Here is a 57,671-nt window from a genome sequence, read left to right as displayed (position 1 = left end):
AAACCTAACGATTTTGCAGCTTTAGATTTGTTTCCAGCAGCATAATCCATCGCAGACTCAATTGCACTTTTCTTTATATTATCAATATGTTGCTGAAGGTCACCAGGAACCCTAAACTCACCATTGTTCGCCGAATTTAGGTCACGACTTATTATCGCAACGTCCAAATCTTGTTTAGTGATCTCTTTACCTTCCGACCATAATACGGCTCGGTTTAATGTGTTCCATAGCTCACGAATATTACCCGGCCAGCTGTATGCTTCTGCAAATTCTATTGCAGACTTGGAAATATTCTTACTCTCAAATAAGGGATGAGTCTTCATCTGCTGGTTTATCTCGATCATCAACTCTTCGATCAGGAAAGGGATCTCTTCTGAACGCGCCCTTAACGAAGGCAACTCAATTACTCCAACGGCTAGCCGATAGAAAAGATCTTCACGAAAAGACTCGTCAGAAACCATTTTAAAAAGGTCACGGTGTGTCGCAGCGATAATCCTCACATCAACACTTTTCGTGGCAACGTCTCCCACCTTTGTAATTTCCTGCTGCTGCAATGCCCTAAGTAATTTAACTTGAACGGCTAAAGGGAGTTCACCAACTTCATCAAGAAATAATGTTCCACCATTTGCTTGCTCAAATAACCCTGCATGATCTTGGTGTGCCCCTGTAAACGCACCTTTTACATGACCAAACAAAATGGAATCAACCAAATTTTCAGGTAAAGCACCACAGTTAACAGCTTTAAATGGCTTATCAGCACGAGGGCTGGCTTTATGAATACCTTTTGCCATCACTTCTTTACCGGTACCACTTTCTCCGAGTAGCAAAGCCGGTAGATCAGCATAAGCCAATCGTTGCGCTTTCTTGATGACGTTCTGCATGACAGTAGATTTGGCCGTAATCGAATCAAAAGCACTATTGAGAGACGGTGTTTTTGAAGCAAGTTGAGCAATAGCTGTTGACGAAGATTTTTGATACTCAGCAGAAAAGTCTACTGGTACATCAACTTCGATTAACTGACCTTGAGGGGTAGTTTGAACTAACTGACATTTCGCAATACTCTTTCCAAGTAGAACAGAAACGACTGTCATTGCAGGCGTACCAGAGGTTAAATTTAGATAAATACCATCAGCCTGATCAGAGACATGAGCCAGTTGCTTGTGCATGACTCTGGTAATTGCAGTGTAATCAATTGGAGATGACAACCTGATACGTTGAATCTTTACTGAAGTATTGGAACGCCCGGCACAAGCCAGTTTTTTTTCAAGCCACTCTTTGTAATCATGCCATTCATCTTCCCATGTACTAGCCAGAATCACGACATCATCAAATGCTGGCGCTTTTAACGCAATAGTCGCAATTGAAGCTGTTTTATCTAGCTTCATCTGATCAAGGTCTGTTCTTCCAAGCCAACTAAGCAAGGTTGCCATTCTATCTTCCGTAATTATCTTTACTTATTGATAAATACTTTACAGCAATAGTCTCTTAGTTGATATTCAACTGCTCTAGTTTCTGCGTATAACCACAATTTTTATCTGCACTTTTTCTATATGTCGAACAACTCCAGAACTGACCGTACTTGCCATTTCTTAGCTTCATCTCACTGCCACAACGCTTACAGAGCGGTCGAATGTCGCCACACTCTTCGTTAATGCATTCCTGAAAGCCGGGCTTAATTGTACTGCTCATCGGGCTGCCACAGTGGCTACAAGGGGTTTCTTTGTGTTTACAACGAGGATAGAACGAACAAGATAAGAACTTACCGTAGCGACTAACGCGCTCTTTCAATATTCCTGTTTTACAGCTGCTACAAGAAATCTGTTCAAACAGTTTCTGTACAAACGATGCATCAAATTCATCGGTATCTACGAAGTATTTGTTCTTTATGAGTTCGATAACAAAATCACTGACATCAGTCATATCCGCTAATAGGTACGCTCTATGTTTTGCTCTGGTTAAAGCGACATAAAAAAGACGTCTCTCTTCAGCAAACTCGTAATCATCACCTTTAGGCAATAGCGCGTCCACCAGTGGAGGAGTTACTTTTTGAGACGGGAAGCCGTGCTTACCCGTTGTTAATCCCATAATGATGACATAGTCGGATTCTTTGCCCTTAGAGGCATGGAATGACTGACAAGTAATTTGTAATGATGGGTACTGTCTATTAATTTCTTGAAGCTGCTGGTAAGCAGGCATTTGATGCCAAAACCTGGCTAGGAGATACACCTTATTCTGCGCTGGTTTACCTGAGGTATGAACGCAAGCCAAAACAGCATTTAGCGCTTTTTCTAGGGGAGATACACCTTGTTCATTTCTGCCTTGTCTGAGTATCGATACAGCAGGCTTATTAACCTTAATCAAGGACTGAATGTCTTTTTTGATTTGTACTGGGTTTCTGGTGACAAATTGCGTTGCTACATCTCCAATCGCACTGTTAAAACGAAACGTTAAATCCAATTTTGTTTCCGAAGTCGCACCGAAATACTCAATAAAATTAGTAGTAAGCTTAACGTCCGCGCCACTAAAGCGATAAATAGCCTGCCAATCATCCCCAACGCAAAACAGTGACGTACCAGGCAGTGAATCACGCAACTCTTTGACAAGCCTAGCTCTGGGCTCTGAGATGTCTTGAAACTCATCTACTAATATGAATTTCCAGGATGAAATAAACTGTCCGGTTTGGACGTACATCAATGCTTTACTGATCATGTCATTGAAATCTATCCACTGCTTTTCACGAAGAAACAGCTCATACCGATTGTATAGTGGATACAACAGCTCTAATGCTTTCTCTGTTTGCTTAGGATCGATTGAATTTCTAATGACATTATCTATCGCAACATCATCAAGACAAGCTGCTTTGTACATATCCACCAAAGCACTAAACAATTTAGCCAATTCTGTTACTTGACCTAACTGGCGCAGGTTATTAAGTAAGTCCTGTGGCGGGATGGGGTTAAATTCGACTTCACGCTCCAACAATTTATTTTCAAGCACCTGAAGAAGCTTTCCAACTTTATGCTGGTGGTAGAACACCTCAACATAGCCTGTCTGGTATTGCTTGTGCGTTTGGCGTTTCCATTCAATCGACTCTTGATAGCGATCTTTATCAATCCACGGGGCTGTATTACCGCGCTCATCAGTACCGTAGTATTCAATGTAAATGTCATGGTCTGGTAAATAAAAGTCTGGGTGATACTGACGATATTGCTCTGTACTTACGTCAAATCGATAGCTCGCCTCATACTCATAATTAATTCCCTTTCTAAATAACCAGTTGGCAATGACAACCTCACCGTAACTCTTTACCTGGTCCCCTTTCAACGAACGGATGTCATTGTCAGTTAAGTACTGTAGATACTCACCTTCACTTTGAAACTCAAAAGGATTCTTATCAACAAAATAATACGAGCTGAAGTACTCAAGTAAAGACTCACGGTATCCATCATCAAGCATGAGTTGCTCTAGGTTATCGTTCATCCATTTTGATTTAGCTTTAATGTCGTCTTCAAATGGGGATAGGTTTGGTTTTGAACCTTCAACTTCAGCGATTATTTTCATACCCAAGCTATGGAAGGTGCTGGCTCTCACGTCATCAAAACCCAGTTTATCTTTGATGCGCTCGTCCATTTCCTTAGCTGCAATACGGCCGTAAGCCAGTAACAAGATATCATTTGCAGTCGCTTGTTCACTATTAATCAGATACCCAGTTCTACCAACCATAACACTCGTTTTACCGGTACCCGCTCCGGCTAAAAGTAGATTGTTGTCGTTATCCGTAATACAAGCGATTCGCTGCTTCTCTGTTAACGGGTTAGATTCAACGTTGTCGAAAAACACTCCGTACTCTGTTAGCTGATTTTGGACGTAGGCATTGCGCATATTCTCAATATCTGACGCCTTCCAGGCACAAATCACATCAAGTGTCTGAGCGACCTTTTGGGCTAGTTCGCTTAACCCTAAAGCTGAGCGCCACCCCTTCCACCTTTTCGCTTCTTTATTTGCGATTGTTTGAAAGCTTTGAGTTTCAGACGTTCTAATAAAACTTGCGACAGAGGTATTCTCCACTTGGTCCAAAAATGGAATCAGTTTCTGAGCGTTACTGTTGGCCCAAAAAGGAAAGAAGGTGTGTTTGTGTCGATGTGCAAATAGGTAGCTCAACATCGGAACGGACAAACCGGCGTCATTTGTTTCAAACGACAAAACGCCACCTGAAAAGCCTAATTTGGCTACTGGAGGAGCAACTATCGTATCCCACTTGTACAACGTTTTTATATTGTCTTTGAAGATGGTAATACCGTCTTCGTTAACGTTTACCTGTTGTCGCTTGCCAAGAAGGTGTGCCAAAAAGTTGGTTTTGAGGAGAAGTTTCGTCATTAAAAATACAATCGCAAAGTTGAGATGATAACGTTATATGCAACTGTAGTTTACATGACAAAGTATGAACTATAGTGATCTACATCGGTATTGGCGGGAATAGAGCTCTGACTTTTACCCAGAGCCCTCTGAAGGGATTGAGCAAGAATTCAATTAGCGTCCTTTAAATAACTCACCTCGATGATAACGAACGTATGGTCTGTGACCCGGCATGATGCTAAATGCCATATGTTCCTTTAAACCGATCATATCCGGAGACTCCAAGTAGCTTGGAATGAGTACCTTTCCGCGATCATCAAAGGAGATAAAACCAAGATCAAACGCTTTATCTACAACAGCGTTTTCGTTGTAATAGGAGGTATTTTCAGACGTAAACTGACCCATATATCAATCTCATTCGTTGATACACTAGTCGGTTTTAAGTCTTAATAATTGTGACTTGGGTTGCTGTGCGTCACTACGGTAGCAAACCAGGGGGCTGCCTTTGAGCGTAACACCGCATTAATCTAATCAAACCTATGGGCCAAGCAAACGCCAAATGAGACAGTATCTAGTTCCTGACCTCAATTCGCCTTTGAACCCTATCAGATATGTCAGAGCTTAACCATCCAACACTTATCTGTCTTAACGAAACACTTTCAGGGAAATGTCCGTCTCGTTTACTCATCGTTATTAATATCCAACTTTTTATCACACCAAGCCATGATTTTCTCTGCATAGATAGTAACAACACCAACACCTAGCATAAGAAAAATATAGAGCCATCCAAGCCAGTAAAAAGGCTTTGGCACATTCGGAGCTATAATTGCAGCTATGCTACCGAACGACATTAGCGAAAAAACAACTTTCCAGAATAATTCCTGCATAGTGAACCTTTAACTCAGTTAATAGAACACCCAAACTAGCATGTCTTATTTATTTCCAAAATCAGCATGTAGCACCACTCAAACGATCAAAGTAGTTGCATACGAAGGTATGCGTAAAGGAGAAATGGCTTTCCATAACTGTAAATGTTATCTGCTCTAGAACTAGCTTCTTCGCACGTCGGTCACAAGTGCGAAGAAGCTCTCCATTTTACTTGTTACAACCAACACGATGCTGAATCCACTCAGATATATCAGAGCTTAACCACCCTACACTTCTTGGCCCTAGTGAAACACTTTCAGGGAAATGCCCGTCTTTCATCCAACTGTAAATTGTACTTCTGCTAACTCCGACAATTTGCTTAACTTCTTCTAAGCGCAATACTCTTAAATCTTCCATATCAATCACCTGTACACCGTAGTGCTTTCCAATAATTAAGTACTGTTTACAGTATTTAACTGCCGGTATTCTTCGCACAACTGACTTAAGGAAAAAACTAACTGGCGTTTAATCTGTACATTTAGCATCGTGATGGTTTCCTTTTAACTTCCAAATAAAACCAGCATAAAACTATGTGCAAAATTTCCTAAATGCGTGATACACATATCAGGAATACTAAAATCACGATATAACCAATTGTTTTAAAAGAAATTTAAAAATGATTACGGAAAAATGAGATAGAGTTACGGCATTTACCAATGCAATAATTAGTCATAGATGAGACGTACATCACAAAATAAATCTAAATTTAAACCGAGGAGAACGTTATTAAATGAAGCGTAGGTTCGACGAACCACGAACCGAAGTGTTAAATGAAATTTTATGTTTGCTTGTTCAAAGCCCTAATTAAACATTATATTTCCCAATAAATAAACGAACAAAGTATTTTACTAAGCAACGAAATTAATTGTTGCTAGTAAGTCGACCTAGAATTATTTCTGGTAAAAAAAATCACCAATAAAACCAACACAAGTACTTATAATCAATCAGTTGAAAATACAGAATTGACTTCAACTATTTCATTACATGTTCAATTAAAACATTGTCGGCATATAGAACTAAACACAGATCGTATATCAAAGAGATAAATATATCGCTCTCGAATGATTTAAATAATAATTTTGGCGATTACCTTGTTGCGGTATCGCGCTGAAGGAAAACAATACATTACTTGAGTAACTATCCAATTGAATGTCGTCAACTCAACCACCTCAGTATAGGTGACTTACTTTCTCACTTAAATGCAGTCAGAAATTTGGGCAACATCACTCACATCATAGGTGGCACCTTTGTGCTGTGCTACCTAAAGCCGTTAGAAAAGCATTGTCATTTTTGCCTACAAAAAAGCAGTAAAGTTAATTTCATTAAATCTACTACTTAACGAATGTAGTAACAAAAAGACATGTCTTTTTGTACTATATAGATACTAGTACTAAATCGCATGACTTTTTGTACTACGTGATTGTTGCTCCATCTTGATCGGTTTAGAAACTGACTAAAGGGTCAAATAACTGAACGTGGCACATTCTACTGGTTCCCAGCATTCGTTAGAACGAAAGGTATTCCTCCACTAAATTTAAAGCGTTTCCATCCTGCTACAATGTTTAAAAAAAGGTCGAAACCACCATTTAGAGCACGGTTTTGTATCGTTCCGTGTTTGTTTTATCCGTTTTTCAGAGGTTTTTAATATATCTAAAAACTAAGCGTGGATTTTGGAACTACAGTTTTAATGTTATTGTAATTATATTGCTAGGTTAATTAAGGAAAGGGTATGAAGGACATATTTGACGGTTTGAAAGAACTTATTTCATTCACATTAGCTATCGTGCTTTTGTTCCTAGGATGGGCTTTTTCTGGTGGTTTTACACCACTTGACATATTAGTACCATTGGCCATTATGATTCATTACATCTGGGCTTTTAAATTTAAAAATAACAATCAGTGATACTTAACGAACTAATTAAGGGTATGCCATGTGGTTTTCAGTAATTATAATTTACTCTGTATTCCTCTATTCTAAATATAGGAAAGGCTATTTCTACCTATCAAAAACTAAAAGGAATTTACCCAATGGCGACTCCATATACGAAAAGGATCATAGACATTCACTCAATCATACATTATCACTAAGTAATATTTACCACAAACATGACTAATGGTTGTACTGTTCTCTGGGAGAAATTTTTTGGAAATAAAGTATAAGTATAGTTGTGATAGAAAGAAACTAACTATTGGGGTGTTTCTATGTTAAAAAAATCGTTAGGACCTATATTTCGTTATTTATTGTGACCGTTTAAATATGCGAACATTAAACGGGTCAAAAATCATTTATATCGGACACAAATTCATCTACTGCTTGTCGGATATTTAAAGCAAAGACCTCAGCAAGCTTTGACATTGGTTTGTGAGCAGGTGTCAGTATTGCGTGATCATAAGCTATAGCTGGAGCAAAGGGGCGAAATACAACGTTCCCTTGATTTCCTTTATATAGTTTATAACTAGCGGCACTGATAGGGTCACAGATACAAACACATAGCTGTTGTTCGACAAACTCAAAACCAGAGATGTAGTTCTGTAGCTCAAATCTAGGTCGATAAGTGACGTTATGTTCTTCAAATAACAGTCTTGTGTGTTCACTTGCTGAATGACGGGTAAACAGCGCTGCTAGGGGGACATTATCTAAGTCTTTTGGAGTAATGAGCGGTTTACTCGCTAAAGGGTGGTCCTTGTGTAATGCACACACTCCCTCAAGCTGTATAGGTTCTACATGAAATGAATCTCTGTCCTTGGGCAGCTCTGAATAACCTATATCGTACTGCTGAGATGCAATCCAGTCTTGAACAATAGTAGAACTTCGCATCATCATGGATACTTCAACTTCAGGTCTGTCCTTTACATATTCAGCTATAACATGCGGCATAAAGAATAATGCGGCAGCGGGCATACAAGCAATACGTAACTTCCCTCTAGTGAGGTTTTTCACTTCTGCCATTAACTGAGTTGAACGAGTTAAACGTTCTAAAATCGCCTCAGTTTCTTCCAACAAAAAATATGCTTCAGGGTTGGGGATTAAACGCCCCTTTTGTCGTTCAAAAAGTGTCAACCCTAGTTCCTTCTCAAGACCTACGATCATAGAGCTCACTGCAGGTTGAGTGCGGCATAAAGTTTTTGCAGCCACAGTCACCGATCCCGAACGCATTACAGCACGGAACGTTTCTAATTGTTTTATCGAAAGATTGCTCATAACACCCTATAAGTAAAATTTATGACTTTAGAGTAATTTTAAATTTGTTTTTATTGATTGTCACCAATAAAATAACCAAATAATTACAAATACAACAATAAGGAAACATACAGTGGAGCAAAAATTTCGATACTTGCTCACGGCCTTAATTGCATCAGTAGCTCTAATGCAATTTGTTCAGGTCGTGACACGATATATTTTTGAGGTCCCAATTATGGGACTCGAAGAATCAATGGTCATTCCTACAATCTGGCTATATATGCTTGGGGCAGTTAATGCTTCAAGAGAAGACTCTCAGATACGAGCAAATGTCTTAGAAATTTTCATCAAAAGTGAACGCGGGTACACAATTTTGGCACTAGTAGGCGAAATTATAAGTTTTATTATTTCGAGCTGGCTTACTTACTGGGCATGGGATTATGTCAAGTACGCTTGGCGCGTATGGAAAGAAAGCCCCACTCTCTATATCCCTACTTTTTATCATGAATGTTCCGTATTCATCGGACTTCTTCTGATCACACTTTTTATTGCCATACATATCGTAAAGCTGGTTAACCAACTTAGAACTCCATCGTCTTTCGTAAATAAGGTGAAACAATGATTGAAGTCGCTCTATTAGCCGTCTCAGTTTTAGTCATACTACTGACTCTCGGCGTTCCCCTTCCATTTTGTTTCGGCGGTGCACTGATGGTCATGAGTTTTGCCGGTGACATGTCGATGAAAGGCAACATGATGTGGGGCGCTGGGCAATTAATGAACCCCGTTTTGTTGGCTATTCCCCTGTTTGTATTGGCAGGAACCATAATGAGTAGAAGTGGAATCGCTGCTAGTCTATTAGGTTTTGTGAATGTATTTGTCGGTCATATACGCGGTGGTCTAGGTATCGTAGCTTCTGTTAGTTGCGCGATTATCGGGGCCATTTCTGGAAGCGGATTAACTGGTATTGCGGCTATCGGGCCACTACTTATCCCCGAGATGGAAAAACGAGGCTACCCGCGAGCTTATGCGACAGCACTCATTGCTAACTCGTCAATATTAGGTCTACTCATTCCGCCAAGCGTGACAATGATTGTTTATGGTTGGGTTACTGACACATCAATTCTGGCTTGTTTCCTCGCGACACTTGGTCCTGGATTGTTGGTTACGTTCAACTTTGCCGCAATCAATATGTTTATGGCTCGTAAGTTCCCACTTGTTTTAGATGACAAGCTCAGCTTACCAGAGATGTTTAAGAAAGCTTCTAGCCAAACATTTAACGCGGTGCCTGCTTTATTGATGCCAGTAATTATCCTTGGTGGTATTTATGGCGGCATTATGACTCCAACAGAAGCTGCGGCAGTTGCTGTTATCTATGCTGTTCCAGTCGGCTTTATGATCTATAAAGGATTGAGTTGGAAGACATTATTAGAATCCGGTAAAGAGTCTGCAACAGCGGTTGGATCTATCATGTTTATGATTTTATTCAGTCTAATTCTCAGCCAAATGTTTGTTGTAGAAGGAATCCCCCAACAATTAGTTGAAGCTATCTTCAATATTACTGATGACAAATTTTTATTACTAATTTTTATTAACCTGTTGTTGTTTGTCGTTGGTATGGTCGTGAACGATTTGACTGCAATCATTCTTATAGCGCCTTTGCTTTTGCCACTAATGACGGCAATTGGCATCAGCCCAATTCAATTTGCTGCAATCATGGGAGTCAATACCGCGATGGGCGGAGTGACCCCACCATATGCGTCAATCCTATACCTTGGTGCTCGCATTGGTAACGTAAAATTCTCTGAAGTTGTTGGGCCGGCAATGCTACTCATTTTATTTGGGTATCTACCTGTCGTAATTCTTACGTCTTTTTGGTCAGAATTATCTCTGTACCTCCCTACTATGTTTGGTTATTAAAAGGAAATTAACAATGTTAAAAACAAGTAAGTTAAAACCATTAAAAACAATAAAAAATGTCACTATGTTGGCATCACTTATGGCCGCCGCCCTAAGTACTTTCCCTGCACATGCTACAACGCTAAAAATCAGTCATGTACGCCCACAAGGTACCGTAGTTGATAATGACATCAAGCAGTTAAGCAACGATCTAAAAGCCTCGACAGATGGCGACCTTAAACTAAGAGTCTATGCTGCTAACGCTTTAGGTGATTACACGTTAGTACAGGAACGAATTTCAATTGGTGCAATTGATATGGCATTGCAACCAGCCTCCACATCTACCGACCGTAGAATGCAAATTGGTTTATTACCTTTCTTAGCAAACGATTGGCAAGAAGCTCAAAACATCTACGGTTCCAATGCGCCAGTACGTGAAGCAATGGAAGAGCTATTTGCTAAACAAGATATAACATTGCTCGCAGCCTACCCTGTTTACTTTGGAGGAATTTCGTTAAACCGTAATGCAGTTGGTGCTGGTGATCCCGATATAACCAAAGGTATTAAGCTTCGTGTACCACCGATCAAGAGTTTCCAGTTATTAGCAGATAACGTCGGCTATATTGGTTCACCCCTACCTTTTTCAGAAGCTTTTACGGCAGTACAAACTGGTGTAGTTGATGGTGTTATTGGTTCTGGAGCTGAAGGCTATTACGCTTCATTCCGTGATGTAACAAAAACCTATATTCCTCTCAATACCCACTTCGAAATCTGGTACCTGATGATCAATTCTGAGCGCTTAGAAGATCTCGATGAAGCAGAGAGAGCAGCTCTCAAAACAGCCGCAGCTCAATTTGAAAACCGTCGTTGGGGCGCTGCACAACTAGACCAGAAAGCCAATGAACAAAAACTGGTAGAAGCTGGTGCAACAATCATAGAAATGACTCCAAGTCAGTTGAGCAAAACAGCTAACAAAGTACGCGCTACAGTATGGCCTCAAATTATTGACGATATCGGTTCTGATTGGAGCCAGCCAATCTTAGACAAAGCGCTTAATTAAGAAAACCAACCAAAGGGGGCACCCCTGCCCCCTCAACGAAAGCAGAAGAGAATGTTATGAAACCGGAATATATTGTTGTCGGTGGCGGAATTGTGGGTTGCGCACTAGCTTATGGCCTTCTTAAAGCGGGTCATCAGGTAACAGTACTGGATGGCGGCGACCTCGATCATCGTGCATCTCGTGGCAATTTTGGCTTGGTTTGGTTGTCGAGTAAAGGGCTCGACGCACCTCACTATGCAGCATGGACTCGCCGATCTGTAAAGTTATGGAAAGAGCTCGCAGAAGAATTAGAAAACGTTACCGGACATAAGCTTAACCTAGTGCAAGAAGGGGGATACGATTTCCACTTCTGTGAAGAAGAATTAATGGCTAAAGCTAAGCAGTATGAGCACCTACGTAAGCAATTGAATAGCGACCATCCATATGAAATTTGGGATCGCAAACGCCTAATACAGGAGGAGCCCGAAATTGGCCCTGACGTCGTCGGTGCAATTTACGGAGCAGAAGATGGGCATGTCAATCCATTGAAGTTACTCAATGCGTATACTGCCGCGATCCGAAAGCTCGGTGCTGATTTAATTACTGGAACGAATGTGTCTGATATTAGCCAAGATAAGTCGGGAACGTTTCAAGTCACGTTAGAAGATGGGAGGATTTATTCTAGCGACAAAGTTGTTTTGTCTGCAGGTTTAGGAGCGGCTCAATTAGGCCCAAAACTCAACTTCAAAGCATTAGTCTCTCCTCAAAAAGGGCAAGTTTTAATCACTGAAAAGCTCCCCAAAAAGATGAAGCGTCCCTCCGGTATTATTCGTCAGGTAGATGAAGGTGGTATCCAGATAGGAGACTCTAAGGAAAATGCTGGATTTGACAACAATGACACCATCGAAACTACAGCTGCTATAGCTGAGCGAGCGATTGCTGTTTATCCATTTTTAGAGCACACCAGGCTAATTCGAAGTTGGGGCGCGACTCGAATCGTTTCACCTGATGGCCTACCAATATATCAACAATCAAAAACACATCCAGGTGCTTACCTGGTGAGTTGCCACAGCGGTATTACACTAGCCGCAGTTCATAGTTATTTGTTACCGCATTGGCTTGAGCAATCTACTAACGCACCAGATTTGGAGGTATTCAGTGAAGACAGATTCTAGATTCCAACGACTTGCCTCGGATAAAGAGAAAACATCAATTCAGTTTGAATGGGAAGGTCAATATTACAAGGCGTATGACGGAGATACCATAGCTGCAGCATTGCTAGCAGCAACGGTAGATCATACTCGTACAACGCCTCAATCCGGCTCACCAAGAGCACCGTTTTGTATGATGGGTAGTTGCTTTGAGTGCCGCGTTGAAGTCGATGGAGAACCTAACGTTCAAGCTTGCATGAATTTGATTAAAGACGGCATGAAAATTCGCCGACAAACAATGTAATAGGAGGTTTCATGCTGGAACAATCAAACATGAATTTTGATGTGTGTGTGATCGGAGCTGGGCCTGCAGGAATGTCAGCAGCAGTTCAATGCTCTATGGCGGGAGCAAATGTCATGGTTATCGACGAACAAGCTCGTCCAGGAGGCCAAATTTATAGAGCCATACAAGAATCAGGTCACCCACACGGACATATATTTGGGCCAGATTATTTAAGAGGTGCCGAACTCGTTAAAACTTTTAACCAAGCTAACATCTCTTATTTCTCTGGCGCTACGCTATGGCGAATTGATTCAGACAACGCGGTTTATTGGAGTCGCGATGGGAAAGCTCAAAAAGCGACCGCGAAGAAAATCATCATAGCAACGGGGGCGATTGAGAGACCATTCCCATTCTCAGGTTGGACACTACCAGGGGTGATGACTGCAGGGGCTTGCCAAATCATGATGAAAACATCAGGCATTGTCCCTAAAGATGCAATCTTGGTTGGAACAGGTCCCCTTCTCTACCTACTCGCCGTACAGATGAGCGATGCCGGCGCTACACCGAAGGCCATTGTCGATACTCAGCAAAGCGCAAGTTACTTTAAAGCAGCCGGATATTGGTTGAATGCATGGCAAGGACGCAATTACATAGCCAAAGGCTTAACGCTCCTTTCCAAAATTCATAAGCTTGGGATCAAGCGTCATACATCTGCTACTCACATTGAAGCACTAGGTAACCAACATTTAGAAGGTTTAACCTTTCAAAGTTCAGGAAGAACCGTCGAACTTAAAGGTGAAACTGTCTTAGCACATATTGGAGTGATTCCTAACGTCCAACTCACTCGCGCTATGGGGTTGGAACATGTTTGGGATTCATTACAAGTTTGCTGGAAGCCTAAGTTAGACAGTAACAACATGAGTTCACGTTACGGTGTGTTTGTTGCTGGCGACAGCGGGGGCATTGGAGGAGCACTCGTTGCAGAATTACAAGGGGAACTCGTCGCACAAAATACTCTGCAAGATCTTGAGCTTAACGGTAATCCCATAACTAAAAATAACGATAACCCCATAAAAACAATAATAAACAAAGAGCTATCGGTACGACCGTTTCTTGATGCGCTGTACACCCCACCTAAGCAAGCCCTCACCCCCAGCGACCAAACGATCGTTTGTCGGTGTGAAGAAGTAACAGCAAAACAAATCCGCGATCACGTAGATCAGGGAGCCTGTGGGATTAATCAAATAAAAACGTTCACTCGTTGTGGCATGGGCCCGTGTCAAGGACGCCATTGCGGCTCAACGGTGGCCCATATTATTAGTGACAAAGTCGGCATTTCAATGGAAAAAGTAGGCTACTACCGACTACGCAACCCTATTAAACCATTGAAACTTGGAGAGCTAGCAAGTCTCACCCCCGCAAAGAGTTCATTTATTAAAAAGTATAACAAAGGAAATACTAAATATGAGCAAGATACAGAGACTGCATACTAATCAACGTATGAGCAAAATTGTAACCCATAACGACATAGTATACTTATGTGGTCAAGTCGGAGTCCGTGGCACAAGCGTTACGGAGCAAACAAGAGAAGCGCTTACAAGAGTAGAAAGCCTTCTTGTTGAAGCAGGAAGTGATTGTCAGCATGTTTTACAGGTCACAGTATGGCTAGCTGATATGAGCGATTTCAATGAAATGAATGCAGTATGGGATGAATGGTTTGATGAAGGGTTCGCACCTGCGCGCGCTTGTGGCGAAGCGAAACTCGCTAGCCCTGAACTCAAAGTCGAGCTACTTGTGACTGCAGCACGCAAAACCAATATTTAAAATTTGTAGCGATTATCCACCGGTGAAGCCCATGTGTTAACGGTCTAGTTATTGAACTAGACCGTTAACAGAACCATAAATTACATTTTGAAATATATGAGGGCTTGTCTAAAATTCTCCCATTAAACGTTTGTACTCCACGTCATCTTCATACATTTTGTGGAATACTTTATATTTCGCATCATAGAACCGCTTAATCTTTTCAGTTTGTGGCATTACGCTCTTACTGATGCGACTCATGGCATTCATAGCGTCTGGGATATCACTGTAGAAGTCAGCGGCGACAGAGCCGAGCATTGCAGAGCCCAACAATACGGCTTCGCTTTCTTCAGGCAACAAAATCATACAGCTAGTGGCGTTAGCATGTTCCTGTAAGAAGACACTATTCTTAGTACCACCACCGCAAGCCATAATGGTATCAATCTCATATCCAGCTTCGTTCATCACTTCAATGATATGACGTGTACCTAAAGCAATACCTTGTAACGTTGCAAGATATTGCATCGCCATATCATCAATGGTTTTAGACATTTTAAGGCCAGTAATAGTGCCAGTTAAATGAGGATTAGCACGTGGCGAACGGTTGCCATGGAAGTAAGGCAACACATGAATATCTTTCGTCAAAAAAGCTATATCTTCTTTGCTACCAGCAAGTTCTAACAAACGGTTATTAAGCAATTGATAGATGGTTTGACCCAATTTATCGGCCTGCTCTTTAGCTCTGTCATAGATTGGATGTGAAGTAATAATATGATCAATCAAAGCACCCGTTGCTGATTGTCCCCCCTCATTAAGCCAATAACCAGGTATCATTGCCCCGTAGTATGCCCCCCAAACCCCATCGATAAAACGTGCCGTTTTTGATGCCGCCATATGGCAAGAAGAGGTTCCACCAATTAAAGCCAAACGTTTATTGAAATCCGCTTTTTCACCCGTCATCCCCGCAGCACCTAATACCCCTATACCACCAGCATGTGCATCGATGATTGAGGTACCAACGGCTGTTCCGGCCACCAGGCCGAGATCATCCGCCGCATGAACCGTTAGTCCATCCCCGACAGGCTGACCCATTGGTAAAATACGATCGCCAATTGATTGCGCGTTATCTTCAAGTAAGTCTTCTAAACCTATCAGTTCAAAGAAACTCTTATCCCACTTACTTTCGTGACCAAGGTAAGTCCATTTACATACAGTTGAACAAAGCGATCGACTAGCATCAAAGGTAGCTTTCCAAGTCAGAAAATCTGGTAAGTCAAAGAAATAGCCTGCTTTAGACCATGTATTGGGCATATTTTGTTTTAGCCATAATAGCTTTGGTGTTTGCATTTCTGGCGAAATACGGTTGCCAACGTATGCCAACACTGGGTGTTCAGTAGTGTTGATACGATCTGCTTGTGTAATAGCACGGTGATCCATCCACATCACAATATTCTGTTCACTACGACCAGTTGGGCTAACTGTTAAAGGTTCTCCTTTGTTGTCCAATACAACAAGCGAGCATGTAGCATCAAAACCAATGCCTTTTACTTGAATAGGATCGATGTTCGCTTGTGAAACGGCGTCTTTTACTGCCAAACACACACACTGCCAAATATTTTCTGAAGATTGCTCAACGAAGTCTGCTTGCGGCTTAAACATTTGGGTATCGCGTTTCGCTTCACCGACTTTACGCCCATGAGCATCGAATACGCCAGCTCTTGCACTACCACTGCCTACGTCAACACCGATAAAATAAATACTCATATCCTTCCCCGTTAAGCCTTATTTTTTTGTAAGAAGATAAATAGGATCAAGATGCCGCCCCACAGCGCCATAGTGAGATAACTGCTCACTCCCAGTAAATTAAGACCACTTTCTAACGTTTGCAGTACAATCAGTGCTAAGCCAATACCAATAATGCGTCCAAAACCACCATCTGGATTGATGCCACCGAGCACTGAGGCCAAAATCGCAATTAATAGATAAGACTCTCCATAACCAGCTTTAGCTGAGTTGAATTTTGCCATCATTACAATTGCGGCCGCCCAACATAGAATTGAAGAGAGCGCATATACATACAGTGTGGCTTTTTGAGTATTGATTCCTGAGAATCGTGTGGCTTTCTCGTTAGAACCCATCAAGTAAATCGTGCGACCAAGACTTGTATGCTCAAGTAAAGCCCATAAACCAATCGCAAAACCGACAAACAAGATAAGTGGCATAGGGATGCCCATTAACGAGCCATTACCTAAAACCAACAGTGCTTCAGGGAATCCTGAGATTACGCTGCCACCTGAGATAAGGACATTAAGGCCATTGCTCAACGTCATCATGCCCAAAGTAGCAAGAATTGGAGAGACTCCAACGTAAGCGATTAATGCTCCGTTAAGAAGGCCAATTACTACTGCTGTAATCAGACCACCCGCCAGTGCTAATACCAACATTGCAAAGCTATCTGGTGCTTGGGTTATGATGCTCGCCATAACTAAGCCACATGCATTAGTAGTAGCGATGATTGATAGGTTAATACCACCAGTCAACATACATACTGCCATTGCCAATGCGAGTAAACCTAATAGCGGCATTTGCGATGACATCGATTGTAAGTTGCCGATTGAGAAAAATGCTTGACCGCTGGTAAAGCCCATCACCACCAAAATACCAACTAAAATAACCAACAAGTAACGAATGTTCTTATCCGTTGGCAGCTTTAAACTATTTAGAACCTGTTCCATTATGCCCCCTGCGCTGCTTGTTTTTTCTCATTAATCGCGGTCATGCTGATACTGCAAACAATAATCAAACCCGTCACAACGGTGTGCCAGTAAGAAGGCACGCTCAATAGTGTTAAACCGTTTTTCACCACCGCTAACAAAATCACACCTAAAATCACACCGAATAAGGTTCCTTTGCCTCCCGTCATACTCGTTCCACCAAGTACTACAGCCGCAAGCACAGTAAGCTCAAAACCCATTAAAGAGTTTGGCGCCACCGATTGAGTAATTTGTGTTTGAACTACTGACGCAATACCCGCTAGCGCTCCCATGTAACCATACACAAACAAATTGATGCCAAAGAGGTTTATACCGATACGGCTCGCGGCATCAGCATTACCACCCACAGCGTATATTTGACGGCCTAAACGTGTTTTCGACATTAAAAACGACGTTAGCGCAATCATGGCAATTAAAGTCAGAATTGGCAGTGACAAGCCATAGTCATAACCATCGCTTCCAGTGAAACTAAATAACTCAATACCGTCCATAAACCAATCAGGGAAACCATATAGCCACTCGCCATTGCTAAAATAAATCAGTAGGCCGAAGAACAGGTTCAACGTGGAAATGGTTATGATGATCGCCGGTACTTTAAGCTTATAAACCAATGTTGCGTTAATCATACCCAGTAGCACACCAACCAATGCGGCAATACCAAAGGCAATCATAAAGTTACCACCAATACTTAGAATGTATGTGGCCGCAACATATTGGGCAATTGCTGCCGTGGCGGGAAATGAAATATCAATCCCACCAGCAATAAGTACTACAAATAGACCACAAGCCATGATGCCAAGTAACGCCGAGCTTACTGACATATCGAAGATATTACCTAACGTAAGAAAATCTTCTGATGTCGCTGTCAGTACCGCCACAATCAGTACGATCATAACGGAGAGATAGAATTCGTGACGCTTGCTAAACGAAGCCAATTGGCGCTTAAATTGATTATGCATTGACGGCCTCCATGATTTGTTGCTCTGAGCAATTAGTCGGTTGGAAGTCATGGGTAAAACGTCCTTCTTTCATCACAATCACTCGGTGACTGTTGTAAAACACTTCAGGGATTTCATCACTCACCATAATGATCGCCATACCACTTGCTGCAAGGTCTTTGGCAATGTTGTAGATGGCTTCTTTGTTAGCGACATCAACACCGACGGTCGGTGAGTCAAGAATCAGAACTTCGGGCTCTGCCGCGATCCACTTGGCAATCGATATGCGCTGCGCGTTACCACCAGAAAGGCTAGTAACAGGCAATTTTGGATCTGCGACTTTGATTGATAGTGATGAGATAAGCTTTGACACTAGCTTGTTGGCTTTAAGATGGTCCAGTACACCCGATGGCTTTTGTAGACGCTTTAGTACCGAAGCAGTAATGTTGTCTTGAATCGACTGGTCCATGACTAATCCAGTTGACATGCGGTCTTCTGATACATAACCAATCCCTTGCGCGATCGCATCACGATTGGAGCTAAACGACGTCAGTTGGCCATTAATTAGGATTTCGCCGCTGTCAGGCTTATTCATCCCAAATAATGCCATGCAAAGCTCGGTACGACCCGCTCCAAGTAATCCAGTAATGGAGACGATTTCACCTGCACGAACCGACAATGACACATCGTGATATTGACCTTGTTTAGTCAGGTTTTTTACTTCTAGCTTCACATCACCTTGTTGTTGATATGGCGCTAAAGGCGAAAATTCAAAACGTTGACCTGTCATTAAAAATGCCAACTCGTCGCTATCCACTTCATCGGCTTGATAGGTACCAATGGTACGGCCATCACGGATAACGGTAATGCGATCAGAGATCTCCATCACTTCGTCGAGCTTGTGGCTAACAAATACAACGGTAACACCTTTCGATTTTAGGTCTGCAACAACTTCGATCAGGTGATTAACCTCAGTACGAGTTAACGAAGCGGTTGGCTCATCCATGATCATTAGCTTGGCGTCAGACGCCATCGCTCGACAAATTGCAACCAATTGACACTCTGCAATCGAAAGTTGCTCTACACGCTTATCCAATGGTAGCTTCACGCCGACTTTCGCCATTGCTTTAATCGCAATCTCTTCGATACGCTTTTGCTGAACTAATCCTTTTGTCCACTCAACATGATCTTGAATAGCTATGTTTTCTGCGACGGTAAGGTTAGGGAAAAGCGACAAGTCTTGATAAATAACTTGAATGCCATGTTCAATTGATTGTTGCGGATTTAAGCGTGGATAATTTTTACCTTCAAGTAGAATTTCAGCACCTTTTTCCGGCGCATGGACACCCGAAATCACTTTGAACAATGTGCTTTTACCACAGCCATTCTTTCCAGCTAAACAGTGTACTTCGCCTTGGTTGAAGGTTAGGTTAATACCATCCAAGGCTATCACAGAGCCAAAATGTTTTGACACCTTTTTGAGGGTAATGAAAGGAGTACCAGACATATGAATTTCCATAAATCATGGGGTAGAATTGCACTACCCCGAAGTTATTGCTTGTTATCGGTAAAACATTAACGAACTTGTCAAAGTTAACGCCTAGAAGCCAAGTTGACGTGCGTTTGTTTTATCAACTTCAAGGATCTTATTAAATTTCACTACACGTTTTTCAGTATCGATTTCAGCATCACCCAAACCTTTAACGTTTACTCCATCTGTTACTGCTTTGCCATCAAGCATTTGTTTTGCAACAGCAACCATCGCATAGCCAGCATCGGCAGGGTTCCACAAGTATCCTTTATCAATCTCGCCGCGCATCAAGTAAGGTGCAGCTTGGCTTGGCATTAAGATGCCTACAACACTGATCTTATCTTTAGCTCGTTTCTTCTTAATCGCTTCCCCAGCACCAATGCCACCTAGAGAACCATAAGAAACAATACCTGCCATATCAGGGTGAGCCTTCATCAAGTCGTTGGTCGCTGCGTATGATTGATCGATACTTTCAGCAACAGGCATGCGGCTGGTCACTTCATACATTTCTGGGTAAGTTTGCTTTTGGTAATCTATTGCTAAATTTGCCCAGTTATTATGTAACGGCACAGTAAGTGAACCTACGTAAACAGCATATCCACCTTTCTCATCCATATTTTTTGCAAGCTCATCCATCGTCACTTTCGCATAGGATTGATTATCAATAGTTTCGATATCCCAATCAGCTCCGTGCCCGTCCGGAGATTCGTGAGTTAAAACGATAATGCCCTTCTCACGTGCCTTCTTGAATACCGGCTCAAGAACCGTTACATCATTTGGCACAACCGTAATTGCATCGACACCTTTAGCAATCAAGTCTTCAATAATTTTTACTTGTTGTGCTGGATCTGGTGTAGAAGGACCAAGTTGGCGTGCGTTAACACCAAAGTCAGTTGCTGCTTGTTCAATACCTTTGTTCATTTGGTTAAACCAAGGAATACCAGATACTTTAACGACGTTTACAATTTCATAGTCTTTAGCGTGTACACCTGCAGCAGCAAGAGCAAGAGTTAGTGCAGCAGCTTTTAGTAATACCTTTTTCATGTCCATCAATCCTTTTTTATTATGTGTAGGGTTCAATAAAATTGACAAATACATGCTATCTCATAGTTCAATACAAAAATTACCATGCACAACCAAACCGTGACACAAACACAGTAACGTTAATTTTGACGATCGATAAAGTTAATTAATGGTTAAAATGACACGCCAAGGTATTTAAATAACGGAAAAATACGAATTAAATAACAATTTACCAACAGAAGCATAACAAGATATATTCATATTTTAGCCTGGAGAATGTTAGGTGGAGAATCAGATTTTAGTGGCTAATATTAATGAGTGTTTTATTGGTAAAAACCAGACAATGGTCACTACGTATGAGGCGGAAATTCAATATTTCTTGTATGGAGAGATAACTATTACGGGAACAATGTTATTGATAATTGATAAATACGCTTAGGGGGTGTAATTAAATAACGAATGCAACTACTCCTACTTTCTCTGCTAGCTTCAGTGCTTCTGCTTTAAATTAAGGGGAGCGTTTAATTGTAGTTTTCTTGGTTGTCATTGTTCACCTCTTTCGCGATTGTACTCACTTAACTCGATGTCCAAAAAGTGCCGGGGCGGATCACTGTCTAAAACGACTTTTAGTTGAGCTTTATTCACTTTAAACTTGCCAAGAAATTGTTGATTACTCATTGCAGCTCAAGGTATTCCACTAGAGCTTCTGGTAATTTCATCGATTCCTGTATCCAGAGCTGTATGTAATGAAGCTAACCCAACTCAATGCTTTTAAAGCCATTGTTGAATGTCAAACCGTCACTGCCGCGGCAGAGCGCTTATCGCTTAGTCAATCCGCTGTCAGTCGACTATTAGCCAGTTTAGAACAAAGAATTGGCTTTCAACTTTTTACTCGTAAACGAAATCGCTTGGAGCTTAGTAATGAGGGAGAAGCCTTCTATATTGAAGTCTCCAAAGTCTTTGATGCTGTATCAAGTCTCGATCACGCTGCGCATTCAATTCGCTCGCGCCATTTCGGGACACTGAATATTGCTGCGATGCCTCTTCTCTCAAACGCCTTTTTGCCCAGAATCTTGGCGGTCTTTTTAAAGCAAGCGCCTAAAGTCAAAGTCGGATTTAAAACATATCGTTCCGAAGAGGTGATTCAGCGGGTTCAAAGTCAAACAACAGATATTGGCTTTGCGTTTATTGATGATCACCTCGCGGGTGTAAAAGCACAAAAAGTAGAATGCGAATGCGTCTGTCTTATCCCCTCCGATTCGCCACTGGCCAAACGCTCGGTCATAGACATCTACGATATCGCGGGTCAAGTGCTCATCCGCCACGAAAAGGATATTACTCAGAGAAGAGTCGATGCATTGTTACGTCGCTATGACCTATCAACGATTGAGCAAATCGAAGTCTCACTGGCAAGCACCGCTGCAACCTTAGTTCGAGAAGGCGTCGGGATCGCGATCACTGATCCATTTACCGCTTACATGGAAAGCGAGCACCCAAAGGTCGTAATGAAACCACTAGTATTCGGCCTGCCGTTTGAATTTGATATTCTCTACCCTTCGTTAAAGCCCATTCACCGAAATGCGGAACAGTTCATTGAGCAATTCATGTTACAAGCTGACGCGATGAATATTCAGCTCAAAATCGGGCCAATGCGAAACCTCAATGAATATGATTCTGAGTAAGTTCACAGTTACAGAGATGCCAGACTACTTTGGTGAAATCAATTTATACTAATAAAGTCAATGCCTTGAGATAACACTAGTCGCTCATCATTCCTTTTTTGCATACTAGTCTCCAGCTTAATCATTGGCGACGAATATGCCTTCTTCCTTAAGCTCTCAACCAGAAAAACAAAAATCAATAAGGAAGAAATTATGAAAACGCGCGTCTCTGTGATTGGCTCCGGTAATGCTGGATTAACAGCTGCCTATCACTTTACCCTACAAGGTGCTGATGTCTGCCTCTATGGCTCGCCAGGTTTTGACCATCCTCTGGCAGACATAGAACAACGAGGAGGGATCTGTGCACTTGAAAGCTTTAATGACGTTGAACTGACTTACAGTGGCTTTCAGGTGTGTGACAAAATCAGCCGCGATCTGGCAGAGACAGTCTCATATGCCAACTTACTCGTCTTACCGGTTCCATCATTTGCGCAAGAGCCACTCTTTACTCAAATGCTGCCTCATTTACGTGATGGCCAAATTATCATGCTTATGCCAGGGAATTATGGCTCATTAGCGCTAAATCGAATTAAAAATGAACAAGGGTTTGCCCATTTAGATATCACTTTTGTTGACGCAATCTCGATTCCCTGGGCAACTCGAATTGTTGGGCCTGCAGAGATCGCTATTTTAGGCATGAAAGAGCACCTTCCTGTCGCCGCTTATCCTGCAAATCGAACGGAAGAGGCTATTGCAGCCTTACAAACTGTGATGCCATTACCTCTAACAAGGCTTAGTAATGTCATTGAAGCCGGATTAGAAAACATCAACTTTGGCGGACATCCATTACTAACAACACTCAATATTGGCTTACTAGAAAACTTCGATGGCCAATTCAATTACTACAAAGATTGCTGCTCAGTTTCAACAGCAAAAGCGGCAGCAGTAATGGAGTCAGAACGTCAATCCATAGGCAAAGCGCTAGGATTACAACTGTTGCCTGAGCTTCAAGCAATGAATGCCCTTTACGGTATGAAATGTGAAAGTGTTTATGAGGTTAACCGCACTTCAGAAACCCACGGCAAACTGAACAGCGCACCCAACTCAGCCAGCAACCGATACATCACGGAAGATGCCGCTTACCTTCTCGTCCCTTGTTACGAGCTCGGTAAACTGGTCGGTATTGACACACCTATGGTGACATCTTGTCTGCACATCGACAATGCGTATAACGAGACCAATTATTTCGAATCTGGAAGAACATTAAAAAAATGGGACTTGGCGATATGTCCGCTCAACAAATCATGGAATTCGTTAGCTAACGTGAAGGAACAGCTTTTGGGCTAAATCCGACCAATGGGGCTTCGGCCCCATAAGAAATAAAAGGACATCGTAATGACAAAATTTAAATTCCCTTCTGCCTACACAATTTTGATGATACTGACCGTACTAATGGCCATTTTAACTTGGGTTATCCCGGCCGGTCAGTACCAGATGGAAACCAATGAAACACTAGGCCGTATGGTGCCAATGGTTGGTACGTATCAAACCGTTGATTCAAACCCTCAAGGTATCGTCGATATTTTAATGGCACCAATTCAAGGCTTCTATGACCCAGGTAGCTACGTGGCGCGTGCAGTGGACGTCGCCCTATTTGTATTGGTTATCGGTGGATTTTTGGCTGTAGTAACCCAAACCGGCGCGATTGATGCTGGCATCGCCGGAACCATGAAACGCCTATCAGGTCGCGAGAAATGGATGATCCCTATACTAATGGGGTTGTTTGCGCTGGGTGGTACCGTTTACGGCATGGCGGAAGAAACTATTCCTTTTTACGCTCTGCTGATACCTGTAATGATCGCAGCAGGCTACGACAGTATCGTTGGCGTTGCTATTATCATGGTTGGTGCTGGTATTGGCTGTTTAGGCTCTACTATTAACCCTTTTGCAACTGTCATTGCCTCTAACGCAGCTGAAATCAATTTTATGGAGGGCTTTGCTCTGCGTGCCGTGATCCTTGTTCTTGGTTGGATCGTTTGTGTTATCTATGTCATGCGCTATGCAGAGAAAGTGAAAAATAACCCTGAGCTTTCAATCGTCGCTCACCAGAAAGAGTCAAACTTAGAATATTTCCTGCACAGTAAAAAGCAAGAAACACCAGAACTAAACAACACACGTAAAGCGGTACTGGCTATCTTCGGTTTAACTTTCGCCGTTATGATGTGGGGCGTATCCGCAGCAGGATGGTGGATGGCTGAACTCTCCGCTCTATTTCTTGGCTCAAGCATTCTTGTTGGCTTCGTTGGCCGGATGTCAGAAGTTGAAATTACCGACAGTTTTGTAAACGGAGCGCGCGATCTTCTGGGAGTGGCCCTGATCATCGCTATTGCTCGTGGCCTTGTGGTCGTCATGGATAACGGCAACATAACCCACACCATTTTGCATTACGCGGAAGGCTTATTAGGTGGGTTAAACGAAATCGCATTCATCAATGCTATCTACTGGGTCGAAGCCGTGATGTGTTTGGTCGTTCCCTCTTCTTCAGGGCTTGCGGTACTCTCAATGCCAGTTCTTGCCCCACTCGCGGATTTTGCTGGTGTTGGCCGTGAACTGGTTGTCACTGCCTACCAATCTGCCTCTGGTTTACCAAACCTTGTGACACCGACATCGGGCGTTGTGATGGGCGGTCTAGCCATTGGGCGAGTCGCTTACTCATCTTGGCTAAAATTCATTGGTCCATTGCTTGGCGTACTTTGTACCATGGTCATGATTCTTCTAAGTATTGGCGTTGTGATCAGCTAATCGGGCTGAAGTATACACCCAACAGCAACGTCAATTAGCTGTAGATTAAAGTTCATCTCGGGGCTGGCTATCCCCTTTAGAGGTGAACTTTGTTTATTCAGCATTAATGAATAGTGACAAAATTGCATATTGAGTTTCTGATAGATTGATTTAACGCAGTCTTAAGAAAGAGAAACGGCTCTAAGGTGCTCTGCTCCCTCCAGTAGAACTGGACACTTCACTAAGCAATTTTCCGATACCAAAAGTTATTCGAATTTTTCTAATTTAAGTGATGAATGTAAGAATATTTTGTCCAGTTTTGAGTCACGATGCCAACGGAATGTGTGTACGACTTTATCGTGACTTGTCAGCAAAGCTGTCAGAACGAGTATGAGCTAGTACAGTTAAAGTATGTAAGTTATACGTTGCTTTTGCACTCCCATACAACTAACCCACAACCTTAAGGCTCTTTTTACCACTCATCGACAAGCTTCCCGTTGCAGCCCCTTCAATATGATCACTCCACCACGCCATGAGAACTTTACGACGCTCAAGGTAATCAGTACGGTTGTATGCGCTTCTTACCTTATCTCTATCTACATGAGAAAGTGCAGCTTCAATAATGTCTGGGTCAAAGTTCTGTTCATTTAGAGTGGTACTAGCTAATGCGCGTAAACCGTGAGAAGTTTGCCTGCCCTTCATGCCCATTCTTACTAATGCTTTATTTGCTGTCTCTTTGTTGATGTGATTTTTGTTACTTTTGTCTGCAGGGAAAAGGTATTCACTATCACCTGTGATGAAATCAATAGTTTCTAATAGATCTAGAGTTTGTTTTGTTAAAGGGACAGTATGTACTCTCCCCTTTTTCATTCTTTCAGCAGGAATAACCCAAAGCATCTTTTCTTTATCAATTTCATCCCAACGTGCCCCGGCCGTTTCAGTTGGTCTTGTCATGGTATGAAGTTGCCATTCTAGCAAGCAGCGAGTGATAGGTTTAATTGACGCGTAGTTGATTGTTTTGAGGAGCTCAGGAAGTTCATCAGGAGTTAACGAAGCTTGATTGGTCACCTTAGCTGTTTCAAAGGCTTTACCAATGCCTGCAAGCTTGTTGTGCTCAATCACACCAGTATTTACTGCAAAGGTCATTATCTCATTGAGGTTGCGACACAAGCGCCCTACTGTTTCTAATTTACCTTGGTTCGCAATGGGTTTAATTGTTTTGATCGCTTGAGGGGCTGTTATATCACCAAGGGGAAACTTACCTAGGTCAGGTAAGAGGTACTTCTCAATACGTTGCTTCAATTTCTTAGCCGTTTGCTCTTTGACGCTTGTTTTCTTAACTTCAATCCAGTCATCAAATACTGCTTGCAATGTGTTTGATAGCTCGAGCTGCTTTGTTCTAAGCGTATTATCACGATGCTCTTTTGGATCAATACCGTCTGCAAGAAGCTCTCTTGCCTCAATAGCTTTAGTTCTTGCTTTGGCTAGGGAGATATCAGGGTACTTACCTAAGGCTAGGTTCAAGCGCTTTCGTGAAATGGGGTGATAATATGAAAAACGCCATAGTTTTGTTCCTATGGGCTTAATCTTCAATGATAATCCATCACCGTCACCTAAATTATATTCTTTCTCTTTAGGCTTTGCTTGTTTGATTTGAGTAGCCGTTAAAGGCTGTACCTTTTTCGCCATCGTAACCCCCTGAAGTAACCTCGAAATTGCTTAGATCTTAAAAGACTACTTCAGAGATTACTTTAAACGGTGGATTTTACAACACATCACGGGATCTCTTGGGACCAAGAAATGGTTAAGAGTCTGATAAAACAAGGAATTATAGGCACAAAAAAGCCCACACTAGGTGGGCTCTTTCGTATAATGTGGTGCCCGCTACTGGACTCGAACCAGTGACACCTTGCATGTCATGCAAGTACTCTAACCAACTGAGCTAAGCGGGCGATGTTCTAATTTCTTATTACTACCATTGTGACAAACTCAATAGTTATGCAATAAAAACAAATAAGGAATGGTGCGTCCGAGTGAACTCGAATCACCGACCCCCGCCATGTCAAGGCGGTACTCTAACCAACTGAGCTACGGACGCATTCCTTTAGAACGAGAAAGATATTAACGACTGATTTATCGTGGTGCAAGTTAAAATTACACTTGAATCAACCGTTTGCTCTTATTCGCATCAATGCGTTGCTTTTTTAGACGAAAAACGTAAATAAAGTTGAGTTGCATCACACTCAATGTACGCCCTACTTTGCTTTATTCGTCATCCACATCGAACACCACATTGTAGTTCTCGGTATACGTACAGTTTGGCTGGCGGCTACAAGTGAAAAAGCGTCGACCTTTATGGTCGCCTTGACTTGCTAACTTGATGATCATCGGGCTGCCACATTTTTTACAGAATCGAACTTCTTTTGATGGTTCAATTAAATCGATGTGTGCCGCCAGCAACCGCTTCAAACGGCTCACTTGATAGCTGTGTTTAATAGATGCACCAATCAGTGGTAAGCCTGCCGATTTACACACGTGAATCAGTAGCTTTTCTCGATCGGCCTTTCCCTTGTTGAGCTCTTTGCCGTTATCAAGTTCAATAATTACGCGAGGCTCTAACGTTCGCGGGTCGCAGACCACAAAATCAAAGTAGCTACGTGAGATTTTGTTGTTGGCGATAAACCAATTCTTCTTGTTATTAGCCTTAGCGGGGACAAGAACGTTCGACATGCTGACCTTGGCAAACACTTCACCATGATTGCCCACAGCGGATTTAAGTGCGTTATAAAATGTCGCCTGTTGCGCCGACATCAACGACCCTTTTTTCTGATAAGCATGATCTTTGGTGTCATCATGCTTCACTAGATACTTTTGGATAAAGTAAAAGAACACAACCAGAACAATTACAACGATAAAGATATTAGTCATTTTCCAACACAATCACGTCTGTATAGGGATTAAGATAGTGGCTAGCGTATGTAGAAAAGCATCACGTGGCAAGCAAAAGAGCGAGAGTTGCCAACCAGAATCACGACCTTTGAACTCTGTAATCACCAAGAGGTCGCTCTTACGCTAAACACATCTCTCCTATTTGCTAATCAAATCATAAATGACACTCTAGATTAATTCAGATCAACTTAACTAAACGTGTGATCAGCTAGCCTAAAGAGCTCCATAAATCATTCTTATCTCAAGAAAATCAGAATGACTTTTTGTTTCCTAATAAGCGATCAGCTTTCAGCGATGATAACTTGATTCCTACCCAACTCTTTCGCTTGATACAATGCATCATCCGCGGCTTTGAGGTACTTCTTATAAGTATCTTGATTGAGCTGTTCATGAGCAATACCAATCGACGCCCCTATCGATGTGGTGAGATCTAAAGAGCCGGATTGCGTAGCAATGGGGGTTTCGGAAATGGCTAAACGGATAACGTTCAACTGTTGCTCAGGATCAATGGAACCAGACAGCAGTATAACGAATTCTTCACCACCCCAACGAGACACTACGTCATTTGGGAATAAGTGTTGCTTTACTCGCCTTGCGACTTCCACTAAAACCTCATCACCAACATCATGTCCAAAGGTGTCATTAACGCGCTTAAAGTGGTCAAGATCTAGAATGACGAGACTGATCCCAAACCGTGAAGTATTAAATGGCATTGGCTGAGTTAACAACTGCTCCAGATAGCGTCGGTTGTATAAACCCGTTAGCGCACACGTTGTAGATTGAGTGACCAGCGCTTTATTTTTACTTTGAATGTTGCGAAGTCTAATCGCCAGTAATCCAGCACTAATACTGACCATTATAATCAATGTCACCACAACTCTGTTTCTCAGTTGTTCCTTTTGAAGCAGCAACTCGTTGAGGTCTTTTTCTATATTGAGTAATTCATTTTCGTTAGCGAGAGTCTCCTTTGCATAGTCTTGTTCTAGTAAAAAAATGTCACTCTGCCTTTTATCAAACAATAGCGCTTTGCTGCCATGATAATATTGTTTGTAATAACTCAGTGCACTATCAAAGTCGCCCTGAGATTCGTAATATTCAGCCAGTGTTTTTAAGCCTAGCAGCTTCCAACTTCTGCTCCCTACCACTTCAAAGATTGCACGTGCTCGTTCAAGATCATCTAATATGTCGTCATCTTGATCTAGTCCAATGTTTGCTAACGCACGGCTTAGATAACACTGCCCGTTTTGAAGCGTGTACTTCTTAATATTCGGCGCTTGAAGGCATTGATTAGCCACTTGCAATGCTTTGCTGAAATTGCCCTCTGATAGTAGTACGTCACTGTAGGTTCTCAGTAATAAGATTTTGTATCGAGCACTGACTCTTTTGCTATCGAGTGCTTTTGCTTTCTCATAAGCAATTCTGCCATTCGTCACATCACCACTGCTTAAGTACACAAATGCCTCGTTTATGTAGAGAATGCCAATCGCGTCATCTTCAAGTAGGTCACTTTTAAAATAGAGCTTTTTTGCTTTATCGATAATACGCAGGGCTTTCGGCCAATCCTTTAAATAGATGTAGAGCAGAGCCATGTTCGACATCAGCTTGCTATTATAAATGTGCGTTGGATACTGCTTGCCAAGTTGCAGCCCTTTATAGAGAAAGTACTGAGCGTCTTGCAAGTCGTTTCGCACGTTATTGATTGCTCCCGCGGTGTTATACGCTTTAACCAATAACTGCTCGTAACGAATAGATTCAGCAACCCCTATCGCGGATCTAATTTCAATTTCAGCGATTGCAAGTTCCCCTTCCTTAAGGTATTCAATCGCAGATTCAACCAATAATTCTGACTTCAACCACAACATATCTTCATGCTCAGACAACGCTTTTATTTGTTCTACGTAGCCCATCAGGGCGTCGGCATCTCGTTGATGTTGAGCCACATTCGACAAAATCATAAGTCGATAAGCTTGGTATATTGCTTTGTCATTAACGCCAGTGGGCGGCCGAAGTAGATCAAGTTGATGTTTTGCAACAGATGGGGAACTGCGTGACAAACCGAGAATATGAATTAACTTTTTTCCATATTCAGTTTGAGAGAGTTCTTTTTCTGGAGTGTAGACAGAAGTTTTGTTGGCTTGAGGAGGGCTCAAGTCCACATCATTGAGCGGATACAGTAAATAAAGCCCGAGTACGACACTGATGGTCACCACGAGTAGAAACGAACCTAAAACGTTGTTTTTATTCATGTATTAAGAACGTTACAAATTGAATGATCATAGCACTGCTGTTTACCCATATTAGAAACTTATTATACCCGAGCCCTACACAGATTAAAATATTATCAGTTCGACGAACTGAACAAGGTTATTCTCACTAATTAGAATAATCAGGCAATTTTCTTGATTTAACTCAGGCATTCATCTGGCACATTGGCGTTATAGTGATTTTCCTGTTCCTATAGCCGTGACTTCTGACGAACGAGCGGAAACATAATGAGAATTAACAATGACCCAAATTAATGAACAACGTCTTGTCGACCATTTCTGCGATCTTGTGAAAATCGATAGTGAATCACGCAACGAAAAAGCCATCGCGGAAGCACTGGCTGAGCAGCTAGGCGAACTAGGCTTTGACGTACATAAACTGGCCGTTCCGGCAGAAGTGTCGAATGGTTTCAATATCTACGCTCGTTTAGATGGCACACTTCCAGGTAGCACAGTATTCAGCTGCCACATGGATACAGTAACGCCAGGTATTGGCATTGAGCCAATCATTGAAGACGGCGTCATCCGCTCTAAAGGCAACACGATTCTAGGCGGCGACGATAAATCGGGCATCGCGGCTATCATGGAAGCAATACGTTGCATTCAAGCTGAAGACCAAGCGCACAAAACCATCGAAATCGCATTCACCGTATTCGAAGAAGGCGGTTTATTCGGTTCTCTGAACTTCGATATGTCTTACATTCAATCTGAGCACGCTATCGTTCTAGATACAGGTGGCCCGATTGGTACGATCGTAAACGCTGCACCAGGTCAACAGAAGGTAACCGCGACAATCAAAGGCCGCCCGGCTCATGCTGGCTTGGCACCAGAAGAAGGCATCAGCGCAATTCAGGTGGCTGCAGACGCAATCACCAAGATGAACCTACTTCGTGTCGATGAAGAAACAACAGCAAACGTGGGTATTGTTGAAGGTGGTCAAGCGACTAACATCGTAATGCCGGAGCTTAAAGTAGTAGCAGAAGCGCGTTCACTGAACGGTGAGAAGTTAACAGCGCAAGTTGAGCATATGATTTCAACATTCGAAGCAAGCGCGAAACAATTCGGCGCTGAAGTAGAAATCGAATCAACTCGTGCTTACGATGCATTCGTGATTGCAGATGATCACCCGCATATTCTTTCTATCAAATCGGCATTCGAGAAACTTGGCGTAACGGCAAACACCAAACGTACAGGTGGCGGTAGCGATGCAAACAACTTTAATGCTAAAGGTCTAACAACCGTTAACCTTTCTACAGGGATGGCAAAAGTTCACACCACTGAAGAGTACATCGCGGTTAAAGACATGGTCGCAATCACTGAGTTTGTTATAGCTTACGTAACACAATAATCTTACTTGTGAGCTAGATGGTGAACATCATCTAGCTGATATCAAAAAGCCGAGTCTAGTTTGGACTCGGCTTTTTTGTGTTTCAACATAGCTAGAATTTTGAGCTTAGAAACCCCTACGCTTCCAAAACTGTCCTTCATCTTTTGCCACTAGGTCGAATGTCTTGTCGGCGATGATGTTACCTTTTAGCTCGACTGTCATGCGCCATTTACCGAGCTTGTTTGAGACTGGAGCCCAAATGGTATCGCCTAAATAGAAATCCCAATCGTTGTTGCCGACATACTCTTCACCATCGAATGGTTCTAGCACTTCGCCTTTGTCTGTGGTGATGTTCGGGTGATAAATACAGTAGCGGATCTTTTCGCCTTTGGCTTTTTTAATATTCAGAATATAACCAAACTCTACGTCAATTTCGGCATCAACGATGGTGGTGAACTCTTGGATTTTGGGAAGATCTTTAGATTTAGAATCCCATGTGGAGTAGATACCATAAGAAGTCATGTCGACCACAACAGAGCGCTTTGCCATTTGAATCATTACCTTGGAGTTGTTCTATTAATTTAATCTATGTGCCATTAAGTCACGCAGCACGAGGCTATTCTTGCCAATCTTTCGCCATTCGCTTAATCACTGAAGGTTCAATGTCGTGAATAGTGCCATATTGCTCTCGGCATACTTCTATAACCAGGTCCGCTTTATATTTGAGTGCAAGTTGGCGATAGGCTTTCATTTCCCACTGCTTGATAAAGGTATTTGATACAACAACATCTAGCCCTTGTTTCAGGCCTTTTTCCACTGTGTTCTGACACCACTCATGAGCCTGTTGTAATCGCCTAGGATCAAACTGATACACTCCTTGACCATTCACAAAATACATATCGGCTTCGACATGCAGTGCATCGTAGGTTTGCGCTTTTGTTGACTTGCCGGAACCGGGCAGCCCTCGAATGAGTATTAACTTCATCTATCACTTTGCAGGCTAATTTGAAAACGTAAGTTTATCTTAAATGTTCGTCGCTTGCTCTGATAACTACCTTGCGTCACTTACAAAAATCCCCCCTATATCCGACTCGGATAGTCGTTCGACATGATGGTAAGCGACTTGAAATCGACGGATTGTTTCTGATAGAAGACACAAATAATTTACAACTATCCATTTTGTATATCGACAAGCGTGTCAAACTATTATAGATTTAGATGTATAGACGTCTACATATCTAACTTAGGGAGAAAGCTGTGCCTATTCGCATTCCAGACCAATTGCCCGCATCCGATGTTCTTCGTGAAGAAAAAATTTTTGTTATGCCGCTATCAAGAGCATCGACACAGGAAATTCGTCCACTTCGAGTCTTGATCCTCAACCTAATGCCTAAGAAAATTGAAACAGAAACTCAGTTCTTACGCCTACTATCAAACAGTCCATTGCAAGTAGATGTAGAGCTACTGCGCATCGACGACCGGCCAAGTAAGAATACACCCACAGAACACCTTGATAACTTTTATCGTCAATTTGAGATGGTAAAAAGTCGTAATTTTGATGGGCTGATCATCACTGGTGCGCCGCTTGGTTTAGTTCAATTTGAAGATGTTATCTATTGGGAACATCTACAAACCATCATGGAATGGGCAAACAAACACGTTACGTCGACTCTGTATGTATGTTGGGCAGCTCAAGCTGGTTTGAAATTGCTGTATGATTTGCCAAAGCGCACTCGTAAAGACAAGCTGTCTGGTGTTTACAGTCACGAAATACATAACCCATTTCACCCTATTTTACGTGGCTTTGATGATACGTTCTTAGCGCCTCATTCACGCTATGCCGACTTCTCTCAAGAATACTTAGCCGAGCATACCGATCTCGATGTTCTTGCGACTTCCGATGTGGCGGGAGTATATTTGGCAGCAACGAAAGACAAGCGGAACGTGTTTGTAACAGGTCACCCGGAATATGATGCTCATACACTTCATAATGAGTATATTCGTGACTTAGGTGAAGGCATGGAGCCGGTTATCCCTATCAACTATTACCCAAACAACAATCCAGATAATAAGCCTATTGCTAGCTGGCGTAGTCATGGTCACTTATTATTTTCAAATTGGCTAAACTACTGCGTTTACCAACAGACACCTTACGATTTGGATCACTTCAGCGAAGACAATTTCACAAAAGACGATTAAACGGCAAGTTATTTTTGTCAGCCATAGAGATCTGTATTCAATAGGTTGTTGATAATAAAGCCAATTGGATGCGGATTTTTTATGGTAAGTGGCTCGCATTCCATAGCAGATTTAATACTTCGACTTATTCGATTCCATATGATGGGCTGGTGTTCATAAGGAGCTGCACATGCCTGCCAAGTCATTTTTATCAAATTTCATATTATTCACATCTCTTTCACTAATAGGCTGCGTCTCTATCACTGAAGGCCCACCTAAAATAGAAAGTGACCCAATTGCGATGTCTGAGTCCCGCATTGAGTTAGGCTTAGGTTACATGGGGCAAGACAATATGGTTAGAGCTCGTGAAAACCTAGAGTTAGCGATCAAGCATGCGCCTAGTTATTACAGAGCACGACTCTCTATGGCGCATTACTATGAAAAAGTTGGCGAAGTAGACGAAGCAAGATCCACATATCAAAAGGCGCTAAGCTTAGATTCAAGAAACGGTAATGTACTGAATAACTACGGTACGTTTTTGTGTAAACAAGGCGAGTATGAGCAGGCCGATAAGTACTTCAACCGAGCCATCGACCAACCCTATTATTATTTAGTCTCTGCCAGCTATGAGAATGCGGCGTTTTGCGCGTTTAAAGCCGGTAATACTGACCAAGCAAAGTATTACTTCACACGTGCTATTGACCACGATCCGAATCGAGCAAAGTCGATATTACAGCTATCAAAGATTGAAGTAAGTGAAGCAGATTATAATAACGCGAGGCTTCGTCTGTTCAAGTTCCACCAGCGCTATGGCTATCAAATTCCATCCCTTCAAATATTGGTCGAACTGGAAAACAAAGCCGGAAACAGTGCGCTTGAGAAGAAGTACCAAACCAAATTAGACGAGTTGCTCTCCACTTAGACTCGCTGGAATATAAAAACGGGCTTGTTGAATGAACAACAAGCCCGCTTTCTTATGTAATCTATTAGATACTTTCTGGTATTGAAGTGTTATTTAAGCGCAATCCACTCTTGTCTCTGCTCATCATCCATAAAGGTCCACGCAACAAAGCGGCTCACCTTTTGGCCTTGCGACATCTCTACCACTTTCACTTGTTTTGCTCTTAACTTACCAAGCTCTGAACGAATCATATCAACGTTGTCTTTCTTAGAAATCAACGTAGTAAACCACAGTACTTGCGTAGCAAACAGTTGGCTCTCTCTGGCCATTTTCATAATGAAAGCCGCTTCACCACCCGGACACCATAACTCCGCTTTTTGACCACCAAAGTTCAACGTTGGCTTATCTTTTTTCGCCTGCGATTTTTTAGATTCAGGCTTGAATGACTTACCTGCTTTCTTAGCTCGGTTTGCCGCTAGATTATCAAGCTTACGTTGCGACCCTTTTTCCGCTTCTTCTAAAGAGCCGTGGAATGGAGGGTTACAAATAGTGACATCGTAACGTTCGTTATCCTTAATCACACCTTTAAAGATAGCTTCAGAGTCTGCTTGCAATCTCGCTCGGATCTTACCTTTTAGGTTCGCGTTACTTTCTGCAATGAAGTTGGCCGTTTTGATGGATACAGGGTCAACATCGGTACCCGTACAACGCCATTTGTATTCTGTCGTGCCAATAATTGGGTAGATACAGTTTGCGCCAACACCAATATCCAACGCCTTCACAGAAGCGTGATTATAAGGTTCGCCTTGACCATCGCTGTTAAGGATGTCTGCCACTCTATGAATGTAATCTGCTCGGCCTGGAATTGGCGGACATAGGTAACCCGCGGGAATATCCCAGTGCTTAACGCCATAGTGATGTGCTAGTAGCGCCTTGTTAAGTAACTTAACGGCCAATGGATCAGAGAAATTGATCGTATCTTCACCGACAGGGTTCTTAATCAAGTGCTCTTTCAGCTCAGGTAACGCAGCAACCAATAACTCGAAGTTGTAGCGACCTGTGTGTTGATTTTTTGGGTGCAGTCTACCCGCAGGCTTAGCCGTATTCTTGTTACGTTGTAAACCGCCCGTTCGTTTCGGGCCTGAAGGCTTTTGCGAACCGCTTGTTCTTTTTGGTGCGCTCTTATTCGAAGTGCCTTTTTTAAGCGGTGCTTTACCCGCTCCGCCTTTATTATTGGTTGGTTTACTAGAAACTTGCTTGGCTTTATTCTGTCCCGCCGCTTTTGAATCCGTATTGTTACGGTTTTTATCAGAGGCGCTGTTTTTCGACAGGCTTAGCGTGGTTCTATTTTGTGATTGGCTCATTAGGCTACTTCTTTAAATCTAAATACATCATGAATAAACGGGCATCCAACTCAAGTTGGTGATATTCCGGTTCCATGTGACAACATAGTTGGTAAAAGGCTTTGTCGTGCTCTTTCTCTTTGATGTGCGCCAGTTCATGTACTACCAGCATTCTAAGCAAAGGTTCTGGTGCATTTCTAAAGACACTGGCGATACGAATCTCATTCTTCGATTTGATCTTGCCACCGTGATTCTTCGCAACATAAGAGTGGAGGCCTAATGCATTATTGATTAGGTGTATCTTCCCGTCGTAAATCACTTTGTTGATGGGTGGTGCTTTCTTCATGTAGCGATTTTTAATCTCAATCGCATAATCAAACAAGGCCTTCTCGCTTTTTATTTCATGATTATTTGGATAGCGAGCTTCAAACCAAGGCACTAATTTACCTGACTCTACAAGTTGAGTCACAGGGTCGATAATGTGCTTAGGATAGCCTTGGATATAGCGTAAAGAAGGATGCATTCTGAAAGACCGTACAAGTTACGCCACGACAATACGTTGTGGTCTTGAAGTTTGAGCCGCATAGTGTAACTGATCACACTTTTCTAATCACCTAGGATTCGTTACACTTTAGCAAGATTCACCAAGAGCTAGACTCAGCAAGAGAATGTAAAAATGAAACGTGTTGTATTGTATGTCGCAGACAAATGCCCACACTGCAAAGATGCCCAGCGCTATTTGGACTCTAAAAAAATTGAATACCGCCTAACGAACGCAAAGATGCAGCGTGGCCGTAAAGAATTACAGGCAATGGGTGCTCGCTCTATCCCTGTACTGAAAATCGGCGACCAAGTGATGGTCGGATGGAATCAGAAGAACTTCGATAAGATGTATAACTCAAAGAACACATAACGAGCTTTGAGCTAGTCATACTTCCATACAACAAAGCCCGCAGATCCAAACCAGGATCTGCGGGCTTTGTTTTGTCTATTTCATCTTACTTAGGGCGTTTTACTCTTTGTTGAGGGGGATTTGCTTAGAATGACTAGGCTGCTTCCCCCTCGCCGCGATTAAAACGCTTTTATCTCGAACAAAATTTAACCACGAAAGGTCAACACGCCCTAATCACACATACTGCTTCACGAAATAAATAAAGGTTCGGTCTGCCTTCGACAGGTAACCTTCTTTTCTCCAAGCCAACGATAGGTTGAGTTTTACAGGCTCTTTAAATGGAACACCTACCACGTCTTCTTCGTACTCAGTGACTAAACTGAGTAGCGCAGTGATGGCAAATTCTCGCTTTACAATGGAAAGAATCATCGGTAGCAAGTTGGTCTCGAACGCAATGGTCATATCCAAATTGTATTTTTTGCAAGTCGCGTCGATGAAATCGCGGTGGAAGTAACCCGACTTAAACATGATCAGCTCTTGAGCGAAAAACTCTTCAAAAGTGATGGATGGCTGTGATGCTAATGGGTGCTCTTTGCCTACAACGGCTAACATCTCTGAACTTAGCAGATGGTCGGTTTCAAGATCGTCAGGCACATTTTCATGATTGATAACGCCGATATCGAGTTCACCGCTTAATAGCATCTGGCGTATCGAGGCTGTACCCGCATCAATTAGTGTCAATTTTAGGTTTGGGTATTGGCTTTTAAAGGCCATCACCACCTGTGGGAAAAAGTAACTCCCCATCATGCTTGGCGCCCCTAAGCGCACCTCTCCTTTCTCTAGCCCCTTTAACTCGTTCATCGCAAGCTGAGCGTCATCAAACTGCTGAGAAATCCTCCTGGCATGCTCGAACAACACCTTGCCCTCTTCCGTTAACGTCACGGATTTGTCTCCGCGCCGAAACAGAATTAACTCCAGTGTTTGTTCAAGTTTCTTAATGGAAATACTCAATGCAGGCTGTGCAATATGCAGCGCTTTAGCCGCCTGAGTGAAGTTACCAAACTGAGCAACGGCCAGAAAATGTCGAAGGGGTTTTGATTCAAGCATATCAATACATTAAATATATGGAGGTGATATTTTTAATATATTTCTTTAATCACCTTCGTACTGATAACTTGTTCACAAATAGATTACTTGTTCAAAAATAACTTAATTAATCGCACAGGCGTATGCAAATGTTTGATAAAGGCAGTACTCAATACAAACGAATCACCCAATCATTAGCGATTGGCTCGTTTATCATTTTCTGTAACCTCTACCTTTTTCAACCTATTTTGCCGCACATGGCGGAGCATTTCCAAGTATCAGAAACCCAAATCAACTGGCTGTTTGCCGCTACGACACTCGGGCTATCCATTAGTTTGGTGCCTTGGGCTATCGCATCTGAAACCTTTGGTCGAAAACCCATTATTCTATTCAGCCTGTTTGCTATCCCATTGATAGGGCTAAGCATGGTGTTCACAACGACCTTGTTGCAACTCGTGATAGCCCGCGCATTCATGGGCGTTGCTGTCGCGGCTTTCGCTGGTGTGGCAGTTGCCTACATGGTCGAAGAGTTAACCCCCAAAGCCTTTGCCGTCGCCATTGGTGGTTACATTGCGGCTAACTCGCTTGGCGGAATCTTTGGGCGTGTACTTGGCGGCTTAATCACAGACTATTTCGATTGGCACGCAACTGTTCTATTTTTCGTAGTCGGTTCATTGCTAGGTGCGCTCTTTATCGCCTACCGTTTACCTGAACAACAGAACTTCAAACCTCAAAAAGGGCTGTTCTTTCACCACAATCGCTCGGTAGTCATGCACTTAAGAAACCGTACCTTGTGGCTCGCGATGTTGATTGGTGGTGCTAACTTTGCGCTGTTTGTTAACCTGTATTCTGTAATGGGTTTCCGGTTGGTATCTGAGCCACACTCCGTGCCCGTTGGTTTAGCGTCACTCATATTCCTATGCTATTTAGCTGGTACTGTCAGTTCTAAGCTATCCAACAAATGGACACAGCGCTTTGAACCTCTGAATGGCATCTTAATGGGTGTATGTATCAGCTTAATCGGGATGTTGATTTCTGCTGTTGATAAGGTCCCGTTCATGCTAGCAGGGTTGTTGTTGATTAGCGGCGGCGCGTTCTTCGCTCATACCCTTGCCTACTCTTGGGTCAGTCAAAAAGCATCGAGTGCAAAAGCTACAGCAACCGCGTTGTACCTTGTACACTATTACATTGGCGGAAGCTTGGGCGGGTTCTTACTCTTGTACTGCTGGCAGTTATTTGGCTGGACCGGCGTGATTGCAGGCGGTTCTATCTTCTATATCGCAATATTTGCTTGGGTTTATCAGTTGAAACAACTTCAAGCCTCGAGCTCTAAGCTAGCTGAAGCTTAACTAAGGTAAGGTGTCTGATTGAATTATTGCTTTTGATTGACGTCCGTTCTGATATCCTACGCAAAATTTCATTTCGGAACCTGTTATGTCGAACACTCAAAGCACAGATCTTCAAACCATCCACGACCAAGTCAAACAATGGTTAGATGATGTCGTTATTGGCCTAAACCTGTGTCCATTCGCAGCCAAGCCACAACGTAATAAACAGATTAAGATCTTTGTGAGTGAAGCGAATACGGAAGAAGCGTTGTTGGAAGACATCATGACGCATTGCGTAGAGTTAGATAACACGCCAGTTTCTGAATTAGAGACGACATTGGTAGTTGTACCCAACATGCTGCAAGACTTCTTCGACTACAACATGTTCATTGATTGGATTGAAGCGCTGATCAAACAGGAAGACTGGGAAGGTGTTTATCAAGTTGCAACGTTCCACCCAGATTATTGCTTTGGTGGTGCGGATCCAGAAGACGATGAAAACTTAACGAACCGTTCTCCGTATCCGGTTTACCACTTGATTCGTGAAGCAAGTATGGAGAAAGTGTTGAAGCACTACCCTAACCCTGAAGCGATTCCTGATACTAACATTGCAAGAGTTGAATCTTTAACGCCCGCGGAACGTCGTCAATTGTTCCCTTATCTATTCAGCTAATTGCAAACAGTTGAACACTGAGAACGAACCAGTTTCGGTTTACGAACCGGAGTATTCTTGATGATATGGACGAGAAATAAACTGATCTCGCCCATTTTTTTCGCAATGTACAGGCATTCGTCGGCAACTTTGATTAGCTTATCTAACGCCGACATCCTTTCCCCTTTAGTATCCCCTGTGTTCAACTCAAAATGACAGGCACCAATTGATATGGTGACTGGCTTTCGATCCAGTGTGATTTTCTTTATCTCTTGTAAAAGAGCTATTAACTTATCTTCAACACCATTTTGTGTACTATTAGGGTACCAAAGAATGAACTCCTCGCCGCCAAAACGCGCCACAAACTCACCTTCTTGGGTATTCTTGCTCAGCAGATTCGCCACTTTTTTTAATACCGCATCACCCATTTGGTGACCATAAGTGTCGTTGACCTGCTTAAAGAAATCGATATCCACAACAGCCAAGGTCCCTTTCCCTAGAGAACCTTTTAACTGTTCCACTTCTGCATTCAACGTTTTGAACAAGCAACGCCTATTCGGCAAGTGTGTTAAAGGGTCGTACAGAGCTTGGTACTCTAGTTTCTCATTCAGATCTTTGAGTTTTCGTTCTTGTTGTCTTCTAACGAGTTCCACTTCGATCCATGAGGCCATAAGTCTCATAACATCAATATCGAACTCTTTGAACTCACGATGGTAGGCCGCTGGGCTTGAAAAGTTTAAGGTGCCATAAAGCTCATCATTAACGAAAATGGGGATGCCAATGTAAGACTCTAGGCCAAAAGACTGATACGCAGGATGCGTCGCATACTGATCGTGTTTACCACAATGCTCAATACAGGTAGGGCCAATAGATTTGCAAGTAATCTCGCAATAGGTCGAACAATATTCGAAGGTATCACCGCGATGGAGATCAACACCTTCAGGTTTAACACAGTGTTCAACAAAGTAAGTGTTACCATCAATTTTAGATAAGATACCAATATCTAAGTTGAAGCGTTCAAGGCCCATATTAAGCAACTGAGCAATCTGATTATCGAAGCCCTTTCGATAATCGTTGGTGATTTGATACAAGCGGCGTATAACAACTTCGCTTTCACTAGCTTGGTGCATAATGATATCCCACTGCTGCCGAAGTTAGTGACAACATTAACATTTCTAATATAAACAAGAGTAAAAGGGAGAAAAGTATAATAATCAATGGATTTGTGTACAAAATGCCTCATTGATCCAATGAATAAAGGTCGAGTTCTTCGACTTTGCGTTAGCACCCTATTCCTAGCTTTGGTAAAATACTCTATTAACGAAACAGAATGGATAGGAATATGACCCTTTCTCAACTAAACCAAGAAATCTACGATCACCTTTACCGCGATATTAAAGAGTTCCGCAGTACTTTTGATCTGCCTGTTGCTGCTCCTGAAACCATGGATGAAAAAGGCGATACGCTACATACCTCTTTAGCGATCGAAGAACTGACAGAACTTGCAGAAGCTGACTCTAAAATCGAGCAAGCAGACGCTATCGTAGACAGCGTTTATGTTTTGATGGGACGTTTGGTTCACCTTGGTCAAGCTAAGGTAGAAGACAACCTAGCAATCAGTTATCTGATCGACTTGCTGCTGAATGTTTCTAAGAACCGTTCAATCGACTTTCTGCCTTGTTGGGACGAAGTACATTCAAGTAACATGAGCAAAGTATGTCGTAACGAAGCAGAATACGCTGAAACAGAGGCCTTCTACGCTAAACAAAACATCAAGCTGATGGCGGTTCAAAAAGGCGAATACATCATCGCGAAGTGTGCGGAAGATTTCGTATCTGAAGGCAAGACAATTCGCCAAGGTAAAGTACTTAAATCAGTACACTACCGCCCTGCGAACCTAGAGCCACTAACGGCTTAAGTACAGCTACGACTCAAGCTGTTTAAAGCACCGCGAGCTAAAATAGCAAACGCCACGTTTAAATAACGTGGCGTTTTATTATCTGCCAGTGATTTTTAGCGGCGTGCCTATATCAATCGCGCCATGTGATAAGCCGCGACATAATTACCATTTCTAAAAGCAAAACTCGCAGACTCCCCTTCAATAACAAAACCGAACTTCTTATACAGGCTAATCGCTCTTTCGTTATCGGTATAGACCGTTAACTCCATTCGCTTGATGTTAATCCAGTTATCACACAAGTCGATCGCGGTCGCGAGTAACTGACTACCGACGCCTTTGCCTAATACATCGTCTTTAACACCCATACCAAATGAAGCAACATGACGCCTTCTCGGGTTTATACACACTTCCATTCCCAAGTTACCGACAATTTCCCCATCGATCAGCGCGACATAGGAATACACGTTATCAGGCATATTAGAAATTCGTTTTTGCCAGCTTTCCAGAGATGGATTTGGGAGTTGCAGCGTACCAGTATAAGCATTAGTGCATTCGTAGATTTCTTTGATTCCCTTCGCATCTGACGGTTCAGACCGTCTCACTATAATACTCATCGCAACTCCTACTATTATTCACTAATTGTGATACACATCCTCAATGTGCACCTAAACACACTAACAAATAGTGAATATTAAACAATAGGTTAATTAAGAATGTTTTTGTTAGAGCTACAGGTTGGATAGGTCATGATCCGAAAAGGACATGAGTTTGAGGAACAAAAACCAGAAACGCATATTTCTGGTCTTCTTTTTATTATTGTGCAAGCGACTAGGACTCTGTTTCCGAATCACTTTTCTCTAAACTCATAACGTTCAAAACAGCGAAGGAAGCAGCCAAGAATAGACCTAATATCCAAACAAAATACCACATGAAAAACTCCTTAATACAGTGAATGGCCATTACGTTCGACATACTCGCTATCGAGTCGCCCAAACATGGTGCGGTAGCTAAAAGCGGTGTAACACAAAATGATGGGCACCATCACAAATGCTACGCCTGTCATTATGTTCAAGGTTAGTTCGCTCGATGTTGAATCCCACAACGTTAAGCTATGGCTTGGGTTAATACTCGATGGAATAATGAATGGGAACATCGAAAAGCCAGCCGTTAAAACAATGCACGCATTAGTAAAACTTGAGCTGATGAAAGCCAGCGCATCCCACTTTAATCTCGCACTCACCAGCGCCAACAGCGGAATGAGCACACTGCCAATCGGCGCAAACCACATCCAAGGGTAAGTATCGAAGTTGGTTAACCAAGCACCAGTTTCTGCTATCGCTTGTTTATTCAACGGGTTTGAAACCGCGCTATGGTTCAACTCACTAACAATCAGATAACCATCAATTTGGCTTATCGCTAAACCGCCAATAACCATAAGACTGGCCACAAGCACTGCACTTCCCTGTGCCACCAATCTTGCCTTTCGATATAGCACATCAGTGGTTTTCATCATCAGCCAAGTACTGCCTTGTAACAACGCCATCAATAACCCAACGAAGCCACACAACAGGGCAAACGGATTAAGCAAATCAACAAACGATCCGTGGTACTCAACCATAAGCAAGCTATTGAGCGAGAAAGGAAGCCCCTGCATCAAGTTGCCAAACGCGACACCAAATAAAATCGGCGGAAAGAAGCCTGAAAACGAAATCGCCATATCACATACTTTTCGCCATTGGTCGTTGTCTATCTTGGCTCGGTATTCAAGAGCCAAAGGACGCAGCCACAACGAGATAAGCGCCAAATACATCGCCACATATAAGCTTGAAAACGATGTCGCATACACTAGCGGCCAAGCCGCAAACAAAGCGCCACCTGCGGTAATTAACCACACTTGGTTGCCGTCCCAATGGGGTGCGATGGAGTTAATCATCACACGCCTTTCAGAGTTGGTTTTACCGATAAACGGTAACAACGCTCCGACTCCCATATCGAAGCCATCGGTGATCATAAAACCAATCAGCAATACACCGATTAGCACCCACCAAATTAAACGTAATGTGTCATATTCGAACATGAGTCAGTCACCTTATTGTTGAACTTGTTGTGCCAATTTGGCTTCAAGTGATGTTGTTGTTTGTTCATAGTGATAGCGCCCTGTTTTCAAACTGCTCGGGCCTTTTTTAGCCACGGCAATCATCAAATAGCTTTCTACGATAATGAACACGGTATAGAGGCTAAGAATGAGCACGAGGGACGTAAGTAGGTTTTCAATGGTTTGCGAAGAGGCCGCTACAGTTACCGGAAGGATTTCACCGACAGCCCAGGGTTGACGACCGTATTCCGCAACAAACCAACCCGCTTCGATTGCTATCCAAGGTAATGGGATTGACCAAAGTGCCGCCTTCAATAACCAAGGCTTTCGAGTAATGTTCTTACGATAGGTTTGTAAGAAAGCCGCGCCAAAAACAAACAACATAATGAAGCCACAACCCACCATGATTCGAAATGACCAGAACAGTGGCCACACCGTTGGAATTGAATCGTCGGCAGCTTGTTGGATTTGCTGTTCAGTAGCATCAGTTACCGTATCTGTGTATCGCTTGAGCAATAAGCCGTAGCCGAGGTCGTGTTTGGTTTGATCGAAAGCTTGCTCTGTCTCATTAGAGGTGTCGCCCGCTCGCAAACGCTCTAACAATTCGTAAGCGATAATGCCGTTTCGAATACGCACTAAATGTTGCTCTCGCAAGTCATGAAGGCCTGTCACTTGCTCATCCAAAGATCGCGTTGCAATAATCCCCATCACATATGGAATTTTCACAGCAAAGTCAGTTTTTCCTTCCTCTTGGTTTGGTAAGCCGAACAAGGTGAAAGCCGCTGGCGCAGGTTCGGTGTGCCACTCGGCTTCAATCGCCGCGAGTTTCACTTTTTGAACGTCACCCAGTTCATAACCAGACTCATCGCCCAATACAATAACCGAGATAATGGCAGCGATGCCGAAAGACGCGGCCACAGCAAAAGAACGCTTTGCAAACGCTATGTCTCGACCTTTCAACAAGTAGTAAGAACTCACGCCTAGGATAAACATCGCACCACAGGTATAAGCAGAAGCGACCGTGTGTAAGAACTTAACCTGAGCCACAGGGTTAAGCACTACTTCAGCAAAGCTAGTCATTTCCATACGCATGGTTTGATAATTGAACTCAGAGCCAATCGGGTTTTGCATCCAACCGTTAGCAACCAGAATCCAAAGTGCGGAGAAGCTTGAACCTAGCGCCACCAGCCAAGTCACAACAAGGTGTTGGCGTTTGGATAGCCTTTCCCAACCGAAGAAGAAAAGCCCAACAAAGGTGGATTCGAGAAAGAATGCGACAAGGGCTTCAATGGCGAGAGGCGCACCAAAGATGTCACCAACATAGTGAGAATAGTAGGACCAGTTGGTGCCGAACTGGAACTCCATGGTTAAGCCAGTCGTGACACCCAAGGCGAAGTTAATACCAAACAGTTTGCCCCAAAAGCGCGTCATATCCTGATAGATTTGCTTACCGGTAAGCACATAGATCGACTCCATGATCGCCAGTAAGCAAGACATACCGATAGTTAATGGGACGAAGAGAAAGTGGAACATAGCGGTTAGCGCAAACTGTAAACGCGACAATTCAACTACATCAAACATTTAAGCTCCAAACATCATAATGATGGCTTTCATATTAAGAATTGGAGCGTATTTCAGCACAGTTCGAACGAACCAAACTAGAACAGATAAGTCATTAAAAAACAGAACAGATCATCTATCCAATCAACAAGAGACTAGCATAGAGGTGAAAACTGTCGGTAACTCAACTAACGGTTAAAACTTGAGACTCCATGGTTCTGATTAGGTTGCCTAGCGTTTGAATGGCGTCGGCAATTTTGTCGTCGCAAGCGTATGAACAGTTCAAGCGAATATGATGGGAAAACTGCTTGTCACTGCTGAAGATGATGCCCGGCGCAACAGATATATTATGCTCAAGAGCTTGCTCATACAGCTTCTCAACACAAACAGAGTGAGGCAATTCTATCCAAAGGAAGTAACCACCTTGGCTTTTATGAATCAAAACACTCTTAGGCAAACTGGATTCGAGTAGTGCTATATGCGCCTTCTTCCTTTCGTTCAGCAATTTGCGAAGCTTTTTAAGATGGTTGTCATAGCTGTAAAACGTGAGGTAATGAGACAAACCAAGCTGAATAGGTATGCTACTTGAGAGCGTTGATAAGTGCTGCAATCGTTGAATCTTCAGCGCTTGCTTACCTGCCACGACCCAACCAATTCGAAAGCCCGGCGACAATGACTTAGAAAACGAACTACAAAGCATGATCTGTTCACCAGTATCATAGGCTTTGGCGGGCAATGATGTTTGATTACCGACGTGAAGTTCACGATACACATCGTCTTCAATCATCGGAATCTTATGTTGATTCACCAACTCGGCCAGTCGTTGCTTGTTACTGTCACTCATCGAATAACCGACTGGGTTTTGTGATTCCGTCATGAACCAACACGCTTTAATGTCCATTGATGCAAACACTGACTCCAACACATCAAGATCGATTCCGGTTTCAGGGTCTGTTGGTATCTCAACTGCCGTTAGGTTTAACCTCTCAATGGTCTGCAACACACCATAAAACGCGGGATACTCGATAGCGACCAAGTCACCCGGTTCTGTGCAAGATTGCAAACAGAGATTAAGCGCTTCCATCGCACCAGAGGTAATCACGATGTCATCCGGTAGTACATTTAAACCATGCATTTGGTAACGCTGAGCAATTTGTCTGCGAAGTGTTTCACTGCCCGGAGGTAAATTGGTGAGCATGCTGTTATCCGGCATTTGACGGCTAGCGTTGGCTAAGCTGCGTGACAATGCTTGATGAGGAAACAAGGCAGGGTCTGGAAATGCCGAGCTAAGTGGAATGATGCTAGGATCTTTCGCTCGTTGAAGCACATCGTAAAGCAGATCACTGATTTTAACGGGATACGGTTTGATGGCTTTGTGTTGCGCGTTTTCGGAAGTGAATACATTTCTACGAGGTAACACGAAATAGCCTGACTTAGGCTTTGAGCGCACATAGCCTTGGTCTTCGAGCTGTTGATATGCTTGCAATACCGTCTCGATGCTGAGTTTGTACCGCTTACACGCATCTCTAATTGATGGAATCTTCTCGCCACTCAGCCAAATGTTTTGCTCTATCTGATTCTTGATTGTATTGGCGAGTATCTGTGATTTTTTCATCAATAAATTCTTTTCTATCTAATGCGCCTAAACATTACCTAATCATGGATATTCGAGTTACGCAGGTATTCGAGGCAAACCAAAGCCCTACCCTAAACCCAATTTCCTTCACGGTCGACTTGTTTATCTCTCCCGTAAGAAAAGGCACCACACTCGTCAATCAAGTGTGGTGCCTTAATAACTTAGCTACTTAGTTACTTTAGTTTGGGTTAACTAGCTGACTAGTTAGCTGGACGCCAAACGCCCCATTTGTCATTCTCGTAGGTCGCTTGAGGGTTTTTACCACCTTGAACCCACCATTGTGCTTTCCATGACTGGTTCGAGTAAGTCACGACTTCACCACCAAGGTAAACCTTGGACGAGTCCCACGTGCCTAGGTCTGGGTCAGGAGTTGGATCTGGATCAGGTGTTACGCCAATGTCATCAGCAATCACTTCGAACGTAAAGGTTTCAACACTGTCGCTTTCAATTGAGCTAGCCATAAACGACAAAGTTTCGTTCGCTGTAATCGCAGTCGTGTCAACCACAATTGAAGCTGTACCGTTGTTTTGAATGCTAACTGCAGAACCTTGAGTTTGAGTTAATGTCGCCGCTTCGCTTGTTGCAATCACAACTTTGTCGCCAGCATTCACTACGTTGTCACTCTTCACTAGCTCATAGATATCGCCTTTCAACGGCTCAACACCACCGTCGCCACCTTCAATCAATGTTAGCTGACCTGAAGCACGGCCATCCTTTGAGTTAAAGAAGTTGCGTGTAGGATCGTTTTGGAAGTACATGTAATGCTGCATTTCATCATGCCAATCACCAATGAACACCGCGCCATCTTTAAACTCTTCATGCCAACCGTTGATTTCAGAAGCCAGCAAACGAGCCCAGTCATTAACGTTTGAAGCGTCGATAGCAATATCAAAACTACGCGCTACTTCACCGTACTTGTTGATGATGTCGTAGTTAACGGTGTCACCGACTTGTGGAGTACCAAATTGCTCTGAAACAAATAGGTCACCACGCACTAGATCAGGCTCAGGTCCTGGCTCTGGTGGAGGGGTTGTATCACCCGCGATAGTGATGTCTGAGCAGTTGTAGAAGCCTTCACCCGCGGCATCGTCACGTTGCCAACGTACGTATAAGATTGCATCGCCAGAACGGTCAGAAGGAATCGTCACGTTGATACGGTATTTGCCACCGCTAACAGGAACATTGCCCACTTCTTGGATAAGCTCTAAGTCTCCCCACGCTAGGCCTTTGCTAAGGTCTGCATTTGGTTTCGTTAGGTAGAACTCCCAGAATGAAGGGTTGTGCGGTGCCGTCGCGTTGAATACATATTCAAATGTACCTGTACTTAGCTCGGTGCGAGTCCAACCAGTGTGAGGCGCACCCATGCCGCGTTTTTGCGAATCATTGGCATAACATAAAGTGCCGTCAGGAATCGCCGCTTTTACAGCATTGATGTTGTTGAAATCTTGAATGTTTTTTGCGTATTCATTACGTTGAACGAACGGGTATGAGCCAGAAATATCTTTCGCTTGAGCACATGCCGCATTTGGGGGTGTACCCGACCAAATACCACCTTGCTCATAACACGTGTTCTGACGCGCACTTGGAAATTCAGACCAACCATGAGCATTTGCCACTGATGGCACACTCGATAGCATAGCCACACCCACTGCTATTTTTAGAATATTGTTATTTATTGCTGTCACTTTCCCACCCTCTATTAGTTTAACTCTACACACAGCACTAACATTGGCTAACCAACCACCAATACTGTTAGAAGATTTATAGTTTTGACTTGAAGAACAACAAAAAATATATACATCAACACCGTCTATAACAGCGGGGGTTATATTAATAGGAATCGGAATCACACAACTCAAGTAAATGTGTTGTCGATAAATGATGTTGCTTCGAATTATCGATTTTTACCGATACCAAATAATCTTTCTAACCAAACAAAAGATAACTTTGGTTTTTGACGGAGATGCTTGTAACTTGCGTGTTGAACACAGACTCAAGTTGCTCTGGAGCCAGCACTTGTGCCGCAGAACCAGAAGCTTGTAAAACGCCCTTGTCGAGCAATAGCACTTGGTCAGCATGTCTCAAGGTCCGGTTCAGGTCGTGGTTTGCCATGATCACCGCAATGCCCTTTTGGGCAACTCGTTCAATGAGTTTGTAGAGTAAGGCTTCTTGAGCAATATCCAATGGCGCTGCCGGCTCATCGAGAATCAACAACTTCGCGTACGGGTTAAGTGTCGGCCAGGTTTGCAAACACATGCCCGCTAAGCGAACGCGTTGCCATTCGCCGCCAGACAAAGCTTGAATAGAGCGATGAAGCTTGTCTGCAATGTCGAGCATCTGACTGATTTCTTCCAAAGCAGCGTTGATTTCGATATCAAGACCTTGTGAAGAGCTTGGCAGAGACAACGCAAGGTATTGGAACACTTCTAAGTTGAAGGCGGGTCTTGCGCTTTGGCACAAGTAGGCACGATGCAGTGATAAGTCTTGCAGCGACAACTCTGATAAGTCTTGCTCATCGAGCTTGATATCACCTTTGTGTCCATCACCAATGCCCGAGATAGCCTCAAGTAAGGTACTTTTTCCGCTGCCATTGGGGCCGATAACGTGAGTCACCTGCCCTTGTTTGAGCTCAAATGAGAGCGGTAATAAACGAGCGCCGACGCTCAGGCTCTTAATTTGAATCATGATTTTTAATTAACATCCAAATGAAGATAGGCGCACCGATACTGGTGGTCATCACACCCAAAGGTAGTTCTGCAGAATCCAATAAGGTACGCGCGCAAATATCAGCAAACACCAACAATGCAGCACCTGCAACAGCAGATAAAGGAAGCAGGTATTTGTTATCCGTACCAATCGCTAAACGAAGTAAGTGTGGCACAACCAAGCCGACAAAGCTGATTACGCCGCCTAATGCCACTGCGCAGCCGACTAAAATAGACACAGCGAAGATCAAACGCCAACGCAACTTAGGCACATTCACGCCCAGTTGCGCGGCATGAATCTCGCCGATCATAAGCTTGTCTAACTTGCTGCCTTGTAGACACAACCAAATGATCACGGGAATCATCATTAACGTCAGCGAATGCTGGTACCAAGTCACGCCACCTAAGCTACCCATTAGCCAGTACATCAATAAGCGAAGGCTGAGGTCGTCACTAAAATAGAACGCCCATGTCACCATCGCACCAGAAAGAATGCCTAATGCGACCCCCACCAACAGCAGCTTGGCCGTGGTGAGCCGCATCACTTTAACCATGCTCACCAGAATGACGGTGAAACAGAGCGAGCCTAAAACGGCGGCAATCATGAAGAGTTCTGGAGTCGGAGCAAACGGTAAGAAGAACAGCACTATCACCATGGCTAGGCTTGCACCGCCAGAAATGCCGAGCACACCTGGTTCTGCCAATACGTTGCCTAATAACACTTGTAAGCTTGCGCCAGATACCGCTAACCCTGCCCCGATAGCAATAGCGGCCAATAATCGAGGTAAGCGTAAATCAATCAGTAGTTTTTGTTCTAACGTGGACAAGGTGCCCAGAGGGGAAATGAAGAGATCGCCAACCATTAAGTAAATGGCACTCAGCGCGACAAGCAGTGCTGCCATCAGATAAATGGCTCTAGTCCATTTGCGCTGTTTTTGGTGAAGAAGTTGTTGGAAATCCATATCAAGCTACTTTGAAAATGTTCGCGTAACCTTACCTGTATCCCCAAATAAACTCAAGGCTCACACCGTAATGTGAACCTTGATATTTCAACCAGTTGAGCGGTTGTTTTCGTCGTTTAAACCCGAGTCGATATTAATCGTACACAAGCTGACCGTGGTCGAATCGTGTTTCAACTTCACACACCATTAGGGCCGCTCGTTGACCAATAGCAACATTACGGTTAGGGAACACCACGGCTTCGTTTTCATTCTTCGCCATTAACGGTTTATCACCATCATGGCCGAAGACTTCACCGTGCTTGAACGCGGTAAAGTTCTCTACAGAATCTGAGAACATGAAATCGAAATCATCATGCAAACGAACAATGGTTCGGCTCACACGATAAGTAATCGTTCGCTTGGGTAAATGCTCTGGCTCAACTTCAGCAATCAAGTTACGCATCGCCAAGTCAAAAGCCGTTAGTTTATCAAGTTGGTTCTCACCAATTCTCGCGACCTGCCCTAGCTCCATTGTCAGAGCTTGCGCTTCGAAGTTTTCAGCGCTGTACCAACTGAACGTGCTGGTTGGTGCATTCGACAACAACACCGCTTCAACGTGAGCACTGTTAATGAAATCAAACAGCGCTTTGCTGCGGACTTCGTGGCGAACCTTAGGGCTCACTGCGAATGAGTAATGCTTAGATAGACGGATTGCACAGTGCAGATCTAAGTGCCAGCGAGTGGCAGGTTCCGTATTCTTGTAAAACTCAGTCACTAAGAACTTCAAGTTCTTCGCGATATCCACTTCTCGATTACTCTCGTGCTGTTTTTCATCAAACAGACGATTCATGTTCACATCAAGAAAACGAGTATGTGCGTTGGTTGCTTCTGGGTGAGCAATGATGAACAAACATCTTGCTGCCACTACTTGGAAGCCTGTTTCAATATCCTCAATGAGCTTATCGATCAGCTCCATTGGTGAAGTTTCGTCACCATGAACACCGGTTGAAAAAATGATGTTCTTGGTTTCAGAATTAAAATCCGCGGGAATCACTTCCAAGACACCGCGTTGATGAAGCTTAATTTGAACACCGTTACTCAGTACGGTCTGTCCTGCAAACACTTCTTGCTCAAGATCTAGGCTGTCAAAAAGAAATGATTGGCGAAAGAGGGTCTTCGTCATGCGCTACTCCTTAATTGCACGGCCGTATGTTAATAAATTGTACATAGAAATTGTGTTGCTAGGATCGCACTTATCAACAGAGACTCCGTTTTCACTCACAAATACTACCCATATATTTTTATATTACCTGATGATCTTTACTCACCGACATCTGTTCCAAATAACTTTCTCTATTTAGAGTCACTTTTAGCTATCTCAGCAAGATAAGAGCCACGTAAGCTAACACAGCTCTTACCTGCTATGAACAGATTGAGATCAATTAATCTTCCTGATTGAGCAATCTTTCAAATTCATCAATTTGAACTTTGACCATGTCGATGCTTTGTTGCCAGAAATCGGCCTGAGTCAGGTCCATTCCCAAATGTTTTTGAACCACTTCTTCCGCCATCATGCTGCCAGTATCACGAAGTAAAGAGACATAATCTTCGTAGAACTGTTCACCTTTTGCATCTCGCTGCGCGTAAACACCTTTGCTGAACAGGTAACCGAACAGATATGGATAGTTATAGAAGCTCACTTGAGAAATGCTGAAGTGCAATTTGCTCGCCCAGAAGTAAGGATCAGCTTCTGTCATTGCATCGCCGTACCACTCTTTCCAAGTGGTTTCCATCAAGTCGCACAATTGTTTAGCTGTCAGTTCGCCTTTCTCACGTTGCTCGTAAAACGCTTTTTCAAACTCGAAACGTACTGGAATGTTCACCATCAAAGCGAGTGAAGAAGAAAGCTCTTCCCACAGCATTTCGAGCTTCTCATTGCGTGTTTGTGCTTGTTGTAACAAGTGGTCACGAACGATATTCTCAGCAAAGATAGAAGCGGTTTCTGCCAGCGTCATTGGGTAGCGAGTCTTACACAAAGGCATGTCACGCATTACCCAATTGTGAAAAGCATGGCCGAGTTCATGCGCTAAAGTCATTAGGTTTGAGCGGCTACCACCCCAAGTCATGAATACGAGCGGCGTACGTGTAGCAGCAAATTTAGTGCAGTAAGCCCCTAAGCGCTTGTTGGCAGCAGGTGCAGCATCAATCCAACCATTCTCAACCATCAAACCCACAAACTCAGCCATCTCTGGATTGACTTCATCAAAAGCAGTTTTGATTACTTCGATCGCCTCATCAAAAGAATAAAGCTTAGACTCGCTGTCACCGAGCGGTGGCATTGCCGCTAAATGGTTCCAAGGTTTCATTTCATCTAATCCGTGAACTCGTGCCATTAACAGACCGGCTTTCTGTCCAATGTTACGATTAGCTTTTGCCACCGACATCATGGTGTCTAGTGTTTCTGGCACGATGCGGCTGCCATGTAGGCTTGGATCAAGAAAATGCACATCACTAATTTTCGAGCGCTTTTTGTTTTCTGTCAGTCGCCACCCCGCCAATGCATTTAGAATCGAAGCAAAAGATTCTTCGTGCGTCTTCATTGCGCTTTGAACCGCTCGCCATGCCGGTTCTTGTTTCTCGAATTCACTGCCATACAGTAAACTAACCGCTTGGGAGAAACCGAGAGCTTCTTCTTCACCTTGAATCTTTAAAGACAACTTCAAAGAGCCCGTTAGGTTGTCGTATAAACGACCCCACGCGTCACGACCATCAACCTTCATTGCTGCTAATAGCTGCTCTTCAGCCACACTAAGTCTGCTGCTCGATAATTTTCGTGAACTTTCAATCGCAAAACGTTGGCCTGCGACATCCACACTTTCATGCTCTAGAACAGCATCAATAAATTCTGGTTCAGCGTGAATCAATGTGTCTTCATACGGGCTAAACGCTTGAGACATTTCAGAGTTCAACTTCGCGACACGGCCAAGCAATGCTTTGGCTTCTGTGTGTGTTGCATCTACCGATGCGTGGCAGTTGGCGAAAGTATTGATGGTGCTCAGTAACGTGCCAGCCGCTTCTGAAGTCTGAATGGCGTTTTGCATTGCTAGAATGACATGGCGTATTTCAACATGCTGGTACAACAGCTCAATACACTGCTGAATGAGTTCAATATCCTGTTCGATTTTTGCATCATCTAGATCGCGATAAGCAATACTGAGATCCCAACTTGGTGTGGTCATGACTAAATTCCTTTCACGTGGGTAACGGCTAAAACCATTTAATATATTAAAAAATTGATATCACTGTGTATTTTTGATTGCTTACAGAACAGGCAGCCCTATCGCTTTAACGCTGATAAAGCTTTGTGCAAACTGAGTGACTTGAATATGGGTAATTGAGGCATTCTCAATCGATAATTTCGAGTACAAACTTGGATTTTTCCAATCAATATCAAGGCAGTGCGCTAGCAGAACTCGAATCACACCACCATGAGTAACCAATAATAAATTATCACTTGGATCGCTAAAAAGTTGCGCCCAAGCTTGAGTTACTCTGTCGTGGAAGCTCTGTAAACTTTCGGCACCAGTCAGTTGATGGTTTGCAGGGTCTTGCCAAAACGTTTCTAGCATCAACCATTTATCTTTAATCTCATCAAATGCGACACCATCAACCTCCCCGAAATTCATTTCTTGAAAGCCTGATGCCGTCGACAGAGGCACAGACATGCGCTGTGCATACAGGTTTGCTAGATCACTGCATCGTCTTAATGGCGAGGTAACCACACCATCAAAAGAGACACCGTGTCGCACCAAGGCTTCACAAATCTGCTGTTGAAGGTTTGGGTTAACCAATACGTCAGATACACCGTTCAGAGCCGTTTTACCTTCTACCTTTCCATGCCTCAGCAAGTAGATATTTTTGGTTGTTCCATTTTCCATGTGTGTACCTAAACTTAGGAATGAGTCTAACAATTCGACGATTTCAAGATCAATGGCAACCCTGCGGCGACCAATGTGACTCGTTCAACCACGCGAGCTAATGCTTGGTTCATTCGCCCCGCATTATCAACAAACAAGCGCGATACTTTTCCTAGCGGAACCACACCAAGCCCAACTTCGTTAGACACGATGATAATTTGCGCCGGACTTTGCCCTACGACTTGCACCAAGTCTTCGACCATTACTTCAACCTGTTGATTGGTTGCGTCATCGCCCAATTCAAAGATGATGTTATTAAGCCATAGTGTTAAGCAATCAATCAGCACCACATCACCTTGATTAAATGACAGCAGTTTCGTGGCTAATTCGACAGGTACTTCATGCTCAATCCACTGTTCACTACGGCGATCTTTATGATGAGCGATGCGTTCTCGCATTTCATCGTCTAGATAGGTGGCAGTTGCTATGTAATGCAAACGCCCATTTGAACATCCAGTCAGGGCACTTAACGCTTGTTGCTCTGCATAACTCGATTTACCAGAACGAGCGCCACCTAAAACAAGATGGTGATTAAGCTGATGATCTTGATTATTCGTTGTCATAGTTCGTCCTTAAAGCTTCGAGTCATCATAGAAATCCGTTATAAAAAGCAGCGGTAAATACAACGTAAATCATCAACTCCATCAATTGTTGAGCCGCACCCAAACAGTCACCAGTAAAGCCGCCAATTCGTGCCATTAGCCACTTTTTGAAGCTCACTCTAAACAGACAAGCAATCACAGCTAAAACAAACGTAAACGCCAACCCAAACCACAAGCTTGGCAACAGGCCAACCAAAATAAGGAAAACAAGTTCGCCCTTGGTTTGTTTGTTGGCCAGTGGCTTACTTTTACTGGTATCTAGATCGCTCACATAAGGCATGTCATAAATCAGTGATGCGGCAATCGCGCGGCTAAAGGTGTAGCTCGTGACGATCACCATAAACAGCCCGGTCATGCTAACAAGCTCATTCAATAGCACCCATTTTCCAAACAGAGCCATGACGAGAGCAGATGCGCCGTATGTACCAATGCGACTGTCTTTCATAATGGTCAATCGGCGTTCCAACGTCATGCCGCCACCAATGCCATCCGCCATATCGGTTAAACCATCTTCATGGAACGCACCGGTGAGCATCAAGCTAAAACTCATCATCAAGAAGATGGCCACTGCACTCGGCAGTATGGCATCGAGTAGCAAAAACACACCGCCACACAGAACACCGAGTAACAAACCAACCGTTGAAAAGTAACGCCCGGAACGGTTCATACGCTCTTCTGAATAGGGCGTATTCTTCGGCATAGGTAAACGAGAAAAGAAGCCCATTGCCAAGGAAAACAGTTGCCATTGATAAACAGCGCGATCTTTCCAAGATCTTCTCGGAGAATCACTCATTAAACCGTAACTCCAGCACTTTCGAAGCTCGCCATGTTGTTATAGAACTCGGCTGCCGCACGAATAATTGGCATAGCTAGAGCTGCACCCGTGCCCTCGCCCAATCTCAATCCAAGATCGAGCAGCGGTTCAGCGTCTAGTAACTCTAATAGGATTTTGTGCCCGGACTCTTCAGAGCGGTGGGCAAAGATCATGTATTCACGGCAATTTGGCTCAATTAAGGTCGCGACATACGCAGCGACTGACACGATAAAACCATCGACCAATACTGGTGTTCTGTTGTGGTAAGCACCAAGGAAACCACCGACCATTTGCACGATTTCGTAACCACCGACTTGAGCTAAAATTGATTTAGGATCGAGCCCTTTGCAGCGAGCTACGCCCTGCTCAACCACCGCGACTTTTCGTGCTAACTGTTCATTGTTGATACCAGTGCCTAGGCCAACACACTCTGCCGCAGTTCGGTTTGATAGCGCACTTAAAATCGCTGATGCACTGCTGGTATTGCCGATACCCATTTCACCAAACATGATGATGTTTGTGCCATTCGAAATGGTTTTAGATACAAGCTCTGCGCCCAGTTCAATCCCACGTTCAACCGTTTCTAAACTCATTGCGGCTTCATTGACAAAGTTATTGGTTCGTGTACCCAAACGCTGGGAAATCAGCATTGGGTTATCAGATTCGATTGGTAACAATATTCCCGTGTCGACTACCGTAATATCGATGTTGTTCACCGCACAAAAACAGTTAATCGCCGCGCCGCCGCTTAAGAAGTTCAATACCATCTGTTGTGTAACTGCACTCGGGGCAATACTCACGCCTTCATCAGCAATACCATGATCGCCTGCAAAAATGATGATGCTCGGCTTATTCAATTCGATGTGTTCAACCGCAGACTCTTTACCTTGGCTTTGAATCAGAGCCAGTTGATGAGCAACCTTTTCCAGTAAACCAAGAGCGCCTAACGGCTTAGTTTTTTGGTCAATGCGATGTTGGATGTACTGCGAGTATTTTGTATCTAGCATAAAATTAGTGGCACTTAGATTGAGGAACGGGGTTTAACGATCTTATCCGCTGGAGCTAAATAGTTAACGCTTACTTAGGACGAGCAACAGAGAACACATTGGACAGCGTGGCGTATTCGCCTCCGCCCAGTCGAGATAAAGGATCAAGTGCTAGTGCATCAACCTTCAAG

51 protein-coding genes, 2 tRNA genes and 3 pseudogenes (2 of these 56 only partly in view) are annotated in these 57,671 nt (G+C 43.2%); 18 read left to right on the top strand and 38 right to left on the bottom strand.

All coding sequences use genetic code 11. The features are described from left to right. The 6 genes and pseudogenes from OCT63_RS07960 to OCT63_RS07935 form a co-directional block, all read right to left on the bottom strand. Positions 1-1,385: the 5' portion of a sigma-54 interaction domain-containing protein gene (locus OCT63_RS07960; RefSeq protein ID WP_269983518.1), read on the bottom strand. 55 nt of this gene lie to the left of the window's left edge; the window shows 1,385 of its 1,440 coding nt (coding positions 1-1,385); the start codon lies at positions 1,383-1,385; its stop codon lies off the left edge, out of view. Positions 1,386-1,485: 100 nt separating this feature from the next. Further along, positions 1,486-4,377 (bottom strand): UvrD-helicase domain-containing protein, encoded by a 2,892-nt coding sequence (locus tag OCT63_RS07955; protein ID WP_161672556.1) that lies wholly within the window; start codon positions 4,375-4,377, stop codon positions 1,486-1,488. A 153-nt stretch (positions 4,378-4,530) separates the two neighbouring features. Continuing rightward, positions 4,531-4,716: pseudogene (locus OCT63_RS07950) on the bottom strand (HNH endonuclease); the annotation flags it as partial. 211 nt (positions 4,717-4,927) lie between these two features. Next, complete coding sequence (locus OCT63_RS07945; protein WP_237667949.1) at positions 4,928-5,044, bottom strand: AlpA family phage regulatory protein; 117 nt, start codon at positions 5,042-5,044, stop codon at positions 4,928-4,930. Then, a complete protein-coding gene (locus tag OCT63_RS07940; RefSeq protein WP_161672558.1) occupies positions 5,037-5,243 on the bottom strand; it encodes a hypothetical protein in 207 nt (68 codons plus the stop codon). Before OCT63_RS07940 ends, OCT63_RS07945 begins: the two co-directional genes overlap by 8 nt. Positions 5,244-5,451: 208 nt before the next feature. Next, positions 5,452-5,640, bottom strand: a complete 189-nt coding sequence (locus OCT63_RS07935; RefSeq protein WP_065584203.1) for a helix-turn-helix transcriptional regulator — start codon at positions 5,638-5,640, stop codon at positions 5,452-5,454. 1,372 nt (positions 5,641-7,012) lie between these two features. On the opposite strand from OCT63_RS07935, the gene OCT63_RS07930 reads away from it, so the two are divergent. Further along, positions 7,013-7,186 carry a hypothetical protein gene (locus OCT63_RS07930; RefSeq protein WP_202603566.1) on the top strand — a complete coding sequence of 58 codons (174 nt, stop codon included), beginning with the start codon at positions 7,013-7,015 and terminating at the stop codon, positions 7,184-7,186. A 372-nt stretch (positions 7,187-7,558) separates the two neighbouring features. Here OCT63_RS07930 and OCT63_RS07925 read toward each other — a convergent pair whose 3' ends face one another. Then, positions 7,559-8,485: a LysR substrate-binding domain-containing protein gene (locus OCT63_RS07925; protein WP_161672559.1), complete on the bottom strand. Its 927-nt coding sequence runs from the start codon at positions 8,483-8,485 to the stop codon at positions 7,559-7,561. Between the two features lie 112 nt (positions 8,486-8,597). Here OCT63_RS07925 and OCT63_RS07920 point away from each other — a divergent pair, with 112 nt between their 5' ends. From OCT63_RS07920 to OCT63_RS07890, 7 genes are read left to right on the top strand one after another with little or no spacing between them, the layout of a single operon-like run. Then, positions 8,598-9,086, top strand: a complete 489-nt coding sequence (locus OCT63_RS07920; protein ID WP_161672560.1) for a TRAP transporter small permease — start codon at positions 8,598-8,600, stop codon at positions 9,084-9,086. Further along, entirely contained in the window at positions 9,083-10,381 is a 1,299-nt protein-coding gene (locus OCT63_RS07915) for a TRAP transporter large permease (protein ID WP_017065559.1), read from the top strand. Before OCT63_RS07920 ends, OCT63_RS07915 begins: the two co-directional genes overlap by 4 nt. 13 nt (positions 10,382-10,394) lie before the next feature. Continuing rightward, complete coding sequence (dctP, locus tag OCT63_RS07910) at positions 10,395-11,420, top strand: TRAP transporter substrate-binding protein DctP (RefSeq protein ID WP_054541262.1); 1,026 nt, start codon at positions 10,395-10,397, stop codon at positions 11,418-11,420. Between the two features lie 56 nt (positions 11,421-11,476). Then, positions 11,477-12,574 carry an NAD(P)/FAD-dependent oxidoreductase gene (locus OCT63_RS07905; RefSeq protein WP_161672561.1) on the top strand — a complete coding sequence of 366 codons (1,098 nt, stop codon included), beginning with the start codon at positions 11,477-11,479 and terminating at the stop codon, positions 12,572-12,574. After that, a complete protein-coding gene (locus OCT63_RS07900; RefSeq protein ID WP_054541260.1) occupies positions 12,558-12,854 on the top strand; it encodes a (2Fe-2S)-binding protein in 297 nt (98 codons plus the stop codon). The genes OCT63_RS07905 and OCT63_RS07900 overlap by 17 nt, the downstream gene beginning before the upstream one ends. A gap of 11 nt (positions 12,855-12,865) precedes the next feature. Next, positions 12,866-14,326 (top strand): NAD(P)/FAD-dependent oxidoreductase, encoded by a 1,461-nt coding sequence (locus OCT63_RS07895; protein ID WP_102489615.1) that lies wholly within the window; start codon positions 12,866-12,868, stop codon positions 14,324-14,326. Continuing rightward, positions 14,298-14,657, top strand: a complete 360-nt coding sequence (locus OCT63_RS07890; RefSeq protein WP_048611932.1) for a RidA family protein — start codon at positions 14,298-14,300, stop codon at positions 14,655-14,657. Before OCT63_RS07895 ends, OCT63_RS07890 begins: the two co-directional genes overlap by 29 nt. Before the next feature lie 108 nt (positions 14,658-14,765). On the opposite strand, the gene OCT63_RS07885 is transcribed toward OCT63_RS07890, so the two are convergent. The 5 genes from OCT63_RS07885 to OCT63_RS07865 all read right to left on the bottom strand — a co-directional run bounded on the left by OCT63_RS07885 (position 14,766) and on the right by OCT63_RS07865 (position 20,923). After that, the gene (locus tag OCT63_RS07885) at positions 14,766-16,400 is read right to left on the bottom strand and encodes an FGGY-family carbohydrate kinase (protein ID WP_108214528.1); all 1,635 of its coding nucleotides are present in this window, start codon (positions 16,398-16,400) and stop codon (positions 14,766-14,768) included. 11 nt (positions 16,401-16,411) lie between these two features. After that, positions 16,412-17,371: an ABC transporter permease gene (locus OCT63_RS07880; RefSeq protein ID WP_269983517.1), complete on the bottom strand. Its 960-nt coding sequence runs from the start codon at positions 17,369-17,371 to the stop codon at positions 16,412-16,414. Then, positions 17,371-18,369, bottom strand: coding sequence for an ABC transporter permease (locus OCT63_RS07875; protein ID WP_132941364.1), 999 nt, complete (start codon positions 18,367-18,369; stop codon positions 17,371-17,373). Before OCT63_RS07875 ends, OCT63_RS07880 begins: the two co-directional genes overlap by 1 nt. Next, positions 18,362-19,855, bottom strand: a complete 1,494-nt coding sequence (locus OCT63_RS07870; RefSeq protein WP_161672562.1) for a sugar ABC transporter ATP-binding protein — start codon at positions 19,853-19,855, stop codon at positions 18,362-18,364. The genes OCT63_RS07875 and OCT63_RS07870 overlap by 8 nt, the downstream gene beginning before the upstream one ends. A gap of 93 nt (positions 19,856-19,948) precedes the next feature. After that, positions 19,949-20,923: an autoinducer 2 ABC transporter substrate-binding protein gene (locus OCT63_RS07865; RefSeq protein WP_161672563.1), complete on the bottom strand. Its 975-nt coding sequence runs from the start codon at positions 20,921-20,923 to the stop codon at positions 19,949-19,951. A gap of 725 nt (positions 20,924-21,648) precedes the next feature. Between OCT63_RS07865 and OCT63_RS07860 the strand changes: the two genes are divergently transcribed. The 3 genes and pseudogenes from OCT63_RS07860 (at position 21,649) to OCT63_RS07850 (ending at position 25,365) form a co-directional block, all read left to right on the top strand. Further along, positions 21,649-22,584: a LysR family transcriptional regulator gene (locus tag OCT63_RS07860; protein WP_123301319.1), complete on the top strand. Its 936-nt coding sequence runs from the start codon at positions 21,649-21,651 to the stop codon at positions 22,582-22,584. Positions 22,585-22,776: 192 nt separating this feature from the next. Beyond that, positions 22,777-23,885: pseudogene (locus tag OCT63_RS07855) on the top strand (NAD/NADP octopine/nopaline dehydrogenase family protein). Between the two features lie 73 nt (positions 23,886-23,958). Then, the gene (locus OCT63_RS07850) at positions 23,959-25,365 is read left to right on the top strand and encodes a YfcC family protein (protein WP_048611918.1); all 1,407 of its coding nucleotides are present in this window, start codon (positions 23,959-23,961) and stop codon (positions 25,363-25,365) included. A 426-nt stretch (positions 25,366-25,791) separates the two neighbouring features. Here OCT63_RS07850 and OCT63_RS07845 read toward each other — a convergent pair whose 3' ends face one another. The 5 genes from OCT63_RS07845 to OCT63_RS07825 form a co-directional block, all read right to left on the bottom strand. Beyond that, a complete protein-coding gene (locus OCT63_RS07845) occupies positions 25,792-27,033 on the bottom strand; it encodes an integrase domain-containing protein (protein ID WP_123301321.1) in 1,242 nt (413 codons plus the stop codon). Between the two features lie 186 nt (positions 27,034-27,219). Then, positions 27,220-27,296, bottom strand: a tRNA-Val gene (locus tag OCT63_RS07840). A 69-nt stretch (positions 27,297-27,365) separates the two neighbouring features. Continuing rightward, a tRNA-Val gene (locus OCT63_RS07835) sits at positions 27,366-27,442 on the bottom strand. A 167-nt stretch (positions 27,443-27,609) separates the two neighbouring features. Continuing rightward, positions 27,610-28,272: a DUF2726 domain-containing protein gene (locus OCT63_RS07830; protein WP_046224114.1), complete on the bottom strand. Its 663-nt coding sequence runs from the start codon at positions 28,270-28,272 to the stop codon at positions 27,610-27,612. A gap of 302 nt (positions 28,273-28,574) precedes the next feature. Next, entirely contained in the window at positions 28,575-30,539 is a 1,965-nt protein-coding gene (locus OCT63_RS07825) for a tetratricopeptide repeat-containing diguanylate cyclase (RefSeq protein ID WP_269983516.1), read from the bottom strand. Between the two features lie 259 nt (positions 30,540-30,798). Between OCT63_RS07825 and OCT63_RS07820 the strand changes: the two genes are divergently transcribed. After that, complete coding sequence (locus OCT63_RS07820; protein WP_269983515.1) at positions 30,799-31,905, top strand: M20/M25/M40 family metallo-hydrolase; 1,107 nt, start codon at positions 30,799-30,801, stop codon at positions 31,903-31,905. A gap of 105 nt (positions 31,906-32,010) precedes the next feature. Here the strand turns inward: OCT63_RS07820 and OCT63_RS07815 are convergent, their stop codons facing one another. Then, positions 32,011-32,433: a DUF3859 domain-containing protein gene (locus OCT63_RS07815; protein WP_048611912.1), complete on the bottom strand. Its 423-nt coding sequence runs from the start codon at positions 32,431-32,433 to the stop codon at positions 32,011-32,013. 67 nt (positions 32,434-32,500) lie between these two features. After that, complete coding sequence (locus OCT63_RS07810; RefSeq protein WP_269983514.1) at positions 32,501-32,869, bottom strand: ATP-binding protein; 369 nt, start codon at positions 32,867-32,869, stop codon at positions 32,501-32,503. 272 nt (positions 32,870-33,141) lie between these two features. Between OCT63_RS07810 and metA the strand changes: the two genes are divergently transcribed. Together metA and pilW are read left to right on the top strand one after the other, a co-directional pair. Beyond that, complete coding sequence (metA, locus tag OCT63_RS07805) at positions 33,142-34,083, top strand: homoserine O-acetyltransferase MetA (protein WP_161672568.1); 942 nt, start codon at positions 33,142-33,144, stop codon at positions 34,081-34,083. A 169-nt stretch (positions 34,084-34,252) separates the two neighbouring features. Then, on the top strand, positions 34,253-34,984 hold the full coding sequence (gene pilW, locus OCT63_RS07800) for a type IV pilus biogenesis/stability protein PilW (protein ID WP_269983513.1): 732 nt from the start codon (positions 34,253-34,255) through the stop codon (positions 34,982-34,984). A gap of 89 nt (positions 34,985-35,073) precedes the next feature. On the opposite strand, the gene rlmF is transcribed toward pilW, so the two are convergent. Beyond that, complete coding sequence (gene rlmF / locus OCT63_RS07795) at positions 35,074-36,327, bottom strand: 23S rRNA (adenine(1618)-N(6))-methyltransferase RlmF (protein ID WP_269983512.1); 1,254 nt, start codon at positions 36,325-36,327, stop codon at positions 35,074-35,076. A 4-nt stretch (positions 36,328-36,331) separates the two neighbouring features. Continuing rightward, complete coding sequence (locus tag OCT63_RS07790) at positions 36,332-36,829, bottom strand: YgjP-like metallopeptidase domain-containing protein (RefSeq protein ID WP_269983511.1); 498 nt, start codon at positions 36,827-36,829, stop codon at positions 36,332-36,334. Positions 36,830-36,982: 153 nt separating this feature from the next. Between OCT63_RS07790 and OCT63_RS07785 the strand changes: the two genes are divergently transcribed. Continuing rightward, on the top strand, positions 36,983-37,219 hold the full coding sequence (locus tag OCT63_RS07785) for a glutaredoxin family protein (protein ID WP_004734934.1): 237 nt from the start codon (positions 36,983-36,985) through the stop codon (positions 37,217-37,219). A gap of 213 nt (positions 37,220-37,432) precedes the next feature. Here OCT63_RS07785 and OCT63_RS07780 read toward each other — a convergent pair whose 3' ends face one another. After that, on the bottom strand, positions 37,433-38,305 hold the full coding sequence (locus tag OCT63_RS07780; RefSeq protein ID WP_269983510.1) for a LysR family transcriptional regulator: 873 nt from the start codon (positions 38,303-38,305) through the stop codon (positions 37,433-37,435). 128 nt (positions 38,306-38,433) lie between these two features. Between OCT63_RS07780 and OCT63_RS07775 the strand changes: the two genes are divergently transcribed. After that, positions 38,434-39,633: an MFS transporter gene (locus OCT63_RS07775; RefSeq protein ID WP_269983509.1), complete on the top strand. Its 1,200-nt coding sequence runs from the start codon at positions 38,434-38,436 to the stop codon at positions 39,631-39,633. 85 nt (positions 39,634-39,718) lie between these two features. Continuing rightward, positions 39,719-40,285: a DUF1415 domain-containing protein gene (locus tag OCT63_RS07770; RefSeq protein WP_060467810.1), complete on the top strand. Its 567-nt coding sequence runs from the start codon at positions 39,719-39,721 to the stop codon at positions 40,283-40,285. A 39-nt stretch (positions 40,286-40,324) separates the two neighbouring features. Here OCT63_RS07770 and OCT63_RS07765 read toward each other — a convergent pair. After that, a pseudogene (locus OCT63_RS07765) lies at positions 40,325-41,394 on the bottom strand (sensor domain-containing diguanylate cyclase). A 212-nt stretch (positions 41,395-41,606) separates the two neighbouring features. On the opposite strand from OCT63_RS07765, the gene OCT63_RS07760 reads away from it, so the two are divergent. Further along, positions 41,607-42,182: a nucleoside triphosphate pyrophosphohydrolase family protein gene (locus OCT63_RS07760; RefSeq protein ID WP_161672576.1), complete on the top strand. Its 576-nt coding sequence runs from the start codon at positions 41,607-41,609 to the stop codon at positions 42,180-42,182. A 107-nt stretch (positions 42,183-42,289) separates the two neighbouring features. On the opposite strand, the gene OCT63_RS07755 is transcribed toward OCT63_RS07760, so the two are convergent. The 15 genes from OCT63_RS07755 to OCT63_RS07685 form a co-directional block, all read right to left on the bottom strand. Next, positions 42,290-42,778: a GNAT family N-acetyltransferase gene (locus tag OCT63_RS07755; RefSeq protein WP_060467812.1), complete on the bottom strand. Its 489-nt coding sequence runs from the start codon at positions 42,776-42,778 to the stop codon at positions 42,290-42,292. Between the two features lie 214 nt (positions 42,779-42,992). Continuing rightward, a complete protein-coding gene (cydX, locus tag OCT63_RS07750; protein WP_017057417.1) occupies positions 42,993-43,094 on the bottom strand; it encodes a cytochrome bd-I oxidase subunit CydX in 102 nt (33 codons plus the stop codon). Between the two features lie 10 nt (positions 43,095-43,104). After that, on the bottom strand, positions 43,105-44,241 hold the full coding sequence (cydB, locus tag OCT63_RS07745) for a cytochrome d ubiquinol oxidase subunit II (protein ID WP_269983508.1): 1,137 nt from the start codon (positions 44,239-44,241) through the stop codon (positions 43,105-43,107). 12 nt (positions 44,242-44,253) lie between these two features. After that, positions 44,254-45,840, bottom strand: a complete 1,587-nt coding sequence (locus tag OCT63_RS07740; RefSeq protein WP_269983507.1) for a cytochrome ubiquinol oxidase subunit I — start codon at positions 45,838-45,840, stop codon at positions 44,254-44,256. Between the two features lie 163 nt (positions 45,841-46,003). Continuing rightward, positions 46,004-47,434 carry an aminotransferase-like domain-containing protein gene (locus OCT63_RS07735; protein WP_161749243.1) on the bottom strand — a complete coding sequence of 477 codons (1,431 nt, stop codon included), beginning with the start codon at positions 47,432-47,434 and terminating at the stop codon, positions 46,004-46,006. Positions 47,435-47,655: 221 nt separating this feature from the next. Next, positions 47,656-49,092: a lytic polysaccharide monooxygenase gene (locus OCT63_RS07730; protein WP_269983525.1), complete on the bottom strand. Its 1,437-nt coding sequence runs from the start codon at positions 49,090-49,092 to the stop codon at positions 47,656-47,658. A gap of 289 nt (positions 49,093-49,381) precedes the next feature. Next, complete coding sequence (gene btuD / locus OCT63_RS07725) at positions 49,382-50,140, bottom strand: vitamin B12 ABC transporter ATP-binding protein BtuD (RefSeq protein ID WP_269983506.1); 759 nt, start codon at positions 50,138-50,140, stop codon at positions 49,382-49,384. Then, positions 50,127-51,122 carry a vitamin B12 ABC transporter permease BtuC gene (gene btuC, locus OCT63_RS07720; protein WP_269983505.1) on the bottom strand — a complete coding sequence of 332 codons (996 nt, stop codon included), beginning with the start codon at positions 51,120-51,122 and terminating at the stop codon, positions 50,127-50,129. The genes btuD and btuC overlap by 14 nt, the downstream gene beginning before the upstream one ends. Positions 51,123-51,255: 133 nt before the next feature. Next, positions 51,256-52,284 carry a succinylglutamate desuccinylase gene (locus OCT63_RS07715; protein WP_060467817.1) on the bottom strand — a complete coding sequence of 343 codons (1,029 nt, stop codon included), beginning with the start codon at positions 52,282-52,284 and terminating at the stop codon, positions 51,256-51,258. A 259-nt stretch (positions 52,285-52,543) separates the two neighbouring features. Further along, entirely contained in the window at positions 52,544-54,340 is a 1,797-nt protein-coding gene (locus tag OCT63_RS07710) for a M3 family oligoendopeptidase (protein WP_269983504.1), read from the bottom strand. A gap of 81 nt (positions 54,341-54,421) precedes the next feature. Continuing rightward, positions 54,422-55,039: a histidine phosphatase family protein gene (locus OCT63_RS07705; RefSeq protein WP_161749247.1), complete on the bottom strand. Its 618-nt coding sequence runs from the start codon at positions 55,037-55,039 to the stop codon at positions 54,422-54,424. Positions 55,040-55,065: 26 nt separating this feature from the next. Then, positions 55,066-55,641: a bifunctional adenosylcobinamide kinase/adenosylcobinamide-phosphate guanylyltransferase gene (cobU, locus tag OCT63_RS07700; protein WP_161672585.1), complete on the bottom strand. Its 576-nt coding sequence runs from the start codon at positions 55,639-55,641 to the stop codon at positions 55,066-55,068. A gap of 25 nt (positions 55,642-55,666) precedes the next feature. Beyond that, positions 55,667-56,473: an adenosylcobinamide-GDP ribazoletransferase gene (locus OCT63_RS07695; protein ID WP_269983503.1), complete on the bottom strand. Its 807-nt coding sequence runs from the start codon at positions 56,471-56,473 to the stop codon at positions 55,667-55,669. Beyond that, entirely contained in the window at positions 56,473-57,501 is a 1,029-nt protein-coding gene (gene cobT, locus OCT63_RS07690) for a nicotinate-nucleotide--dimethylbenzimidazole phosphoribosyltransferase (protein ID WP_269983502.1), read from the bottom strand. The genes OCT63_RS07695 and cobT overlap by 1 nt, the downstream gene beginning before the upstream one ends. A 70-nt stretch (positions 57,502-57,571) precedes the next feature. Further along, positions 57,572-57,671 carry the end of a flavin reductase family protein gene (locus tag OCT63_RS07685; protein WP_269983501.1) on the bottom strand. Its footprint extends 512 nt past the window's final position, so only the last 100 of its 612 coding nucleotides appear in the window; its start codon lies off the right edge, out of view; its stop codon occupies positions 57,572-57,574.

Source organism: Vibrio sp. RW (assembly GCF_027587105.1).
In the GTDB taxonomy this organism is placed as follows: Bacteria; Pseudomonadota; Gammaproteobacteria; order Enterobacterales; family Vibrionaceae; genus Vibrio; species Vibrio toranzoniae.
This window is presented reverse-complemented; position numbering and strand designations above follow the sequence as displayed.

Bases quoted from the DNA above. Each gene is read 5' to 3' on its own strand.
- OCT63_RS07945 (WP_237667949.1), bottom strand. From the start codon at position 5,044: ATGAGTAAACGAGACGGACATTTCCCTGAAAGTGTTTCGTTAAGACAG.
- OCT63_RS07860 (WP_123301319.1), top strand. From the start codon at position 21,649: ATGAAGCTAACCCAACTCAATGCTTTTAAAGCCATTGTTGAATGTCAA.
- OCT63_RS07915 (WP_017065559.1), top strand. From the start codon at position 9,083: ATGATTGAAGTCGCTCTATTAGCCGTCTCAGTTTTAGTCATACTACTG.
- OCT63_RS07820 (WP_269983515.1), top strand. From the start codon at position 30,799: ATGACCCAAATTAATGAACAACGTCTTGTCGACCATTTCTGCGATCTT.
- OCT63_RS07895 (WP_102489615.1), top strand. From the start codon at position 12,866: ATGCTGGAACAATCAAACATGAATTTTGATGTGTGTGTGATCGGAGCT.
- OCT63_RS07715 (WP_060467817.1), bottom strand. From the start codon at position 52,284: ATGACGAAGACCCTCTTTCGCCAATCATTTCTTTTTGACAGCCTAGAT.
- OCT63_RS07935 (WP_065584203.1), bottom strand. From the start codon at position 5,640: ATGGAAGATTTAAGAGTATTGCGCTTAGAAGAAGTTAAGCAAATTGTC.
- OCT63_RS07815 (WP_048611912.1), bottom strand. From the start codon at position 32,433: ATGGCAAAGCGCTCTGTTGTGGTCGACATGACTTCTTATGGTATCTAC.
- OCT63_RS07955 (WP_161672556.1), bottom strand. From the start codon at position 4,377: ATGACGAAACTTCTCCTCAAAACCAACTTTTTGGCACACCTTCTTGGC.
- btuC (WP_269983505.1), bottom strand. From the start codon at position 51,122: ATGGATTTCCAACAACTTCTTCACCAAAAACAGCGCAAATGGACTAGA.
- OCT63_RS07880 (WP_269983517.1), bottom strand. From the start codon at position 17,371: ATGGAACAGGTTCTAAATAGTTTAAAGCTGCCAACGGATAAGAACATT.
- cydB (WP_269983508.1), bottom strand. From the start codon at position 44,241: ATGTTCGAATATGACACATTACGTTTAATTTGGTGGGTGCTAATCGGT.
- OCT63_RS07930 (WP_202603566.1), top strand. From the start codon at position 7,013: ATGAAGGACATATTTGACGGTTTGAAAGAACTTATTTCATTCACATTA.
- OCT63_RS07775 (WP_269983509.1), top strand. From the start codon at position 38,434: ATGTTTGATAAAGGCAGTACTCAATACAAACGAATCACCCAATCATTA.
- OCT63_RS07940 (WP_161672558.1), bottom strand. From the start codon at position 5,243: ATGCAGGAATTATTCTGGAAAGTTGTTTTTTCGCTAATGTCGTTCGGT.
- OCT63_RS07845 (WP_123301321.1), bottom strand. From the start codon at position 27,033: ATGGCGAAAAAGGTACAGCCTTTAACGGCTACTCAAATCAAACAAGCA.
- OCT63_RS07790 (WP_269983511.1), bottom strand. From the start codon at position 36,829: ATGCATCCTTCTTTACGCTATATCCAAGGCTATCCTAAGCACATTATC.
- OCT63_RS07770 (WP_060467810.1), top strand. From the start codon at position 39,719: ATGTCGAACACTCAAAGCACAGATCTTCAAACCATCCACGACCAAGTC.
- OCT63_RS07710 (WP_269983504.1), bottom strand. From the start codon at position 54,340: ATGACCACACCAAGTTGGGATCTCAGTATTGCTTATCGCGATCTAGAT.
- OCT63_RS07705 (WP_161749247.1), bottom strand. From the start codon at position 55,039: ATGGAAAATGGAACAACCAAAAATATCTACTTGCTGAGGCATGGAAAG.
- OCT63_RS07905 (WP_161672561.1), top strand. From the start codon at position 11,477: ATGAAACCGGAATATATTGTTGTCGGTGGCGGAATTGTGGGTTGCGCA.
- OCT63_RS07755 (WP_060467812.1), bottom strand. From the start codon at position 42,778: ATGAGTATTATAGTGAGACGGTCTGAACCGTCAGATGCGAAGGGAATC.
- pilW (WP_269983513.1), top strand. From the start codon at position 34,253: ATGCCTGCCAAGTCATTTTTATCAAATTTCATATTATTCACATCTCTT.
- OCT63_RS07695 (WP_269983503.1), bottom strand. From the start codon at position 56,473: ATGAGTGATTCTCCGAGAAGATCTTGGAAAGATCGCGCTGTTTATCAA.
- dctP (WP_054541262.1), top strand. From the start codon at position 10,395: ATGTTAAAAACAAGTAAGTTAAAACCATTAAAAACAATAAAAAATGTC.
- OCT63_RS07780 (WP_269983510.1), bottom strand. From the start codon at position 38,305: ATGCTTGAATCAAAACCCCTTCGACATTTTCTGGCCGTTGCTCAGTTT.
- OCT63_RS07810 (WP_269983514.1), bottom strand. From the start codon at position 32,869: ATGAAGTTAATACTCATTCGAGGGCTGCCCGGTTCCGGCAAGTCAACA.
- OCT63_RS07865 (WP_161672563.1), bottom strand. From the start codon at position 20,923: ATGAAAAAGGTATTACTAAAAGCTGCTGCACTAACTCTTGCTCTTGCT.
- OCT63_RS07830 (WP_046224114.1), bottom strand. From the start codon at position 28,272: ATGACTAATATCTTTATCGTTGTAATTGTTCTGGTTGTGTTCTTTTAC.
- rlmF (WP_269983512.1), bottom strand. From the start codon at position 36,327: ATGAGCCAATCACAAAATAGAACCACGCTAAGCCTGTCGAAAAACAGC.
- OCT63_RS07825 (WP_269983516.1), bottom strand. From the start codon at position 30,539: ATGAATAAAAACAACGTTTTAGGTTCGTTTCTACTCGTGGTGACCATC.
- OCT63_RS07730 (WP_269983525.1), bottom strand. From the start codon at position 49,092: ATGCTATCGAGTGTGCCATCAGTGGCAAATGCTCATGGTTGGTCTGAA.
- OCT63_RS07925 (WP_161672559.1), bottom strand. From the start codon at position 8,485: ATGAGCAATCTTTCGATAAAACAATTAGAAACGTTCCGTGCTGTAATG.
- OCT63_RS07885 (WP_108214528.1), bottom strand. From the start codon at position 16,400: ATGAGTATTTATTTTATCGGTGTTGACGTAGGCAGTGGTAGTGCAAGA.
- OCT63_RS07760 (WP_161672576.1), top strand. From the start codon at position 41,607: ATGACCCTTTCTCAACTAAACCAAGAAATCTACGATCACCTTTACCGC.
- btuD (WP_269983506.1), bottom strand. From the start codon at position 50,140: ATGATTCAAATTAAGAGCCTGAGCGTCGGCGCTCGTTTATTACCGCTC.
- OCT63_RS07870 (WP_161672562.1), bottom strand. From the start codon at position 19,855: ATGTCTGGTACTCCTTTCATTACCCTCAAAAAGGTGTCAAAACATTTT.
- cobT (WP_269983502.1), bottom strand. From the start codon at position 57,501: ATGCTAGATACAAAATACTCGCAGTACATCCAACATCGCATTGACCAA.
- OCT63_RS07740 (WP_269983507.1), bottom strand. From the start codon at position 45,840: ATGTTTGATGTAGTTGAATTGTCGCGTTTACAGTTTGCGCTAACCGCT.
- OCT63_RS07785 (WP_004734934.1), top strand. From the start codon at position 36,983: ATGAAACGTGTTGTATTGTATGTCGCAGACAAATGCCCACACTGCAAA.
- OCT63_RS07850 (WP_048611918.1), top strand. From the start codon at position 23,959: ATGACAAAATTTAAATTCCCTTCTGCCTACACAATTTTGATGATACTG.
- OCT63_RS07735 (WP_161749243.1), bottom strand. From the start codon at position 47,434: ATGAAAAAATCACAGATACTCGCCAATACAATCAAGAATCAGATAGAG.
- OCT63_RS07890 (WP_048611932.1), top strand. From the start codon at position 14,298: ATGAGCAAGATACAGAGACTGCATACTAATCAACGTATGAGCAAAATT.
- cobU (WP_161672585.1), bottom strand. From the start codon at position 55,641: ATGACAACGAATAATCAAGATCATCAGCTTAATCACCATCTTGTTTTA.
- OCT63_RS07875 (WP_132941364.1), bottom strand. From the start codon at position 18,369: ATGCATAATCAATTTAAGCGCCAATTGGCTTCGTTTAGCAAGCGTCAC.
- cydX (WP_017057417.1), bottom strand. From the start codon at position 43,094: ATGTGGTATTTTGTTTGGATATTAGGTCTATTCTTGGCTGCTTCCTTC.